The organism is Bacillus cereus group sp. BfR-BA-01408 (genome assembly GCF_022663305.1).
Classification (GTDB): Bacteria; Bacillota; Bacilli; order Bacillales; family Bacillaceae_G; genus Bacillus_A; species Bacillus_A pacificus.
This window is the reverse complement of sequence record NZ_JAKUFF010000026.1, coordinates 1-52,979: the sequence shown is the minus strand read 5'-3', so window position 1 is coordinate 52,979 and position 52,979 is coordinate 1. Positions and strand designations below refer to the sequence as shown.

The window sequence follows — 52,979 nt, the reverse complement described above, 5'->3', positions numbered from 1 at the left end:
TCTCCAGATTATATCGTATTAGTAGAAAGTGGGGCTACTGGACCCACTGGAAGCACTGGATCTACCGGGAATACTGGGCCTGCCGGGATTACTGGATCTACCGGGAACACTGGACCTACTGGGAGTACCGGACCCACTGGCATCACTGGACCCACCGGCAGCACCGGACCTACCGGCATCACTGGACCCACTGGAAGCACCGGAGCCACTGGCATCACTGGACCCACCGGAAGCACCGGACCTTCTGGCATCACTGGGTCCACTGGAAGCACCGGACCCACTGGCATCACCGGATCTACCGGCATCACTGGACCCACCGGGCATACTGGACCTACCGGAAACACCGGATCTACCGGAAACACCGGACCCACCGGCATCACTGGAAGTACTGGACCCACTGGCTCCGCTGGTAGTGCTTCAGCAAAAAGTATTGTGTTTCAAGGAACAAATGCTGGTTTTCAACGTATAGCGGGATCTCCTGGAATTGACTCCAATGTTATTCCGTATGTCACTGCTGGATCTGGTAGTATAGTTGGTTTTACGGCGTCTATAAATGTAAATAACTTACCTGCTGCTGTTTATACAATTGATATTTGCAGGAATGTCCCTACAAACCTCACCGCTCCTACTTCCAGTTACATTCTAACTACTATTACTTTAACTACCACAGACAAAATTACCGGAACTATAGTATTTTCCATTAAACCGACGGATACTGGTTCCGGACAAATTCAAGTATTTAATCCTACTCCCGCAGTAGGTCCCGCTACTGTAACTTGGACTAGTATTACAACTGGAAACCTTGTTTCGAGAGGAGATGCTATATCCCTTTATATTAACCCTGGAATTACTGCGAGTGCTGTATATTCTATTTTTCTAATCACTGACATATAACCCACACTTAAAACCATTTATTCCACAAAAAAGACCCAAGATTCGGGTCAACAAATAACAGACAAGTTCATTATATACTTTCACTGTAAAATAACCACATTTTGGATTTTTTCGCATACTGCACTAATAGTGTGAACAATTTTGAATTTTTATTCAAAAAAAAGGGAGTTCACTCTCAAATAAGTGATCTCCCTTTTTAAAATAACTTTTCATGATATCGGCAATACAACCTTCACCGTCGTTCCAACACCAACTTCACTTTCAAAACTTATTTTACCGTTGTGATCTTTAATAATTTTTTCTGTAACTACTAAGCCTAAACCTGTTCCCGTTTCTTTTGTTGTGTAAAAGGCTTCATTTAGCTTCGGGATTTTGTCTTTTGGAATGCCGCAACCTTCATCCTTAACTTGAACAATGATTGCATCTTCTACAGTCACTTTAATCGTAATCGTTCCGCCAACTGACATTGCTTCAATCGCATTTTTAATTAGATTAAAAAACACTTGTTTTAATCGTTTTTCATCGCATGTAATCGATGGTATGTCTTTACTATAAATACCTTGTATGTGCACACCTTGATTTAAAGCAGGCTTCCCCATAACTCGAATAACATAAGCGATAATTTCTTCTATATTATGAACTTCTGATTCTATTGATTTAGATTTCTCAAATCCACTAAGTTCTGTAGCGATTGTATGAATTCGTTCTACTTCTTGTTTCATAATATCACTATATATTTTATCCTCTGGATATTTAACCGCTTGCTTATTTACAAATTTATCTAAATTAGCTAAAGGTCTTTTAATTTTGGAACCAATAACTGTAGCCATTTTCCCAACAGTTGCTAATTTTTCTGTTTGTTGTATTTCTTTATTCATCATCTCAAACGTACGAACGTAAGATTGGAATCTTAAAAACATAATCCAACATATGATAGTAAATACGCTATATAATGCCATCGGGATTAAAACGAGTGATGAGTGAATCATGATTCCTATAAGAGCATATTTTCCAACAAGTATGCTCGGAACTAACCAAAAATATCTTTTATTCACAAAAAGTGGGGCAAATAAAATAAAAAATCCTTCTACTATATTCCCACCATCAAACTCAGCATCACTACCGTAGTAAATCATAATATTATGGATAAAATCTAATAGATTATACCCAATTAGAATAATATACTTTACTGCAAATGGATTTTTCCATTTCATAAAGTATATTCCAATGCAAAATAAAAACACCATCAGAAAATAAAGCCATAAACCTAAACCATCTTCAAATTGTCCTACTCCTTCTTGCTCTCCTCCTATTAAAGGTACAATAAATTCGTAGGCAAGATCGTATACAAAAAATATAATGAAAAATAAACTTAAATATATTTTCAGCGCCTTCATTTCTTCATTTTTAAATATACCGTCTTTATTCATATGGTAACTCCTAGCTTTTCTCCCACTTGTATTTCATTATTTCCACACTTTTTTGGAAGAATAATATCTATTCTCGTTCCCTTATCTCTTTCACTTGAAATATGTAACGTACCAAGGTGTTCGTTGACAATTCGATCTGCTACCGTAAGTCCCAAACCAATTTTATCTTGTTTTGTTGTATAAAAAGCTTCTGTAACACGAGCCACATTTTCTTTCTTAATACCGTAACCATTATCGATTACACTTAATATTACATAATCTTGTCCTTTATTTTCTAATCGTAACTCTAATGTGCCACCTTGCTCCATCGCCTCCAGAGCATTTTTTATGACATATAGAAAGACCCCTCTTATTTTTCGCTCATCACATTCAACTTCTATTATCTTTTCTTCGATATTAGACATAAGCTGGACAGTAGATTCATTCATTTTTTCTCGAAGAATTGCTACTGCTTGTAATGCAATTTCACCTATATTATGTTTTTTATAAATAGAGGGTTTACATGTAGCAACTTCCATCAATTCACTTATCATATTATTCATATTTTCTATTTCAAAAATCATCTGTTTATAAATAGGGTCCTCTTCATGCTTCTCTCGTTGTAATTGCGTAAACCCTTTTAATGAAGCAAGTGGATTTTTAATTTCATGTCCCACTGTCGCTGCCATCTTTCCGATTACTGCTAATTTTTGTGATTCACTAGCACTCTTAATACTTTCCTTTACCGCTGAAAGGTATTGTATAAATCGATTTAAAATGATATATGCCGCTATTAATATGAGTGTATACATAATGAGGTACATAAATCCTTTTACTTCCTTTAATACAAATAAGTAAATTACATATTTCCCTACAATAGTTGAAAGTACAAACACAAAATATTTTTTATTTAAAAATATAGGTACAAAGAAGATGAAAATAATTTCTATTATATTTACCCCATCAAATGCCGCCTTATTATAAAGCATATACGAAAATATGTTAGCAATTTCTATTCCTATGTATGCAAATACACATGCATATTTCACAAAATTCACTTTCTCTTTTTTTATTAAATATACATTTACACCGAGTATTGCAGTTCCGCAAATAACTTGCCATAGTATGCTATGTCCCTTATCCGTTAGTGATTTATTTTCTAATACGATTGCATAGAGAATTTGGTATGAAACAACAATGACGTATAGCACCCACAAAAAGATTTTGGCATTCCTTTCTTCTTCTTTATATGATAGAAAACTTTCTTTCACTTCAACACCCCTTCAACATAATATCTCGAAGAATACCATTTATTATAATAAATGATTTTCTTATACAAACAAAGATAAATCGAACATTTGAGGAAAATCATCCCAACGTTTTAATACTTTCAGACGATATGTAATCATAAAAATTATAAACAATAATACGTATATTATGTGGGAGAGATTTTATATAAATGGTAAAAAATGAAGGAAAGCTTGGTGTCTTAATAGAACGAAATCCTACGCTCCTGGCGTATGAATAGGAGGCTCATTCATGTTTGTTACCGTCGAGAAAGATGTGCATATTTTTGTGCAAGATGTTAATCCCGGTCCCAGTAGTAAAAACGTGTTCTTCGTTCACGGTTGGCCTTTAAATCATCAAATGTACCAATATCAGCTCAACGTATTACCACAGCACGGTTTCCGCTGCATCGCTATGGATATACGCGGAAATGGGCAATCCGATAAACCATGGACTGGTTACACATACGATCGTTTAGCAGACGATATCGCCATTGTCCTAGAAGCACTTCAAGTCGAAAATGCTACATTAGTCGGTTTCTCAGTAGGCGGTGCTCTTTCCATTCGGTACATGTCTCGCTATAATGGTCAACGTATTTCTAAACTTGTATTAATCGATGCCGTTTCCCCCTCTTTCGTTAAAAATCAAGAATCTCCCTATGGTGTCCCAAAAGAACAAGCAGATACTCTCATTAATCAAATGTATGCTAATCTACCTAAATTTTTAAATGATTTGTCTTTATCATTTTTTAATAGAAACTTAGGATCCGCTACGTTAGAATGGTTTTCTTATCTCGGTATGCAGTCTGCTTCCTATGCTCTCATCAAAATATTGCAAGCAGCAGCAAATGAAGATGTAACGAAAGATTTAAGTAAAATTAACGTGCCAACAAAAATATTCCACGGTATTCACGATCAACTTATCCCATACAAAAGCGCTGAACTTACGCAAAAGCGTATTAAAAATTCTCAGTTACATCCTCTCACCAATAGTGGTCACGGCTCCCCAATCGATCAAGCGGATGAATTAAACGAAGAACTTATAAAGTTTTTGCATTCATAAAAACCTATGCCAAATCGTATCGATAGGAACGTAGTTTTCAAAAACGTTAAAATTCACACATTTCTCACAAATCAATTGATAAAACGATTACATTTTCATTTATACTAAATGTACAAGTAATACTCCCTAAACCCAGCTTGTCTGGTTACCCCGTTAAATACTATAAAAAAGAACTTGTATCGTTATACAAGTTCTTTTTGTTTCTTTTATCCCGCTTTAACGGGCAGTAAGACCCCCACCTCAAAATTCAGTAAAGCAAAGAAGTTAGGTGGGGGTCGGGCTACCCATAAAAGTCCAATTGGTGAGGGCTGATAATCAGTGGGGGATGAAGACCCCCACCACTGATTAAAGTTTCACTTTATTTAAAGAGGATATCTTTACTATATTGATTTCCGACGAGTAAATCATATTGGAGCATTTTATATTGCTCTAACATTTCTTTTTGTTTCTTTGTTAAATCATTGATTACTTCTCCATTTTTATCAACTTTTAATTCATCTCTAAGCACCGGTATTTCCTTGTAAAATCCCGATAAAAATTGATAGAATAAAGATTTATTTAATCCTGCATAATCAAAAATAAGATTAGAAAAATAAATTGGACTTACTAAACCTAAATTATCATTTGGCATATCAAAGTTTGCGTACATTAATAGCGGCGTTTGGGCCATCGCTAAACGTTCGCTCGGTGTTTTTTCATTCGTTATATACCCATTCTCTTTATAAAAAGATTTATTTTTTCCTAATGATGGAAGATGATCCCCAAAAAATACTAATAATGTAGGTCTATCTAAATTATCTAGTTGCTCTATTAAATATTGAAGAGCCTCATCTGAACGTCTTAACCCTTCTGTATACGTTTCTAATTCTCCCTTTGATTCTTCATTATCTAGACCGCTAATTTCTATTAGGTTTTCACCAAATCGGCCTTCTGTAAATGGAAAATGATTTTGCATCGTAACTGCATGAATAAATGTAGGTTGTTTTTGTTTCTCTAACTCAGCAATTATCTCTTTACTCATCGCTAAATCACTAATATAATCTCCATCAATATCGACATTTTCCATCGTATCAGCTGCATTAAACTTATCAAACCCTAACACCCTGTATACGTCATCGCGTTTGAAAAATGAGCGACCAAATGAATGAATTGCACTTGTGTAATACCCTTCTTTTTTCAACGCCGTAGGGATTGATGGAATTTCTTTCTTATTTGTAATAACCTGCTGATATGGTATAGAACCTGGCTTTAACAAACTCATTGAATAACTCGTTAATGCCTCAAATTCAACGTTCGCCGTATTTCCCCCAAATGTAGGAGAAATAGTTTGTCCACCAGGAAAGTTTTCTATATAATGATGCAAATTTGGTACAGGATCTTCACTAAAAGAAAGGTTAGTTGCTTTCGTCGGATCCCAAAACGATTCACTCATTACAAAAATAATATTCGGTTTCTCTTTTTTCTTTTGGCTCCCTATATTTCCACTATATTGTTTTTTTATATCGTTTGCTATTTGAAGCATATTTTCTTTAGAATAATTTTTTGGTTTTTCCATAACTGTTGTATCTAAATTGCTAATAAACCCAAGTACAAAACCATTTGAAGCATAGTTCTCATTTTGGTCCCACAAAACAAAATCTACACCTGATTTTTGAAATACTTTATTCATAAATGTGTTCGCAAAATTACCGTACGCATATAGAACAAAAATAGATCCTACTACTAATAAGGCTCTTATTCCTAGATGAGTCTTTACATTTTGAATATACCTTCTCATATATATCCCTGCTACAATACAAGCCACGATACTTAAGATAATGACAAAAATATAACTCCAGCTAAAATAGTCCATCACCATCGGTATAACAGATTGCATATGCATAATTTGTGTGAAATCAGAAGGATACAGCGGATCGCCTCTAAAAATAAGCTTTAAATAATTTACAATACCTAAAATGACTAACGTACAGCTCGTTAAAATCATACTTAGAAAAACCTTGCCTATTACATTATAAACAAGAATGTATATTGCATAAATTGCTACAAAACTTAATATAAACTGCATGTTATAAAAGTAAATCCAATTCATTGCCCCTATAAAACTCATATTAACTTGCAGGACAATATAAAATAACGCTACTGTATGAGCTAGTAAAAATAATATAAAATGCACTCGTAGGGATGCCCTAAGTATAGACATCTCTTTTTTATTAAAATGTGAAATATAAAATGTTATGCCCCATATGAAAATCATCATAACAATTAAAACAAGATTTTGATTTAAATGAGCTTTCATTATGTCTAAATTAAAAACCTTTAAAATCATAAACAGCATAGTTATTACTAATAAAGTCACCATACTACTTATAATGCTAGAAATTAATATATTTCTTTTTGGAAGATCAAAAAGTGTAGAACCATACTTCAATTCATTCCCTCGTTTCTATGTCTTAATTTCCCCCGCATCGAAAGAACTACTTCTATAAAAATAACATATATGACATATTTCGTCTGCATACTTGCTTCTATTATAAATGTATTGTCTTAATATTCCCTTAATCACCAGTTAAATTATGGCATACAAATTACTCATTCTTGAAAAACTTAATTTCAGCATTCCACTTTATGATATAATAACTATGTTTTGGAAATCCTTAATACTATTAAAGATTTCACATGAAAATACGAAAGAATTAATAAAAAAGGAGTTGCTCATTTTTGCTTACTAAGTTTAAGAGTTTGCCTAAAGCGGTATATGCAATTTTGGCGCTTTCTTTCCTGTTGCACGTTTTTTGTTTAGTAAAACAGCCAGGATTAGATGGAGAGTTAGTCAAAGTAACATATGGTGCAAATGATGCTTTTAACTATTCGTTAACAGCTGAACAACTATTAAAACATGGTGTATTTGGTTATGTGTATTTAGAACCTAGTGAAGTTCCAGGGAAAAATGCATATATTACACCAGGTCAGCCATTACTATTAGCTGGCGCTATGATTATTTCTGATATTACATCAATTCCTTACTATTACGTAGCAACTGTTATTAACATGATTATGAACCTATGCACAGTGCTATTAGTATTCTTAATAGGAAAAGAATTGTTCGAAAAAAACATTTATGGAATTGTTGCAAGTATTTTATATGCTATTTATCCAAGTAACTATACATACTTCCGTACATTGCTAACAGAAGTTCCATCCATATTCTTATTAGCCTTATGTGTATATGTATTTGTTCTCGCATGGAAATACAATAAAGTGAAATTCCATATATGGTTTGGAATTGTCGTTTCAATTTTACTTATGTTCCGTCCAAATCCAGCTCCAATGATGCTCATTCCTGTTCTTGTTGTGTTATTTACATATGGATTTAAAGACTCCATTCGAATTGGATTGTTATGGTTTATCGGACCTTTCTTTATTATTGGTGCATGGGTTGTTCGTAACTATTTAGCACTCAACCAATTTATTTTATTCTCAACCCAAGGTGCTGACCCACTAATTGCGGGTGCTGATCCATTTAATAAAATTGGATATGAAAATATAGTAAATGAAATGAGAGCCAAAGGCTTAGATGACAAAGGGGCATACGCAAAAGAATTAATCAAGAACGGCTTTAAGACGGACTTCACTTATTGGTTCTCTTGGTTCACTGTCGGTAAAACAATTGAATTATTCAAAACAGCTCCTGCTGTAGACCAATACCGCATTCATAACTTTATGCAACTATGTCATAGAGTGTTTATTATCGGCACATTCTTGAGCAGCTTCTGCTTCATGCTAAATTCATTTAAACATAAACGCGTTATGATGCTAGTAGCAAGTTCTATTATTTACATTATCTTCTCAAACTTATTCTTAGCAATTAATCGCTATGGATTTTTCATTAATCCCCTTATGTGCTTAATTCTTGCATACGGATTAATTCACATTGTGCAGAAGCTTCCATTCTTCCGCACTAACCAAGCATAATAAGAAAGAGGTCGTCCAACGGTGGACGACCTCTTTCTTATTACCCCACACTTTGCACACAGCCAATTTGTCCATTCTGTAATCACACTTTAATTCCGTATGTATGTGTTTCTGTATTTGTCAAAATATCTTTCACAACACTACTCACTATTTTACTTATAACTTCAAGTTTTTTACAACTATTACTATAACAAAAGAACCCGCCCCCACCTAACTTCTTTGCTTTCGCTCAATTTTGAGGTGCGGGGCGGGCTGCCCGTTAATGCGGGATAAAGTATTATATAAAAGGAAACAGCCATATTTTCCATACGATACATACGAGTACAATAACTACAAAATCAAAAAAATCTAATCTCGGTCCTTTTTTCATATTCATCTCTAGCCATAAATGAAGCCATTTTATTTTTGTGTATTTTTGGATGTTTTTCTTTGCAAATCGGTAAATGAGCACTTGCATAATAAAAAACCCGACTACAAAAATAAACAAGAAAATAAGAAAATCGACCACAAAATTCCTCCTTATTTTTGCAGCGATTTTTCTACGATATGATTTTTCAAAACCCACTCTTCAAATTGAGCACTTCCAAATTCCCAACTAAGATCACGAGCATGTACAGAAAAAACGTAATAACCAGCATATTCGTCCATAAATTTCCCCGTCTCAATCCCATCTTTCTGAAGACCATATGCTCCAAAATTAAAATATACATCCCACACGTCTTCATTCTTCCGTTTATAAGCAATCGATTCCATATCGCATTCTGTTCCGAAATAATCAAGATGTAAATGTACGCTATCATCATATTCGTACTCCATTTTATCACCCCTTATATTTGTACTTCTTTATCCCCAAAAAAATTCCTGCTATCTACACTCACATATGGGCACTTACCTACATATCATGCTTGTAGAGTGACTTCTAGGAGGTGTTATATAGTGAAAAAATTAATAGCTGTTTTTTGTATCATGTTACTAGCTGTCTTCACATTTGCTGCTTGCAGTAGTAAAAAAGAAGATACGAAAGAACAAACTCAAAATGTTCGCGTCGGCGAAGTTACCCATTCTCTCTTCTATGCCCCGTTATATGTCGGGATTGAAAAAAGATTTTTTAAAGATGAAGGATTGCATGTTGACCTCCAAACAACAGCTGGTGGAGATAAAACGATGACCGCCCTATTATCTGGCGGGATTGATATTGCTCTCGTCGGTTCTGAAACATCTATTTACGTTCATCAACAAGGCGCAAAGGACCCAGTCATTAACTTCGCACAACTTACACAAACAGATGGAACATTTTTAGTTTCGCGTAAAAAATTAGACTCTTTTAATTGGAATGACGTAAAAGGTGTTACGTTTTTAGGACAGCGTAAAGGCGGCATGCCACAAATGGTTGGAGAATACGTTTTAAAGAAAAATGGCATTGATCCTCACAAAGATACAAATTTAATCCAAAACATCGAATTCGCTAACATTGCAAATGCCTTTGCATCTGGTACCGGAGAATTTGTACAGCTCTTTGAACCGACTGCAAGTATATTTGAAAAAGAAGGTAAAGGTTATATCGTCGCTTCGTTCGGAAATGAATCTGGTACTGTTCCGTATACAACGTTCATGGCAAAAGAAAGTTTCTTAAAGAAAGATAAAGCTGCTGCTGAAAAATTCACACGGGCGCTCTATAAAGCACAACAATGGGTTGATACTCATAGCCCAGAAGAAATTGCCGATGCCGTTTCTCCGTTATTTAAAGACACTTCAAAAGACATTACAGTAAAAGTAATTGAACGGTATAAAAAGCAACATTCTTATGCGACAAATCCACTATTAGATGCTGAAGAATGGAAACAGCTCCAAACGATTATGAAAGACGCTGGCGAATTACAAAAAGAAGTTCCACATGAAGCGCTCGTCAATACGAAAATTGCCGAAAGCGTTATTAAGAAATAGAGGCGAAGTGTATGAGTTTTTTACAAATACGTAACGTTTCTCACTGCTTTTTCGCAAAAGAGAATGCCAAATTGATTCTCGAAGATATGAGCTTACAAGTGGAAGAAGGCGAATTCATTTCGATACTCGGCCCAAGTGGTTGTGGCAAAACGACACTCCTCTCCATTATTGCCGGGCTTCTTGATCCAATTGAAGGTATCGTCTTTTTAGATGGTGAGCCCATTACAACGAAAACTTCATCTATGGGATATATGTTACAGCAAGACTACTTGTTTCCTTGGAAGACAATTGAAGAAAACATTATGCTTGGACTTCATATACGAAAAATTTACGATGAACAGACGAAAGAACATACTTTACAGCTTTTAAAGCAAGTCGGTCTACATGATGTAGAGCAGCAATATCCTCGTGAACTATCCGGTGGTATGCGTCAACGTGCCGCCCTCGTTCGAACGTTAGCGACCGACCCAAAAATTTTATTGCTAGATGAACCTTTTTCAGCGCTCGATTATCAAACGAAATTGAAACTAGAAGATCTCGTTTTCAGCTTACTACACAAATATAAGAAAACGTCACTACTCGTGACACATGATATTGAAGAAGCCATCGCGATGAGTGATCGTATTTATTTACTGCAAGCGAATCCTGGAAAAATTGCAAAAACATTTATCGTCCCAGAAAGCATCCGTTCCTTATCACCGTTAGAATCACGCCACCACCATGACTTCCCATCCCTCTTCCAAAATATATGGAAGGAGCTGGAGCGTCTTGGATAATATAAAACAACTACATGAACAGTTTCGGAAAAAAGAACGCAGGCGCGCATGGTTAGCACGCTCTTTGCAGCTTTTACTACTCATTCTTTTCTTTGCACTATGGGAGATAGCTAGCAAAAAAGAATGGATTGATCCTTTACTCTTTAGCTCTCCTTCAAGTATTTGGGAGCTCTTCCTTAGTAAATGGATGGACGGTTCGCTTTTGGTTCACATATGGACGACATTACTTGAAACGGGATTAGGCTTCATTCTTGGAACAGTGCTCGGAGCTATTATCGCTACTTTCCTTTGGTGGCTACCACTTCTCGCCCGCGTACTCGATCCATACCTCGTCGTCCTAAACGCCATGCCAAAAGTAGCACTTGGTCCGATTATCATTGTAATCTTCGGTCCAAATATTTCTTCGTCGATTGCAATGGGAGTAATCATTTCCATCATCATTACCATTCTCGTTATTTACAGCGCATTTCAAGAAGTCGATTCTAACTATATAAAAGTGATGGACACATTTGGCGCAAATAAATGGCAATGCTATAAACAAGTCATTCTCCCTGCATCTTTCCCAGCCATTATTTCAACGTTAAAAGTGAACGTTGGATTATCATGGGTCGGTGTTATATTCGGCGAACTTCTCGTCTCTAAACAAGGCCTTGGCTACTTAATTAGCTACGGATTCCAAGTATTTAATTTCACACTTGTTTTACTGAGCGTACTACTCACGTGCGTCCTCGCAACACTTATGTATGTGTTTGTTGAGGCATTTGAAAAACTTCTAATTGGGAAACGAAAAAGAAGCTGACTTAGAGCGATAGACTATAGTCAGCTTCTTTCTTTTACTTTTTATCACACATCTTTGTTTCATTTTTAACATTTCCATCCGCAACCGTAACTGTATGGAAACAATCTTTCACACGTACTGTAACGACATTATCTTTTCGATCTATCACATGATAATCATTAAACTTTTTATCCAATGCACTACGAATTTGCTCCCCTTCAAAAATCGGAAAACCGTGAGACATTACCCAAATGAGACCAGCGACAGCAAGAATCGTTTTCATACGTTTCATTACCTCCTCGAGAGTAAACTTATAGTCCCTATAACACGCGCATTATAATTGTGTCTAAATTGTGACATTTTTATACTAATTCTATTTTATAGTTATAGTTCCTTCTTCTTTTTGATAAAAATACAGAATTTTCAATTTTATCAACATAAAAAACGTAAAGAACTACAATTCTTTACGTTTTCTTAGCTAACATATATAACTCGCATTAGTTACCACTTTGTTGTTCTATCTTTAAACGTTTCCGTTCTATTTTTTCAAAATAAGGATCTACAATTTCATCACCATCAATATAATAAGAAGCTAAAAAGAAGTAATTTTCATCATCATCTTCTTTTTTCCGCTCTGCCTTTTTCATATCTGCACTTTCATGCTCTTCTATTTCATAATCTTCTACTGCTTCAAGCTCAGATAATCCATCTATTTTTTCATATACTTTTTGAAGTTTCTTATCTCCTATTTCCACGCATTCTTTTTCTGTTTTACACACTTCTTTTTCTTTCACACTCTTCATAGAACTCTCGCACCCTGCTAACGATAACCCCTACTAACTTGCCATACAGTCTCTTCATGCATTCCTCCATCAATACATTCTACAAAAATATCATAATCATTTTTTAACGAATATGCGATAATAAATTATAAAAATTGTAAGGAGGTTTCCTATGATTCGGGCAGTCCTATTCGACTTAGATGAAACACTATTAGATCGTCGTCAATCTTTAGAACAATTTATTCATGATCAATATAATCGTTTTACCTCTCATTTAATGAACATAGAAAAATCCGAGTATTGTTCTCGATTTCTCGAACTAGATAATAATGGATACACGTGGAAGGATAAAGTATATGCTACTCTCCTTTCCGAATACAACATTACTACTTTAACACCAGAGCAACTGCTGCACAACTACATTACTAACTTCCAACATCATTGTATCCCTTTCCAAAACATGCATGAATTACTTCAACGTTTAACACAACAAAATATTAAAATTGGGATTATCACAAATGGCTTTACTGACTTTCAAATGAACAATCTTCGCGCACTAAACATACATACGTATACAAATACAATTCTCGTTTCAGAAGCGGAAGGAATAAAAAAACCACATCCTGAAATTTTCGAACGAGCTTTAAAAAAGCTAGATGTGAAGGCAGAAGAATGTCTTTACGTTGGGGATCATCCTGAAAATGATATACTGGGTTCTGAACAAGTAGGGATTCTTGGTGTTTGGAAAAGAGATTCATTTTGGGGTGATTTTGAGCATTCGCGTGTGGTGGATGATTTGTTGGAGGTGCTTTCGTTTTTAGAGATAGAGGCAAAAACAAGACAATAGTAAAAGGAGGCTTCGTTTCCCGGACGCCTCCTCTTCCTTTATGACTCATATACTGTAAACTGCGGTTTACTTGGATGATCTATCACTAGCGCATCGTCTGGAAACTTTGAAACTTTTTGATATAAGGCAATGTCACCCATGCAACCTGCTGTTAGTAGAATTCCTAAAAATGAGAGTGGCTCCAGATTCATAGCTAATCCCAATACAATTGGCAAAATTCCAGTCGGTAGAAATGGTAACATTAACACTTTCTTCATTTGCTTTACTGTAATTTCTTTTTTAGAATGCGCATATGCAACACCTAATTTCCAATTGACGCCCCATTTTAGTTCACTCCACGGCACGCCTCCGATATAATGAAATCCTATTAGATGTATCGCTTCATGAATACAAACGAGAACAATCATTCCAATAATCAAAAGAAACATAGCGGGCAATGTAAAGTCAAATTGAACCTCGCCTGAAAGAAATATATGCAAATAACCAATTCCAAACGCCAAAGCGAATATTATAAGAAATGCATAGATATTTAATTTAACCATCGAAACAGTAACAGTCGTTTCTTTCCTTTTATCCATCTTCTCCCTCCTAAAATGTAAATGTATCTTTACAAAATTGTATAATATACCCAAAATAATGTAAGGATATATTTACATTTGATCTTATAAAAAAAGAAACCGGCCACTTTACTTCGTAAAACAGCCGATTTCTTCTATATGTTTCATCGTACGCGCCAATACATCGTCGCGCATTATAAAGCTAAATTTTCTATCTGTTTTAATGTTGTCAGGAATGTCTGTTAATAAAACAGATCCTTTCGTTTCTTCGTAATGCGTATGTTGTTCTACCGCACTAATTGTTGCAAAATAAATGTTTTTAATGATTATTTTGTCTTTTCCAGATACTTTATATTGTCCTAAGTAAGTTAAATCAGAAACTATGCCGCCGGTTTCTTCATGAACTTCTCGAACTGCCGCTTCTTCCGGTGTTTCCCCTAGTTCTACTTTTCCACCTGGAAATTCAAGACCGCGACGTAAATGATGCGTTAATAACCATTGATCCCCGTACCGGCATACAACCCAAACATGCCTTGGCTCAGGAGAAAATGGATAACGTTCAAACGATAATTGTACAGTGTTGTGGTAATAATCTTTAAATTTGTACATGCCATTACTCCCCTATTGATGGTTACAAGTTTTTCCTACCACAAATTGTAGCATATTCTCGCTTTTCTGCATAATATTATCCAATTATAATCCATTGATTATTCCCATTTGCGCGACTAATTCTTTCGTCTCATGATTTCCTAAATCGTAAATCATTTTATATGCTTTTTGTAGTTGTTCATCATATCGGTCATTATTTGAATCATGATGATACTCAACAAATGGAACGTGGGAGCGTACAAATGAACCTAAATCCTCTACATACGCTTGATCAAAGTACTCTCTTAACTCCGTAATTTCCTCATCATTCGCGGAAATCTCAAAATTATACGTATCCGCTGTCTTCACTTGTGAAATTTGACCGTTTGCTATTGATATATAATATGTTTTTTTCTGCTCCATGTAACACCCTTCTTTCATCCTTTTTATTTCTATTGTTTTCATCAATTACAAAATTATGTAAAATAAAGAAAAGGAGGGATTCCATGTTTAAAATATTAATTATCGGTATTATAATCGTCCTAGTCATATTAGTACTCTCCGTCATGACGATTAATAAAGGCTACGCTTATAAACATTCCGTCGATAAACTAGAAGATAATCCTTATACAAAAAATAATAAGGAGAATTCATAATATGTTTCGTATACTTCGCATTGGAATCGCGCTCACTGTAATTATTATGTCAGCAATCGGACTCTATACGGGGCAAAATACCTTTCTCCCCCTTTCACAATTTCTATTAGGAGCTTTAATGTTTCTCATTGCTATTGAACAAATAAAGAAAAAGGATTCCGGAACAGGATTTATTTGTATTGGTGCTGGAGTTTTCACCTGGATCGTTCTCATCATTAGCCATATAAAATAGTAGGGGGAATGTACATGTTAAAAGGATTACGGATTACTTTTGCACTCATTGCATTATGTATAGTAATTTATGGATATTTTACTGGTAATAGAGAAATAATGCCTTACATGTTCATTTTCTTAGGGTTAATGGCTTTCACTATAGGACTAGGGGAAATAAAACAAGACAGAAAATCTAGTGGTATATTTGCTTTTCTCGCTGGATCTGGTGCTTTATTTCTTAGCTTCTCAGAAATATTTCGGTAAATAATCTATTTAAGGGGACATTACATGCTAATTGGTTTACGGATTGTTTTAGGGCTTCTCACGCTTCTCATACTCTCTCTTTGCGCTTATATCCAGATTACCGATCATTTCTCACTTCTCCCATACGTACAATTTATTCTCAGTTGTTTCTTTATTCTTGTCGGAATTAACGAATTTATATCCGGACGAAAATCCATGAGCATTCCGTTTTTTTCGTGTCTATTCTTACGCTCTTCGTTCTCATATCAAACTACCTTCGCTACGTATAGAATGAAATCTTGAGCAATTTCGCATTTACAAGCAAGTAATAAAATAGGGATGATTTTTTTGTCAGTTTTTGTCGGTAAGTCGATATTCCATGTCGAAACGTCGATATATTAAAAAAATCGTCGATATAATTTTATTTATTATCATGACACAAAAAAACTGCCCTTTTACAGGCAGTTTTTCTTCTTATCCAAATACTTTCTCAAGTTCATCTTTATCTTGGCTTAACCAGAAGTTCATTAAGCGTTTTGCTCCTTCTAAATCGTGAAGCTTCGCTTGACCACATTGCGTTTCATTTGCAGCTGGAATTTCTGTAATTTGAACTGCATCTTTTAATGTTAGTTCTAATAAATCGATGATTTCTCGAACTGTCGGTGTTCCGCTTACTACAAGGTAGTATCCTGTTTGGCAGCCCATCGGTGAAATATCGATAATATCGAAATGCGGATAACGATCAATATATTTACGTAAATTAAATGCTAATAAATGTTCTAACGTATGAATAACATCTGGTTTCATCGCTTGTTTATTCGGTTGGCAAAAACGAATATCAAATTTATTTACAATACCGTCACTACCTACATTGTGAACTCCGCAATGTCTTACATAAGGTGCCTTTACAATCGTATGATCTAATTCAAAGCTTTCTACTGATGGCATACAACATCTCTCCCGCTTTTAATTTAATTCCGTTATATCCAATATGATATAACGGAAATGCACATTAGTAAAGTATTATGTACAGTCGTGCTATAATACTTTAAGAATATGCTGAAAAGGAGATCGTTATGAAACAGATTTTTATTGGGATTATACGCTTTTATCAAAAGTTCATTTCTCCGATGACACCACCAACTTGCCGTTTCTATCCAACTTGTTCTCATTACGGATTAGAGGCGTTTCAAAAGCATGGTGCACTCAAAGGCTTTTGGCTTACTTGTAAGCGTATATTAAAATGTCACCCTTTCCATCCAGGAGGATTTGATCCTGTCCCAGATAAAAAGGATGACAAAGTACATTCTTAATTTTCGTAACCATTCACAACTAAATCTAATTTTCCTGTATCAGGATCGATAACAAGACCGTGAACAGGTACTTCTTCCGGAAGTAATGGGTGGTTGCGAAGTACTGATACGCTATGTTCTACACTTTCTTCTACACTAGAGAAACCGCGCAAAAATTGTTCTAAATCGATTCCAGAATAACGAAGCATATCTAATTTCTCTTCTGTTATACCGCGTTCTTTCATTTTCTCAATCGTACTGCTTGCTTGAATTTTTGCCATACCACAATCATGGTGACCAACTACACATACTTCATCAGCACCAAGCTCATATACAGCGACTAAAATACTACGCATAATACTTCCAAATGGATGTGAAATAACAGCGCCTGCTACTTTAATAATTTTCACATCGCCGTTACGCATATTCATCGCTTTCGGCAATAGTTCAACAAGTCTTGTATCCATACAAGAAATAATTACCATCTTTTTATTTGGAAATTTCCCCGCCACAAACTCTTCATACTTTTTCTCTTCAACAAATTTCTCATTGTATTGCAAAATCTCTTCTAATGACTTCATAGTAAGGAACCCTCTTTTCTCTCGTTTACACTACATAAATAGTGTACCAAAATATGAAAAACACAAAAAGGATATCGCTTTATAGTAAAAATAAGATATTTTCAGATAATCGACATAATTCTTTCAAAATATACACACAGCTTTGTAACAAGTCCTCCCTATTTAAAACGCATTTTCACTATAAACTGATTGTAGATAATGTAAAAAAGGAGTGAATATTTATTATGTCCGACGTTCTGTTACTGAGTCGTTTTCAATTTGCAATTACTGTTTTTTATCATTTTTTATTTGTACCTTTGACAATCGGACTTGTTATTTTAGTAGCGTGTATGGAGACTCAATACGCCCGCACATTGAATCCAACATACCGCAAAATGGCAAATTTCTGGGGTAAATTATTTACAATTAACTTCGTAATGGGGATTATAACCGGGATTACGATGGAATTCCAATTTGGAACAAACTGGTCTGAGTACTCCAAATATATGGGAGATATTTTCGGATCACCTCTCGCAATCGAAGCACTCGTTGCCTTCTTCTTAGAATCTACTTTCATGGGAATATGGTTATTCGGTAAAGACAAAATTTCACCAAAGTTCCGTGCCTTCTGTATGTGGATGGTTGCACTTGGAACAAATATTTCGGCCCTTTGGATTATTACAGCAAACGGCTTTATGCAAAACCCTGTTGGCTACGTCGTACGTAACGGCCGCGCTGAATTAAATGATTTCTGGGCACTCGTTACGAATCCATACGCTTGGAATATGTTCTTCCATACTGTAGTTGGTTGTTATATTGTTGGTGCTTTCTTCGTCATGGCAATTAGTGCCTATCACTTATTACGTAAAAATGAAGTTGAATTCTTCAAAAAATCATTTAAGTTTGGCTTAATGTTAGGCTTATTCGCCGCAACAATTACACCGTTTATGGGACATCAATCTGGTGTATCAGCGGCTAAATATCAACCTGCTAAAGGTGCTGCAATGGAAGCTGTTTGGGAAACTGGAAAAGGACAAGGCTTCTCAATTGTGCAAATTCCTGATGTCAAAAACGAAAAGAACTTTGAATTCTTAACGATTCCAAAGTTAGGAAGCTTCTTCTATACAAATTCATTTGATGGGGAAATTGTTGGTTTAAAAGATATTCCAAAAGAAGATCGTCCAAATGTTAACCTCGTGTACTATAGCTTCCGCTTAATGGTTGCACTTGGTATGTTCTTTATGGCATTAACTTGGTACGGTTTCTACTTAAACCGAAAAGGAAAACTAGAAAACTCAAAACGTTACTTAAAAATTACAATATGGTCTGTTTTACTACCATATATCGCAATTAATGCTGGTTGGATTGTTGCCGAAGTAGGTCGTCAACCATGGACAGTATATAAACTAATGCGTACCGCAGAATCCGTATCACCTATATCTGTCCCGCAAATTTGGTTCTCATTAATTAGTTTAATCTTGTTCTACACTTTACTTTTAATCGCAGACGTATACTTAATGCTGAAGTTCGCCAAAAAAGGACCCGCAGCATTAGAGGAACCTGCTACTGAGGGAGGTGCAGCTCATGTCTCATGATATGCTTGCGATTATCTGGTTTGGTTTATGGGGCGTGATTTGGACAGTTTACTTTATTCTTGATGGATATGCACTTGGTAACGGAATGATTTTTCCTTTCGTTACGAAAGACCGACAAGAACGAAATCAATTACAAGAAGCAATTGGCCCGTTCTGGGGCGGTAATGAAGTGTGGTTAATTACAGCTGGTGGCGCAACATTTGCTGCCTTCCCAGTCACATATGCAAATATGTTTAGTTATTTATATACACCGTTATTCTTAGTATTACTTGCACTATTTGCTCGTGCTGCTGGACTTGAGTTCATGCATAAAGATGATTCACCAATTTGGCAAAAAACTTGTAAATGGGCATTTGCAATTGGTAGTTTCTTAATTGCTTTCCTATTCGGTGTTACATTTGCTAATCTTTATTACGGGCTACAAATCGGAAAAAATGGCTATGAAGGAAATTTACTTAGCTTACTAAATCATTACGGTATTTTAGGAGGTCTGTTCTTCACTGCTATATTCGTCGTATCTGGTGCACTTTGGGTTATGATTAAAACGACTGGTGAAGTATCTGACCGTGCTTATAAAATCGCTAGACCATTTTCAATGGCAGCTGCTATCATTTTAGCTATTTTCTATGTAGCAACTGCAAATCGTACAAATTTATTCCAAAACTTCACAGAATATCCAGTACTATTCATTCTTCCAGTACTTGCAATGTTAATGAGTGTACTCGCACTAATTATGGTGTACAAACATAAAATTGGTCTTGCATTCACATTCGTTTGCTTAACAATCGCAATGTTTATGACAACTGGCTTTGCAGGTATGTTCCCAAGAATGTTACCATCTCGTATTAATGATGCTTATAGTACAACGTTATACAACGCAGCTGGTAGTCAATTAAACTTAAAAATTATGTTCTTCGTTGCAATGGTTATGGTACCAATTGTTATTGGCTATCAACTTTGGAGCTACAGTATCTTTAAAAATAAAATTCATAAAGACTCTGCTAAAGGGTATCACTAAAATGAAAAAAGACACTTCGTTTGAAGTGTCTTTTTTATACGTATGATTTTCGATAAGATGTTATATTTCTAATCTAACAACTATAATACAGAAGAATCATTAACAGCTCACAGCTAGATTGTAGCACAGGACAAGTTCATCATTTTATACAATTTTACATATTTCTCTATAAAGTAAACTGTATTCCTTGATCATTCACGTCGCTATCCCCTACATCTGCTGTACTAATACCACTAAATGTTTGTACTTTCATTCCTGTATTCGATGATCCTGATCCATTATACGCTTTCGTTTTTTCAATCGGCTGCACGTTATATTTATCTCCTAAATTAATCGTTCCATTGCAGTTTTCAATAATAACGCCTTCCACAACTGACGGCATTTTGTCACCTACTTTCATTTCCTTACTTTCATTTTATGAAAAGTGCCTAAAAAAATAGCATGTTTCCATAAGAAAAAGCACTCAATTTGAGTGCTTTTTCTTATTTACCTTTTTTCTTTTTCTCACAAGCAATTCCATCGCCATCACGGTCTAAATGCTTACCGTAATATGGACTATCTCTTGTAATGTCATAATATCCCGCATCGTTTGCTTCTTTGCAATTAGCAAAACGTTTCGGATCTGGTTTTACTTCTGGTTTTACTTCCGGTTTCGGTTGTGGTTGCGGTTGTTTTGCTCCTGGTCTTTCTTCAAATGGTAACGTTGCATTATATAAGAACTGAACGTATTGCTCACGACTTACATGCATTTTAGGTGCGAATGTACCATCACCAGTGCCAGCCGTAATATAATTTGATTTAATTGCAGTAATCGCAGGATTCGCCCATCCATTTCTATCTACATCCGGGAAATTATGATCCCCTCTAATTTGCAATTGGAATCCTCTTGTCAAAATTTGTGCCATTTCTTCACGAGTTAACGAATCTTTCGGTCTGAATCTCCCTGTGTTATCTCCAACGAATACGCCCATCTCTGTTAAAGCAAGAATCTCTTTTTTAAACATAGTTGAACGATCCGTAATATCTTTATATGGATTGTTATACTGCTCTTTTACTGTCGGTTTTAAGTGACGGAACATAAGAGCTGCAACTTGCTCACGCGTTACATCATCACCAAATCCAAAAAGTCCATTTCCGTATCCAGCAACAACGTTTTTATTTGCTAAATCCATAATTGCTTTATAAGACCAATGATTGTTTGGAACATCTTTAAAACCTGCGCTTGCCTGCGCTGTTCCAATTGAAGTAAATGCTGTAGTTGCAACAAGTGCACCTGTTAAAATTAATTTCTTAAATCTCATACTTAAGTCTCCTTCTCTTTCCATAATAACCATTTAACAATATAACAAATTATTCAAATGTATTTTGTCATATTCTGTCGAACACAAAAAAGAATCCTGCAGGATTCTTTTTTGCTAAGCATGAATGGCAATTTTGGAGACAGTTGACTTCTTCAAAAATTTATTAGGGGTAATATTTTGAAAAAGAAAGCCTTTCATATGTAGGTTAACACCACTGAAATATATAGTAAATTGATAATGTTTATACGGAAGATTGCTAATGTTTAGTATAGATAGTTTCCACTATGCAAACAGTAAAAACATTCTATACTAAATAAAAAAAGGGCCTTCAAAGAAGACACCTTCCATAAACAGACACTATAAAACAGAATTTTTTATTGTTATACGATTGTTAGATACAAAAAGTAGAGGGAAATGTTTGTATTAAATTCTGCTTTATAAAGTATGTCTACCACTTATATTTTAATCCTCTTCACTTGAAAATAAATATAATATGCATAATTACATACCAAAAAGAAAAGACACTCCATAGAGTGCCTCTTCAACCATTTTACTTTTAATATATCGCTTTACATACATTGTAACATATGTATCCATATATTTTATTGAGAAAATTCAAAATCCTTTTTCTTTCATTTCCAATTATAAAATCATGTAATATAAAAGGTATGTCAAATTCTTATACAAGTCGAGGTGTACTATATTTATGCTGTATTTCGGAATTATCCCTCTTATACTGTTTATTATTTTTCTTATCTCCTATTTAAGAGATCCACGAAAAATAATAAATGGGTTTTTATTTAATACCTTTATCTGTTTTTTCCTTCTTTTTTGTGTGATTATATCTGTGAATTCAAGTAGTGATGTCTTACGCTATATTATAATTTTACCTATTTTAGCACTTCTCATTATGCTACCTTTCGGTATTATTGCCTTAATGTTTGGGCTGTTTCTGAATGCTAGAATTTTAATGAAGCGAGAAGGACGACGTTTCACTAACTGTTTAACACTCCTTGCTGCTTTTGGGATATTATTCTTTATGCTATTGCCTATTATAAGTCCAGCAAGTTTGTTCTCATCACATTTCCAGCCTATTTTCGCTGGTATTTCTCTTATAACAGTATATTTCTTTATACACTTATCTAACTTCTTAAGCGCGTATTTTTTATACCAATTCAACAGACCAAGACGTAATCAAGATTTCATTATCGTTCTTGGTAGCGGCTTAATTAATGATAAAGTACCGCCTTTACTTGCAAGTCGTATTCATAAAGCAATCGACTTTTACTGGAAACAAGCCGCTGTAAATACGCCACCAACAATTATTTTCTCTGGTGGACAAGGTCCAGATGAAGGTCTTCCTGAAGCAGAAGCGATGCAAAAGTACGCTGTTGAAAAAGGAATTCCGCTTGAACATACAGTGCAAGAAAATCGCTCTGTAAACACATATCAAAATATGTTGTTCTCTAAAGAAATTATGGATTCTTTAAAGCCTGAAGGTAAGTATAATAGTATCTTTACAACGAACAACTTCCACCTATTCCGCGCTGGTATATATGCAAGACAAGCAGGTCTTAATAGCCAAGGAATCGGATCAAAAACTGCATTTTATTACTGGCCTAATGCAATGATTCGTGAGTATGTTGCGATTGTCGTGATGGGACGTAAACGCCATATGAAAATATGTGGAACTATTTTAGGCTTCGCTTTATTCCTAACCGTGCTTAGTTTTATCATTTCTTAATAGCATCCCATCCTTTGAAAGGATGGGATTTCTTATACTCATTTCAAAAATATTTTAAAGTTAATATGGTCATAATATTCCCTGCATACATCCATTAAAGGAGAATTTTTTCAAATTAAATGTTAAAATAAAATTTAGGTGTGAATGATGTAACAAACAAGAAACTAGTTTGAAACGAGGAAATTACATGGAGAAAATTATCAAAAACAAGCCCAATAAGCTAAGAATTGCTTCTAAAGCTTTGATGATTATTATTGGGGCATTTATCACAGCGTACGGATTAGAAGCAGTATTAATTCCAAATAACGTATCAGACGGTGGTGTAACTGGTTTAAGTATCGTTAGTTCAACATTATTTGGATTGCCATTAGGAGCTCTAATCGCAATTATTAACATTCCTTTCGTTTGGTTAGGATATAAGCAAATCGGTAAAAGCTTTGCGATTTATTCCATTATCGGGATTGCTTCATTAGCAATAGGTACCGTTGTCATGCATGATATACCAGCTATTATTGAAGGCGATACATTATTAGTTACAGTTGTTGGTGGTATTATCATCGGTTTCGGTATGGGACTAGCATTGCGTAATGGCGGGGCATTAGATGGAATCGATATGCTAGCTGTATTGCTTTCTCGTAAGTTACCATTTGGAACGAGTGACCTTATTTTATTCTTAAACATGTTCGTATTTATTTTCGTATCAACAGTATTCGGTCTTCAAGGAGCTATCCTTTCAGCAATTGCTTACTTTATTGCTTCGAAAGTGATTCATATCGTTGAAGTTGGTTTAAGTGGTTCGAAAGCATTTAAAATCATTACGAAAGAGCCTGAATTGATGGTAGAAACCATTCGCGATCGTTTAGGCCGAAGTGCAACATATAACGAAGTATACGGTGGTTATTCTAGAGAGAAATTCAAAGAAATTTCTTGTGTAATTAACCGTTTAGAAGAAAGTAAAATGAAAGAGCTTATTAATGAAATCGATCCACACGCCTTTATTACAGTTTATGACGTAGCAGAAGTAAAAGGCGGTAACTTTAAGAAACGTGATATTCATTAATCATTATGAATAAAGAGGGTGTGCCAATATGCTGGCCCACCCTCTTCTGTTATTGTTGTCAGTTTTTTTCGGTAAGTCGATATATTCCAATAATCGCTAATATATTTGGAGTTGTAGTCTATATATTTCGATAATCACTGATATATTTTTACTCCCCCCATCTTCCCCCGCTCTTAATCCATGCCACGTATTTTTGAAAGGCTGGCACTTCTTGTTGGAAACGAAGCGGAACATACAGAAAAAGAGTACATGTACATAGTATCCATAGAATACCTACTACAAAGTGAAATTTCATCGTTGTGCTAATGAATAAACTTAAGAATAAGACGAGGAACATAATTACACTAAATCTTTTATACATAGTCATAATAATCTCCTCCTTATAACTTCATTGTACCAGCTATAAGGAATTAATTCCCATAAAAAAAGACCGAAAAGCAAATTTCACTTTTCGGTCTCTACACTATCTTCTCTTCGTAATCTTTCCTGAACCACCGACCCTCGTTTTCGGAGGAGATGTATTCCTTGGCGGCGTTTTAATAGATGATTTCGGCTTCACATCTGATCCGCTCGAACCACCTGGTGTTTTCGTTATTTTCCCTTTGCTTCCAGTAGAAGGCGGAGGCGTGCTACTTCCTTTTTTCGTAATACTTCCTGTATCTCCTACAGAAGATTTCGAATCTACATTATCGCCACGCTTAATGATAGACCCTTTCCCTTCCTTCGTAATTGGAGGCGGGGTTTTCTTTTCTTCTTTCGTAGGCGGTCTCTCTGGAATAACTGGTTTATGATTTTGTCTGTCATTATATCCGCGATAATCACCGTACGATGATTTTCGTGAACCGAATATATCATTTAATATACTACCCATAATATATCCTTGCAGGAAGGACGGTTGGTAATTTTGACGAACAAACTCTTTATTACTTATTTCAATTAACGTATCAGATGGCTTCTCTTTATCCTTTTGCAGATTATAAATCTTATCAGAATAAACGAGGAACATTTGATTTTCGTCTTCTTTAGATGCTTGCTTCGGTTCTCTTTCATTCATGAGTTCCTTCGCGACTTCAGGAACTGACCGATTGGCGGCCCTATACACGTAAGATTCTTGTTTACCTTCTTTTGCGACAGATTCTAGCGGATAACGGTCTTGAATCGACTTTGTCTGCCCGCCCTGACAACCTGATAAGGCATATCCAGCAACAACAAGTAATGTAACGATAGCAAGTATAGGGATCACGAACGATTTAATCATGGTAAACAATCGGTTTGACATGATTACGCCCCCTTACGTTGCTCTTATAATTTGTACATCAGCAGGAATAATTGCTTCTCCCTCATACATCATTGTGCGACCATTTTGCCATTCAATACGTAATAATTTTCGATTATCCGATTGGAATTCCCATACATACTGTTCTTCTGAAGCTGAGAATGGTGTTTTCCCCATCACAACAACACGTCCGTTATATTGCTCTTCCATATGGTACTCTGTATCATCCATTTCAATTGTCGTCGGAATTTCATCAATCGAATCTAAACGACCATCAATTGGTGTATATAATTTGTAATACGTATTTTCACGCTCTTCAATTTTTAAATAACGAATATCTTTCCCGTCTTGCAGCGTTAAAACAATTTCTTTACGAGAATGCATACTCGTTTTCCCAATTAATTCATACATGACTAATGAAACTTCAACCATATCGCCAGGAGCTAACGTTAACAAACTTTTCTCTGGTTTCGGCGGTTCTGGGCTTTTCATTATATTTTTAATTCGTTTAAATAAACTCATGAGCTATCCCTCCTTCTCTCTTTATAAACAAGCACCTAAAATAAGTGCACCAACAATATGTAATGATCCGGCCAACATCGCGTGCGCAACACTGCCTTCTTTCGTACCTTCTTCTAAATCTAAACCAGCCATTTTCTTTAACACAAATTCGATAAACATTTCTACCACTAATAAAATAACGAAAGAAACTGCTGATGCAAGTAGCGCTTGCCATAAGTCATTTGCTTTCGTTATCGATTGAGATAAAATGTACCCTTGTGCGAATAATTTCATAACGAAACGAGTTGTTACAGCTGTATTCCCATTTTTTATTTCTTTTAAATCATTGTATTTTGTAAAAATCGAATCAACCCACATAATTGCAAATAAAAGTACTGCACTCGCTCCAGTCCATACAAGCATGGCTAATACATTTGTCCATGTCATTGCAAAACCTCCTCTAAAAAGTAATAGAAAACCGACATGAATTTATTTAGACATGTCGGTTCATTTGTCTCTATTCTATATTATTTCTCATACTGCTTCATAATACGAGCTAATTCATCGTCAACAGCAGAATTTTTGTTTAAGCTTGCGAATTCATCATCTAATGATTTTTCTTTTTTGTACACTTCACCGCTTGCTTCTGCTTCAGCCTCTAATTGAAGAGCTTTCTCTTCCATACGGCTTAAACCAGCTTTCGCTGAGTTTGAATCAAATCCAGACATCGCCTGATTAATATTCTTTTGTGCTTTCGCCGCATTTACACGTGCTACAAGTGTCTCACGTTTATTTTTCAGCTCAGTTAATTGCTTACGCATCTCTTCTAGCTTCAGGCGAAGATTATCAGCAGCAACTTTATTTTGCTCATAGCTTGCTTTATACTCATTCATCTTTTGCTCTGCATTTTGTTTTTCTTCTAATGCACGGCGCGCAAGATCTAAGTTGTTAGCTTGAACAGCCATATGAGCTTGCTCTTCACGTTTTTTCACAAGTGCTTCTTGCTCTTCAAATAATATTTTGAATTTCTTCTCAAGCGCAATTTGAGCTGCTACACTTTTCTCAGCTTCTTGTACATCCGCTTGCATATCGCGTAAATATTGATCCGTCATCTTAACTGGATCTTCCGCTTTTTCAATTAATGAATATACATTCGACATTGTTAAATCTCTTAATCGTTTAAATACAGACATCTAAATTCCTCCTATGATATACCTCATATTTCAAATTCACTACTTGGAAAACTTAAGAATCTCCCTTTACAGTAAAGAATATTCATTTTTACAGCCTATGTGTTTATTATAACAAAACTAATATGTCCTTACATGTTATTTCCAAAATACAGCCAATATAATATGACATTACCTACAAAACATTGTATTCCTAATATATTCTCATTAATTCTCTTCAAAATTGACTCATTTTTATGTACTTTCACTAAATTACATTATTGTAATGTTACTGTAAGCTAACTCGATAGTTACGTCTCCCTATTTCTTATACACTAATACCAGAAGCGACAAACAAGCTTCTCATCATTTCAAGACTAATACAAAAATTGTATTGACTATAAAACATATAAAAGGAGAAATCATCATGAAAAAATTAGTAGGAATCGGATTAGCAGCAGCAATTTCATTCGGAGCATTATCAGGTTGTTCTTTATTAGGAGAGAAAGCAAACGGCTTTGTACTATACGGATCAGAAGAACAAGTTCAGCAAATTACGGATAAAAATAAAAAAGAAGTGAAAGAAAAAGACTTCTATAAAATGAAAATGACAACATTAGATGGCAAAAAAGTTCTTGTCATGGATAAGAAAACTGGTGAAGAACTAGTGAAAAAAGAGTTACTTAGCAAAGTTGATGAAAAAGACGACACGAAACCACTTGATAAATTACCAGCTGTAACAGCAGAGCAAGGTGTATTATTTGCTAAAGAAAAAGTAGAAAATGCTACACTTGATGGGGCAAAATTAAAATATGAAGGCAACACAATTATCGGAAGTGGCCGTGCATACACAGATATGTATGCAATTGTTGATGACGCAACTTACAGTAATGTAAAAGGTGATGAAAAATCTGTTGGGGTATTAAAATTCGATAAAGATCCAAGTAAAGAATTCCCTGGAAAAAATGGTGTAGAAGCTTCTCAACTTGTAAAAATTAAAAAGTAATAAAAAAAGCTTTGCGACATTCGCAAAGCTTTCTTCTATTTATGAGCAATTTGCTCCATATCCGGACTACAAGTATTCGACTGACATGACTTATTTAAAGAACATGCCGCGCATTTTCCTTTTTTACTTCTCTTTACAAAATGAACTAACGTGTATGCTGCATAACCAAAAATGATAGCTCCAATTATAATATTGACCATCATCACAATACATCTCCTTCTAGAATCCGAGTAAGGATCCAACTTGGTATATAATGAACGTTAATACATAAGCAACAACGAGTGGATACACGACAGAGAAAATCGTCCACTTCGCTGATCCTGTTTCACGTTTAATAACGGCTACTGTCGCTAAACACGGAACATATAATAAAATAAAGAACATAAATGCATAAGCTGATAATGCTGTATAATGTGCTCCCATTACATTTCCAAGCACATCTTCTTTCACCGCATAAATAATGGCCATTGTAGAAACGACCACTTCCTTCGCTAAAAATCCTGTTAAAAGGGATGCTGCAGCTTGCCACGTTCCAAAGCCCAGTGGTGCAAATAGTGGTGCGATAAATCCACCAATCATTGCTAAGAAACTGTCTCCCATATCAACACCAAATCCTGATGGACCTGCATAATTTAATAGCCAAATGACAACAGAACCACCAAAGATAAATGTACCTGCTTTACGAACAAATCCCTTCCCTTTCTCCCACGTACTTAGCCATAACGTTTTCACTTGTGGCACGCGGTAAGGAGGTAGTTCAATAACGAAAATAGATTTTTCCGCTTTTAAAATGGTAAGAGACATAATTTTTGTAACTAATAACGCAAGGACAATACCTGCAACATATAAGGAGAACACAACAGTTGCCTGACTATGAGGGAAGAATACTCCCGCAAATAATGCATATACAGGTAAACGTGCCGAACAAGACATAAACGGTGTTACAAGAACTGTAAGTAAACGTTCTTTTTCTTGTTCAATCGTTCTCGCTGCCATAATACCTGGAACATTACATCCAAAACCGATAATCATCGGAATGAACGCTTTTCCGTTTAAACCGAAGAACTCCATAATTCGATCCATAACAACTGCAATTCGCGCCATATATCCTGAGTCTTCTAATAATGAAATGAAAAAGAATAGTGCAAAGATTTGTGGAACGAATACTAATACGGCACCAACACCGGCAATAATACCTTCTGTAACGAGTGCTTGAATAAAATCAGAAGCTCCAACACTTGTAAGCCCAGCTGTCACCCAATCCGTAAGCTGTCCACCAAAAAACTCATCTAACATATCCGATAAAGGTGTCCCAATCCACGTAAACGTAACCTGAAAAATAAAAAACATAACTGCTAAAAAGATTGGAAGTCCTAAAATTTTATGTGTAATTAATCTATCAATTTTTTCTGAAAAAGGAATTTTTCCTTCTTTCTCATGCTTCATAACATTTGTTTTTAACTTTTCAATATACGCTTCACGAGTTTTGTAAATATGCTCTTCCAACGTACAATCAAGTTTTTCTTCTAAGCGAGATCGAATGGCTATGAGTTCCTTATAGATTGGTAATGCTTTCATTTCTTTTTCTACTACTTCGTTATTACTTAGAAATTGAAGGGCTAACCATCTTGGATGCTCATAATTCGCTTTCTCTAAAAGAGAAATTACTTCTCCAATTCCTTCATCCATTCGTACACCATATGAAATAATGAATGGCTTTTTCTCGTTTTTGTCATTTTCTTTAAGAGTCGCAAGTAATTCTTCACAGCCTTTTCCACTTCTTGCAACGACAGGAACGACTGTTACACCTAATAGTTCTGATAATCGTTTTACATCAATGACAATTCCTCTTTGCTTCGCCACATCAATCATATTTAAACCAATTGAAACGGGCTTACCAAATTCAAGTAATTGCAATGTTAAATGCATATTTCGTTCAAACTGCGAAGAATCCACAATATTTAACATATGATGAAATTCTTCTGTTAATAGAAATTTGGTTACAACACCTTCATCACGTGAAACTGGATTTAAATCATACACACCTGGTAAATCAATTAATGTTCCTTGCTTATCTTTTAATTTACCAACCTTCTTTTCTACTGTTACACCGCTCCAGTTTCCTACATATTCATAAGAACCAGTAAGTGCATTAAATAATGATGTTTTCCCTGTATTCGGATTCCCTAGCAAAGCTACCTTATTCACGCTAATTCCACCTTTATCATTTTCGCGTCACAATGACGAATACTAATTAACTGTCCACGACACTCCAATGTACAAGGACCTTTGAACATCGCTTTCTGCTTCATACGAAGTTCGCTTCCTTCAGAAAGACCAAAAGCAGCCAGTCTTCTCTTTAATAATTGATCTAACGACTGAACGCTTTTTACTAACACTTTCTCGCCAATTTTAATATCTACTAAGCTCATAACCTTCCCCCTCAGAAGAGAATGATAATTATTTTCAAAAAAATTATACCACACCCAATTTCTCTTGTACTATACCCTTTTGCTTCATATTTATTAACATTTCACTACAATTCTATTTCAATCATTGTCATAACAGATTCATTTGCCATTCCCATCCATTTCACTTACAATAAACAGTAGCAAATAAAGAATCTCGTTATCACAGGGGGAGCCATGCCGCTGAGAGGGAACACTTCGTTCCGACCCTTCGAACCTGTTAGTTAATGCTAACGCAGGGATTGTGCAAACGTCCGAAATACATACCTCTTTTTATTTACGTATTTCGTATCCTCCTATGATATCTATTCTTTTTTGTACAACTTGGATTTAGGGGGAGACAACATGCGTAACACCAATTTACAAGCGATGATCGAATCTGCTATTCTTGCAGCCTTCGCCTTGGTCATCGACATTTTACCATTATCAATCAAACTTCCAACAGGCGGTTCTATTTCATTTGCTATGATTCCTATTTTTATTATTGCATACCGCTGGGGCTTTAAATCGGCTTTCTTAGGTGGTTTAGTTTGGGGACTATTACAAATTGTCGTGGGAGATGCTTACATTTTAACACCTGTTCAAGCATTCATTGAGTACTTCATTGCCTTTGCTTTTATCGGATTTGCTGGCTTATTCTATCGTCCAATTCAAAAAGCACTTTTAACGTCTAATGAAAATAACTTAGAACAATCCAGTTTAGGTAGCCGTAAAGACAAACCTTCATCAAAACAAAACGAAGGTAAGAAAGTCCTTGCTTATATTATCCTTGCTACATTTATCGGTAGCTTTGCTCGCTATTTCTGCCACTTTATTGCTGGTATTATTTTCTGGGGACAATATGCACCGAAAGGTCAATCAGCTGTGCTATATTCATTAATCGTAAATGGTAGTACAATGATTGGTTCCTATATTCTATGTACCGTTTTACTTATTTTTTTATTCCTTACTTCACCACGCTTATTTAAGAGCATCAGTGCTTATCAACTAAATGCAAACAAAAAGGGCGCTTAATGAGCGCTCTTTTTTCATATCGTAATATCAATTAAAAATACAATAAATGCACAAAAGAAAATAAATACCATTATACTTAGCCAATTGCTATGCACGGTTCATCGACTCCTTACATAACCTCATTTTCTAACCAGATTATATCGTTTAAAAATAAAGATTAGGTAAAGATTATATGAAAATAATTAAAAAAAGCGTAGATCATATTGTCTACACCTTTTTCGGTAAATAAAAGTAAAATAACACACCATCTTCTGTATTTTCTGCCCCATATTCAGCATCATGTAGTTCTAAAATATTCTTTGAAATGGCAAGTCCAAGCCCCGTCCCACCTTGTGAACGCTGACGAGCTGCATCCACGCGATAAAAACGATCCCAAATTTTATCTAATTGCTCTTCTTCAATGTGAGTACCTTTATTTTCAATGCATACTTTTATACGATCTTTTTCATCTATTGTAGAAATAATAATATCTTCTTTATTTGGTGTATAACGTATTGCATTCGTAATGAAGTTCACGATGACTTGTTCAATGCGGCCTTGATTTGCGACTACTTCAAATGGACCTATATTTTTATGAACATGAAGTTCTTTTTTCTCTATTTCTACAGACAGGTGTTCACATATATCATCCATTACTGTATCAATATAAAATGGATCCTTTTTCATTTTATATGTGCCTGACTCAAATTTAGCTAACTCCAGCATATCCAAAATTAACGTATCCATTTTATCTACTTCTCGTTCCATCGCCCCAAAATAGTACTCTTTTTTATGCTCAGCTACTCCATCTTTTAAAATAGAAATACAGCTTTTCATAATACTGAGCGGTGTTTTTAGTTCATGCGAAACACCAGAAATGAATTCTTTCCGCGTATTTTCTAACTTTCTTTCCTTTTCAATATCTTGTTCTAGCTGTCCAATATGGGAATGGAGTTTATTTGATAATACATTAATATTTTTCGATAAATCACCAATTTCATCTTTTGAAGTAATCGGTATTTGTTCTGTGAAATCTAAATGTGCTATTTTCTTCGTTGTATCATTTATTTTTAATAGCGGCTTTGCAATTTGTTTTGAATAATAGAATGACGCTAGAAAAATAAGAACAACTACAAATGCAATGATGTAAATGTAGTAATCTTGCACCATTTGTACAGCTTCATCTACAGGCTGTAAAGAAGCCATCGCATATATATAAGTTACCGATCCATCTTTTTCTTTTATTGGTTTCATTAATAATTTATATTTTATATCATTTTTTTCATAGTCCATTGTCTTTGTTGAATATTCGATTTGATTACTCTCTTTTAATACTACATCTGTTTGAAATTCTTTTATACTATCCAAAAATAAAGTGTTTTTATAAATTGGATTTATGGGTCCTTTTACATCAGGGAATTGTACTTTCGTAATACGTCCGCCTATGATAGCATCTAGTTCTTGAGCAGCTGGTTCCTGAACGGCCGCCCTCTTTTCTTTACCAACTTGTTCCCCAACTGCTTTCATCTTCTCCTTAAATGCTTTTTCTAACGGTTTATTCAATCCATTTAAATTCTCCTTAGATAGAGAGAAAGAAAATGGAATAAAACGATCTTCTTTTTTCACTCCAGAAAAATAAATTTCTTGGCCTAAAAACTGATTTGATGGTTTATTATCAATCTCCTCTATATTGACGAGATTGTATAGGGGAATTTTGAATATTTGTTGTCCAAATCTCTTTTGTTGCCAACGATTTATCGTTACCTCAAAATAAAAATCATCTGCATGTTTTAAATTCCCGTTCTGATCTAATGTCGTAATCCACGTATTATTTTCTCTTAAAAAGTCTTGCTCCAGCTTCTGCATTCCTTCTACACTTCCTGCATAGTTCAAATAATTTTTTTCGAAGGAATTTAAATTCAATTTAATATCTTCCACTTTTCTATTCGCATAATATTGTTTAAAAAATATCGTTTGTCCAATAAATATCGTCGCTAAAATTAACATACATAATGCTGTTGTGAGGATAAATAATTTTAGTACAATCCCTTTTCTCATACATTCCCCTCAAATTTATAACCTGTTCGTACTACAGTTGTAATGTACTTTGCTTTCTCTCCTAATTTATTTCTTAAATTACGAATATGGCTATTAACGGTTCGGTCATCACCAGCAAATTCATATCCCCAAATTCTTGAAATGAGTTGCTCTCTTGTTAAAACGATTCCTTGGTTTTTCATAAAGTACGCTAATATTTCAAATTCTGTATGTGTTAAATTAATATCTGTTTTATCTACCATAACAGTACGCGACGGAAAATGGACATGGATACCATGAATCGATAATGTATCATCTTCATTCTCTAAAAGTTGCTTTGTCACTTTTCTACTCTCTAACAACCTTTTTGCTCTTGCTAATAAAATTGGTGGGCTATATGGCTTCGTTACATAGTCGTCCGCCCCAAGTTCAAATCCAAGTAACGTATCATCTTCATCTACACGTGCCGTCAACATAATGATAGGAACCTCGGATGTTTTACGGATTCTTCGGCAAACGGACCACCCATCGAGTTCCGGCAACATAATATCTAAAATAACTAAATCAACCTCTTCTTCCTCAAATACAACTAAAGCTTCTTTCCCGTCTCTTGCTTCAAACACTATATACTGCTCACTTAAAAAATAATCTTTTAATATTTCACGTAATATATCTTCATCTTCCACAATTAAAATATTTTTTGACATAACTTATATATCTCCCTCCCGCCTTCAGAAACTATAACTTCACTTTGAATAACTAGCAGTTAACTTCGCCTCGATAATATATCTATCTGGCGCATCCCCTATATAATTAAATGGGTAACAAGTTGTCAGTGTTAGTATCGGTTCTTCTTTTTTTATAATAACAGTACGATCATCTGCATCGGTAATCCATATCTTTTGAATTTCATATGTGTACGTTTTATTATCATACTCTAAAACAAGGGTGTCTTTTTCTTTTAACTCTCCTAAATCTGTAAATACAGTATCCCGGTGCCCACTTAGTACCGTATGGCCCCCTCCAGATGGCGTTGTCGTTACATCACTAACAAACATTCCTACTCCTTTTTTCAACGTTGCCTCACTTGCTCCCCAATATATAGAAAACTTCTTCTTTATTTTCGGTATATTTAATAGTGCGACCTTTTCCCCTTCTTTATGTTCTGTTTGAGAAGAAGGCACTTGAGAAGTTACGGGAGTTTCATGTGAAATTTGATTACGTTGTATGTTGTTAAGGCTCTTTATTTCTTCTTTCGTTAGTTGCCCGGCAGAGCTTTTTCCTCTATACCATTCCATAGCATAATATGATCCCATACATAGTCCTATAGCCATCAATATGATACCGATATAATTGAGTAACTTCATGTTTTATCCCTCCATGCCAAAAATGGTAGGAATAACCTACCATTTTTAATATATGAAATTATCCCATTCTTTATAGGACAATATTTTATTTACGCCTTAACTTTATTACGACGATTCAAACCAAATAATGTCCCTATCCCTACAAGACATGCGCTTAGTGCCATCATTGCTACATGATTAGATGCTGTATTTGGTAATTTTTCACCTTGTACAGCTGGCTTTGCTACTTCTTTTTTCGTTGCAGCATTTGTTTGTTGTACTTGCGCTGCTTCTTTTTTGGCTATATCATTTTTTAACTGTTCTTGTGCGATTCTCTTTTTCTCTTCCTCACTCTTTGGTGCAGCCTTTATCGCTTCCTCTTTTTTAGCCATGTCACTTTTTTCTTGTGCTTGTGCTGCTTGTTTTTTCTCTTCTTCCTTTTTAGCCTTATCTTGCTGCTGTTGCACCACTTCTTCCTTCGTTACTGTTCCAGTATCCGCGCTTGCTACTGAAGAATATCCTACTGTTAAAAGTGCCATTGCACAGATTGGTAATAGTTTCTTTTTCATTTCATTTCTCTCCTTCTATACGTTTTACATCACTTCGCATCGGATGTATCACTAGAATAAACAAGAGATATAAATATAAGATGCAGATGAAATATATTTCATTTAAAGATTTCATTGTAGAAAAATAAAAAAACATCGCAATATATACGATGTTTTTTCGGGTGTGTGTCTCAATTATTTACATGTTACTTTCGCGTGATTTAGAAGTAGAACGGGCCGGAGCGATAACTAATTGTCTCGGCTCAGTTTTCTTTAAGTGATTTTTGACGTTACACTTACGACGTTGAACAACCCACGCTTTAATAGGGTTTGTCAAAATAATTTTTTGCTCTTCGTTAGGGGCCTCTTCTTCCAACCTACAACTTTCGCTCCATTTATTCCATTTCATTGTAAATTTAGAAGAAGAATGATCGTCTTCTCGATCAAACAAGTGCAAAAAATCCATTTCGCCAGCTAGCATTACGGTGTTGCTAGTTGCTAAAAAAGAAAAGGTCGTCCAACGTTTCTCCATGCCCTCCTACTCCTTTTTCACATATAGAGTGCCTAAAACTGAATTTACCTAAAATATGCTTGCCTTTTACCTTACACCCATAGTTTATCCAAAACACTACTATGCAACTATCGATTTCCCTTACAACTACCTTACATTTTTGTAAGAAACAAAAAAACCTTCACTATGCATATGTGAAGGTCTCTTATTTCTTATCTATATGATCTTTCATATCATCAAGTCCAGCTTTTTGTAGCTGCGACATCATACCATGAGAAATTGCGCCTAATACTAAAGTCATTCCAATTAGTGAAATCCGAATCGCTGGTACATCAATTATGTAAGCTAACAAGCCAAGAACAATTGTTAAAAGTAATGCTTTTATAAATGTTGCACTTGTATAATCTTTCTTTTTCATCATAATCACCCTTTATGGAAGCGTTTTCTTTATTATAATCAGTATATCATATCATCTGACTATTTTGTGGGTATTTTTGTAAAAAACTTATATCTTCTTTGACTTTTTCCTTTCTATCCTTTACAGTCGAAATGTTCGCAAGTTTTACACTGTAGGAGGACTCCAATGAATATTGAAATAAAAGACACTTTAATTTCTGAAGAACAATTACAAGAAAAAGTAAAAGAACTAGCACTTCAAATCGAACGTGATTTTGAAGGAGAAGAAATCGTAGTCATCGCTGTATTAAAAGGATCTTTCGTATTCGCTGCTGATTTAATTCGTCACATTAAAAACGATGTAACAATCGACTTTATTTCTGCATCTAGCTACGGAAATCAAACAGAAACAACTGGCAAAGTAAAACTATTAAAAGATATCGATGTAAACATTACTGGAAAAAATGTAATTGTTGTAGAAGACATTATCGATTCTGGTTTAACACTTCACTTCTTAAAAGATCACTTCTTTATGCATAAGCCGAAGGCACTCAAATTCTGTACATTACTCGATAAACCTGAGCGTCGTAAAGTAGACTTAAAAGCTGAATATGTTGGCTTCCAAATTCCAGACGAATTTATCGTTGGCTACGGTATCGACTGTGCAGAAAAATATCGTAACTTACCATTTATCGCTTCAGTTGTAACGGAATAATCGTATAACTTAAAAAATCGATAGTACATGAAATTTATATCGGCGATTTTTCAAATATATCGACCGTAACTCAAATTATATCAGCGATTTTTTAAATATATCGACTTACCGACAATAACTGACAATCTTAGTACCCTATTAAATAGGAAGAAGCTGTTCTGAAATACATGAGAACAGCTCCTTTCTTTCCATTACAAAAAACAGGGAGAGATGAAATATGACAAAGACAAAATTTGAAAAAGTACTCCTCATCGTAAATCCAAAAGCTGGACAAGGCGACTTACATACAAATTTGGCGAAAATCGTACCACCTCTTGCGGCTACTTTTCCTGACTTACATATCCTTCATACGAAAAAGCAAGGTGATGCAACGAAATATTGCCAAGAGTTTGCTAATAAAGTAGATTTAATTATCGTCTTTGGTGGTGACGGCACTGTATTTGAATGCACAAATGGCTTAGCGCCTCTTGAAACGAGACCTACACTTGCAATCATTCCAGGGGGAACTTGCAATGACTTCTCTCGCACACTCGGCGTTCCGCAAAACATTGCAGAAGCAGCAAAACTTATCACACAGGAACATGTAAAACCAATTGATGTTGCAAAAGCAAACGGACAACATTTCTTAAACTTCTGGGGCATTGGACTCGTATCTGAAGTATCAAACAATATCGATGCAGAAGAGAAAGCAAAGCTTGGTAAAATTGGTTACTACTTAAGCACTATTCGAACTGTTAAAAATGCTGAAACATTCCCAGTTAAAATCACGTACGACGGACAAGTATATGAAGACGAAGCTGTCCTTGTTATGGTTGGAAACGGTGAATATCTTGGCGGTATCCCGTCCTTTATCCCAAACGTAAAGTGCGATGACGGCACACTTGATATTTTCGTCGTCAAATCAACAGGCATTCAAGCGTTTAAAGATTATATCGGAAAGAAACTATTTGAAGACTCAAATGAAAATGACATCTTCCACGTAAAAGCGAAATCCATTCATATTGAAACAGAAGAAGAAAAAGAAGTAGATACAGATGGAGAAAGCTCACTGCATACACCTTGTCATATTGAAGTATTACAAGGGCACTTTACGATGATTTATAATCCTGCGGTTGTGTAATACAAAAAGACGAGCTAAAGTTTTAACATTTTAGCTCGTCTTTTTTATTAGAAAGATATTTTAATATGAGTTTTCGTAATCAAACTCCACCCAATTTTTCCAATGTGTATTAGCGTTCTTATTCACAATAACACTTGGATCTTTCTTCTCTATTGCAGCGGATACTGATTGGAAGAATTCATTTTCACTTACTTTTTCGTCTTCAACATGTTTCCATTCTTCCGTTTCATACGCTACTTCCCAATCACCTTCTAAACCGCACTCTTCTAAAATTTCTTCTTTATCCCACCATACTAATTTTCGAGCTTCATCATTAGTAGCAAGCATACGCATGAAATATGTTGGATAAGACTCTATCGTTTGTACTTCTATTCCATGATTCACATAATCTTCTTCTGTAAATTGATATTCAAAATGATGCTCGCGAATTTTGAAACTGCCGTTATAAATATCCGGTATAAAATTACCTTCATCATCAAATAATTCATAATCTCCATCATTTAATTGCAAAATTCCATCATCACCAATTGAATGGTTTATTCTATCTCCATATACTTGAATATCATTACATACACCTAATGAACCTACACCGACAACCTGAAATACCATTAACCAATCTTTATTATCTTTAAAGAAAAGAGAGAATTTCACTTGTGAAATATCCATATATTCATTATCAAAGGCAGGAAATTCATAGTTACTTTGTTTTTTATCTAATAACCTTAAAATCTCTTTTTGCACATGTATCACCTTTTCATTAATATTATCTAACGTTTACCGTGTTCTCATGTAGCTAGAAAAATTCCTCTTTCATCACTATTCGTATACTCAATCTACCTTAACAAAACTGCTTTTCCTACTTCCATCATATATAGGCCGCACACCGCTTCCATTCCTCTTACTTACGCATATATTGGAATGTTGTTTCTAATGCAGTGTATTTTATTTTTGCTGGGAGGTGTTATAAATCATGTTCGAATGTAAGAACGAACTAAGTCTTTCTAATATAGAAAACTTAAAATATAATTCCAACATTCCTATAATAGTGATAGCCTTCAATAATGTCACTTATGTAAAAAATATGTTAAAACAATTAGAAAACAAAAAGATAAAAAATGAAGATATATGGATTTGGGATAATAATTCAACCGCTCCTGCTTTGCTTGCTTTTTATGAGCAAATATCAACTAAATATAATTTAGTAAAGAATGCAGAGAACTATGGGCCACGTTTTTTTGTAATTCCCTATTTTTTCGATTTACTTCCAGATTTCTTTGCTGTAACTGATCCTGATTTATCTTTTAATGAAAAAATGCCAGATAACTTTTTAGAGTATTTAAAGCAATTAACAATTGAGCTTTCACTCTTTAAAGCCGGACTTGCTTTAGACATTATACCTACGCCTAATTTCAACTGGGACCTCATGTCAAACGAGGAATGTACAGTAACAGAATGGGAAATGCAGTATTGGCTTTTTCCTATAACTAAATACAATAACCCTAAAGTTTTCAACGCTGGGATTGATACGACTTTTGCTGTTTACAATAAAAAATTTATTAGTAACGGTTTTTATAATGCCGTAAGGGTAGCTGATAATTTTACATGTAAACATCTGCCTTGGTATAAAGACAATATAATTTCAGAAGAAGAAAAAAATATGTTAAATACTAAATGGGCTAACTGGCATGAATAAAGTGAAACTTTATTCAGTGGTTTTTCTCTTCATCCCCCACCTAACTTCTTTGCTTCCGCTGCATTTTGAGGTGGGGGTCTTACTGTCCGTTAATGCGAGATAAATAATACAGAGCTTAAATGGTGAATTGCGCTCAAATGTTCCAGTGCGTATTACAATCCTTATTCACGATAATGGTTGGATCTTTTTTCTTTATTGCAGCGGCTACTGATTGGAAGAATTCATAGTTACTTTGTTTTCTATCTAATAGTTTCAAAATATCTGTTTGCATATGTATCATCTTCATCCCAATATAAAGTGAAACTTTAATCGGTGGGGGTCTTACTGCCCATTAAAGTCGGATAAACTTTTCAATTTCACTAGAGTATAACATAGATATGCTTGCCTGTGACATTCTAACAATACTACTCAAAAATAGAAGAATGGCTTGTTTGCATACTCTAGTTATTATTAGATACAATGAAGAAAAAGTAAATCCGTGGAAAGATCCATTTGTTCGTTGGCTTTTATTGCTTTCAGCAAATGAGGATGAACACTTAACTAAAACATTGGAGGATATTGCTATGAACCGAGATCCTATTTTACAAAAAGCAATAAACAAGTGGGAACGTATGAGTCAAGATTCCTCTTTCCGACAAGCCTATGACGCAAGGGAGAAAGTTTTAATGGATGAGGCCGCAAAATTCGCCCATGCAGAGACAGAAGGTATGAAAAGGGGCATGGAAAAAGGCATGGAAAAAGGCTTAGCAAAGGGCTTAGAACAAGGTATAGAAAAAGGGCGAAAAGAAGGGGTTCAACAAGGAAAAATTCAAATGATTAAAAGTATGTATGATCTTGGTATACCACTTGAAACGATTGCTAAGGCAAGTAAATTAAGTTTGCATGAGATTGAGCATATTTTAGGATATAAATAATGATAAAAAAGCGTAAAAGAGCATAATTTACACTATGTTCTCTTACGCTTTTTTTAGTTTGAATCCATTTTTTATTTACTAACAATCCTAAAATAAGAACAAATCGTTACGTAATAATAACCAATGTAAATAACACTATACACACCGATGCTAATTAATAACGGAACTGCAATTTCATATGGAATAACTGTCGCTAATCCTTTCAGCGCAAATAAAGTGTGTAATATACCAACTACTAAAGGAATGAAGAAGTTAAATCTCATTTGTTTTGCAATTGCCTTTTTCATTTCTTTTCTCGTGACACCGAGTTTTCGAAGAACGATGTAACGCTCACGATCTGCATGTGCTTCTGTTAATTGTTTGAAGTAAATGATAGATCCTGTTGCAAGTAAAAATACAAGTCCTAAGAACATACCACTAAACATCATTAAACCTGATATTTCAATGCCTTCACGGAAAATAGTGTAGAAATCACTAAATTGTTCTTTACCTTCTGCATCTTCTTCCGGTATTACTTTCTTTAATTTCTCTGTTAATACTTTACTATTTCTTTCGTCCTTCACATCAATATTTTTCACGGTATGAGAGCCAATTGTCTTCTTTGCTAGCTCATATACTTCGTCTGGAACAACAACTAGAAGTTCATATAAGTTTGTAATGTTTTGTGCTTGTACATCTTTCACTTGTACTGGTGCTACTTCTCCAATTGGGAATGTAGCTTTTCGATTTTTATATACGCCACTATCTCTCTTACCTTCACTGTACATGCCATCAAATGCATACAACTCGTTCTTCTTTAAATCTACAGTTTCTTCATTTAAATATTTTGCGATTGTATTAAATGATGATTGTGCGATAATTTCTGTTGTTCTTGATTGTAATGAAGTTCCATCACCATATTCTCCTATTACTTTTACCGTCTCTAACTCATATTGATGAATGACTTCAGTCTTTTCTTCTTTTAAAATCTTATTTACTTTACGATCCACATGAGTATCTTTCAGTTCATATGAATAACTAACTGGTTTATATTTCTTTGCCTGTATATACGTGTTGTAATACATTGTTACAGAAGTTCCAACCGCTGTTAACGTTACTGCACTTAATACTGCAATTGTCGCTAACGATTTTGCATTTCCTTTAATGCGGTATAGTAATTGAGATGTTGTCACCATTTTCATTCCGTTATAGAATGAAGATTTTTTGTTTCGCCCTCTTTTTAATACAAAGACTGTAAAGAACATAAATAATAAATACGTTCCAAGTACTGTTGCTAATAAAATGTAAAGTGCAAGTGGCATAAAGTTATCATTGTTCGAATTTTTAATAGCCGTTACTGACAAGAAATAACCTGATCCAATTAATAATAAAGAAATGATAGCCATTATTTTAGAACCTTTCGGCATGACTTCGCCTTCGTTATCTGCACGGAATAGCTCGATTAACTTAAATTGATAAATAACGCGGTATCCTTTAAACGACGTGTATAAAATAATAAAACAAAAAATAGCTGCTGTATCTATAACCGCTCCAATTGGCACTTCAAAATGAACATTTACATGTAGCTCTAACATATTTAAAAATAACTCTAGGAACCCTTTTGAAAGTAAACTACCAATTACAATTCCGATTACTAATGATAATAAACCCATTAACATATTTTCATAAAAAAGCATTTTACCTATTTCTTTCTTTCGAATACCGAGTAAAGAATAAAGACCTATCTCTTTCTTTCGCTTTCGTGTAAAGAAACCATTGGAATATATAATAAATATCGCAGCGAAAATAATAAGCATGACACTCGCAAGTTGGAATCCTCGTCCGATGTTATCTCCGGCTTTACTTATTTGTGAATTGTATTGCAACGCCTTAAACGTAAAATAAATGACAATACTAAAAATCATAGAGGCAAAGTATATAAAATAATCCTTAAAATTTCGTTTTATATTACGAAGTGCAATGCTAGATAAGCTCATTTGTCGCACCTCCAGATATGGAAGACATCATATCCATAATTTGCTGGAAGAACTGTTTTCGTGTCATCCCTTTACGATGTAATTCTTTATATAACTTTCCATCTTTAATAAATACAACTCGTTTACAATAACTTGCCGCAAACGCATCGTGCGTTACCATTAAAATCGTCACAAAATCTTTTTCATTCAATGTCTTCATACTTTCTAATAAATCTGTCGCTGACTTTGAATCAAGCGCACCGGTTGGCTCATCTCCAAAAATCATACTTGGATTTGTTACAAGCGCTCTTGATGCTGCGCAGCGTTGTTTTTGTCCACCTGACGCTTCATACGGATACTGATTTAAAATATGATCTATTCTAAAATTTTTCGCAATCGTCTCAACGCGAGATTCTACTTCTTTCGCCTTCACCTTTGATAAAGCGAGCGGCAGAGCAATATTTTCTCGCACTGTTAACGTATCTAATAAGTTATAATCTTGAAAAATGAATCCTAAATGATTACGGCGAAATAGTGCCAATTCATCATCATTCATCTTCACAATATCTTTTCCGTCAATTAAAATCTCACCCTTTGAAGCCGTATCAATAGTAGAAAGGACATTCAAAAGCGTCGTCTTACCAGAACCAGACGGTCCCATAATCCCGACAAACTCTCCTTCTTTCACCTGCAGATGAATATCTTTCAACGCTTCAAACGTATTTCCGCCTGTATCATATATTTTCGAAATCCCTTTCGCTTCTAACATTATTTTCATCTATCTGTACCTCCTGTTATAATTCGTGATGTTCTCTTTAAGCAACAGAATTCAGTATAAATACATTTTCTTAACAAATAGTAATGGGGTTTCTTAATATTTTCTTAAAAAGAAAAATCCAAAATCAATTCTTATGATTTTGGATTTAATATAGTTAAAATATTAAATTACATTTCGAACAAAAAGGAGCAGAATTCCCTTTTCTAATTTTCGTATCACATTTTGGACAATATACATATCGTTCTTCTATTTTTTGGCGTTCTATCATATGTAAAGATACTATCCTCATACTACACATAATCCCAATTAATATAAGACTAACAATGAGTAGCATCACTCTCACTCCTCCCCTCTCTATTTTACTATAAAATAACAAACCCGATTCTCTCATCAAGAATCGGGTTTATACTTACAATCCTAACTTTACCTTCGCACCATCAGGAATTTTATCTATCGTTACTTGCACTTTATCATGTAAAAACTTCCCTCTTGTAATTACGTGCCAATACGAACCTTTCGGTAACTCATCAACCTCACTAATCGTAACTTCTTTTGACTCGCCTTTCTCATCATAGGCTTTCACTGTATACTCACGGCCTTTATTTCCGCCTAATTCTTTTCCATCATTATCAATAATTGCGTAATGATTCTCTAAATCAATAAACGGATTCATTCGATCAATTGCAGCACTCCCATTTAATAAATATGCCGCTCCTGCTACAATAACAATCATTGCTCCAAAAATAAATCTTTTCATCTATATTCCGCCTTTCATTATGTTTTTATTTATGACATTTCTAAGTATAGAGCGCATTTCTTAATAAAAACTCGTACAGTTTCTTAACTTTTTCTTAATGCAGAAGAAATTTGGCATCACATCTAGGTACATGAAATTATATCGACGATTTTTCAAATATATCGAACACAACTCAAAATATATCAACGATTTTTTCAATATATCGACTTACCGACAAAAACTGACAGTAGAGACAACAAAAGAGGCTGTCCAAAAATGTATTTTGGAACAGCCTCCTCTATTTACTAACTACTGCACTTCTTTTTACATAAAACAAACTGCCAATCAAAACGACAATTACGCCAAAATACACACCATACTCTATCGCAACTGCGACAATACTTTCAATATGTTTCCCAAATAAAGAACCTAGCATAAAGTAAACGAGTGTCCAAACAAATCCTGTCGTATAAGAATACAAAGCATACATCTTAAATGACATATTATTCATCCCAACTACATACGGTACGATATGTCTTACAACCGGTATGAAGTAACTTGTAACTAACGCATAATGACCATATTTCTCTACCATTTGTTGAGATTTCAAAAGATATTTCGCCTTTTTCTTTTTCATTAGCTTATGAAGTACTTTTGTACCAAATATTTTCCCCAATATATAACCTAAAGAAAGCCCAGATACAACACCTAAATATGTTAATAAAAACGCAGGAATGACACTTAATATCCCTAGTGATGATACAAAACCACCGCTCATTACAATCATTTCGTCTGGAATTGGCATACCGATAATACCTAACCATAAACAGAAAAATAAAGCCCAATAACCGTATTGTTCAATATAAGATAATAATTCATGTAATTCCATTATGCATATGCTCTCCTTAGCTCTTTTTTACAGCTAAAGACGTACGCTGGTGGGAAATTGAGCCACACCTTTTCTAGTGTAATTTCAGGGAAGAAATGCTGTATAAATCCTTTTTTCACAAGTGAATATTGAAAGGTAATAAATTTACCATTCTCATGTATCGATTCCATTACATTGTTTAAAATACGTTTTGAAACTTCTTCTGGTAAAGAGGTAAAAGGTAATCCCGATAAGACATAATCCACGCATTCTATATGGAACTCTTCCATATACTTCTTTATATTTTCAGCTGAACCGTGTACAACAATGACGTTCTGCTCATCTTTAAACTTTCTCTTTAACTCTTTGCAAAACACTTCATTAATTTCAATAAGAAGAAATATTGTTTCCTTCTTTTTTCTCTTCATAATCTCCTTCGTAAAAACCCCTGTACCAGGCCCTAACTCTACGATGCATTTCGCTCTATGAAAATCAATTACATCTACCATTTTTCTTGCTAATATTTTTGAACTTGGCGCAATTGCACCAGTATGTTTCGGATGTTTAATAAATTCGTGTAAGAATGTTATGAGTTGCATGTAACCATCTCCCCATTCGTTCAATAGTTTTTAACTTGTTTCTAAGTATAACTATCGTTTCTTAACAAAAATTGAGGAGATTTCTTAAGATTTTATGAAGAATAAAAAACAGCTATCGCCTATAGCGATAGCTGCTCCTTTATTACTTCGCACTCACAATCTTATAATAAGAACGAACCGTTAAGAAGTAATATCCAATATAAATAACACCGTATACTCCGATACTAATTAGAAGCGGAATCATAATTTCAAATTGTATTAGTGTTGCTAAACCTTTTAGTGCAAATAAGCTGTGCAAAATTCCAATCACTAACGGAATTGCAAAGATAAAGCTTACTTGTTTGGCGATAGCTTTTTTCATTTCTTGTTTTGTGACCCCTATTTTGTGAAGTACAACATAACGCTCACGATCAGCATTTGCTTCTGTTAATTGTTTAAAGTAAATGATAGAACCTGTTGCTAGTAAGAATACAAGACCTAAGAACATTCCAATAAACATCATTAGTCCTGTTCCTTCAAGCCCCATATGGAAACCAGTGTAGAAATCTCTAAATGATAGTACCATTTCTGATTCACCAGCTGGCATCACTTTTGTTAATTTTTCTGTTAACACTTTACTATCTTTTTCATCTTTTACATCAATATTTTTTACAACGCGTGTTCCAAATGCTTGCTTCGCTTGTTCATACATTTCATCTGAAACGACAACAACTAGTTCACCTAAGTTTGTAATTGCAGTATTATTTGCATCCTTGATTGTTAATGTCTTCGTTTCATTTCCAATTTGGAATACCGTTTTATTTCCTTTATATGTTGGACTAAACTCATGCCCTTCCATATACGAACTATCATATATAAATGCTTCACCAGCAGCTACATTCACTGTTTCTGCGTCGATTTTTTTAGCAAATTTATTAAATTCTGACTGAGACATAAACTGATATTTCTCTGAAATCCTATAGTTCATGTTAAGAATGAAATCAACTTTGTCTCCTTCAAACTTCCCTTTTACAGGAACTGTCTCAATTTCAAATTGATCTTTGATCGGGTGATTTTTCTTCTCTTCTGCAAAAATCGCATTTACTTTCTTATCAAGCTCTGCATCTTTTTTCTCATAAGAGTAACTGTAAGGTGCAACTGCTTTTGACTGTGTAAATGTGTTGTAATACATCGTAACTGATGTACCAACTGCCGTTAATGTTACCGCGCTTAAAATAGAAATTGTCGCAAGTGACTTTGCATTTCCTTTAATACGATATAGTAGCTGTGACGTCGTTACCATATTCATACCGTTATAAAACGATGATTTATTCGTTCTTGCACGTTTCAATACGAATACTGTAAAGAACATAAATAGTAAGTACGTACCTAATACTGTTGCTAGTAAAATATAAAGTGCAACTGCCATAAAGTCTGCATATTTAACTGCCTTCATGAACATTAATGCTAAGAAATAACCTGAACCGATTAAGACAACTGAAATGAATGCCATAATGACAGATCCTTTTGGCATTGCTTCTCCTTCACGTTCTGCACGGAAAAGTTCAATTAACTTAAAGCGATAAATTAAACGATATCCTTGAAGTGATGTATACAAAATAATCACAAAGAAAATAAGTGCTGTATCAATAATGGCAGCTATCGGTACTTCAAAATGAACGTTTAAGTTTAATCCCATCATACTTACTAGCAGTTCAAGGAATAATTTCGAAAGGACGCTACCAATCGCAATTCCGATAATTAAAGACATTAATCCCATTAACATATTTTCATAAAAGAGCATTTTACCGATCTGTCTTTTACGAATACCTAATAAGGAATATAATCCAACTTCTTTTTTACGTTTCCTTGTAAAGAAACCGTTTGAATATATAATGAACACCGCTACGAATATAATTAGCATGACACTGGAAACTTGGAAAGCTCCACTAATTTTTTTAGAAGCTTCCGCAGCTTTTTCCATTTGTGAATTATATTGCAGTGCTTTAAATGTAAAGTAAATAACGATACTAAAAATCATAGATGCAAAATATACAAAGTAGTCTTTAAAGTTCCGCTGTATGTTGCGGAGGGCAATGCTAGATAAGGTCATCAGCCATACCTCCGGAAATAGAAGACATTACGTCAACGACTTGTTGGAAGAACTGTTTACGCGTTAATTCACCGCGGTGCAATTCTTTATATAACTCACCATCTTTAATGAAAATAACTCGTTTACAGTAACTTGCCGCAAACGCATCGTGCGTTACCATTAAAATTGTAGAGTTGTCATATTCATTTAGCGACTTCATACTTTCAAGTAAATCTGTTGCTGATTTAGAATCAAGCGCTCCAGTCGGCTCGTCCCCGAAAATCATACTTGGATTTGTAACGATTGCACGTGATGCCGCACATCTTTGCTTCTGTCCACCAGATACTTGATATGGGAACTGACTTAAAATATGATCAATACCGAATTTCTTTGAGATTTCAAGAACGCGGCGATCAATCTCACTCGCTTTCACTTTTGATAACGCAAGAGGTAACGCAATGTTCTCTTTTACAGTTAACGTATCTAATAAGTTATAATCTTGGAAAATGAAACCTAAATGATCGCGGCGGAATAACGCTAACTTATCATCATTCATTTTCACGATATCTTTTCCATCAATTAAAATTTCACCGTTCGTCGCATTATCAATTGTAGAAAGAACGTTTAGTAAAGTTGTCTTACCAGAACCAGAAGGTCCCATAATTCCAACGAACTCACCTTCTTTTACTTGTAAGTTAATACCTTTTAACGCTGCAAATTTATTACCACCCGTGTCATACACTTTTTCAATATTTTTTGCTTCTAACACTGTTTTCATCTCGACATCCCTCATTTCATCTATTCTCTATTTTCACTATATACATTCTCTACTTTTTCCACTATCGATGTTTCTTACACAAACATGACAGTTATGTAAGACCGGTAAGCAAAGAAATCAAAATTTAACCTAATGAATCAAAGTACTTTGTTACTATAACATTGGGATATCATGCCATCCATTCATTCTCCTTACAGGAACATTACAATTTTGTAAGGTACAAAATGTACCCTACAAAGTTGTGCACGAAATGTCGGGTGGAGCTATTTCGTTCCTGCTATTCTATGTACAGAGGAGGTCATAATATGGATTCACTTAAAAATATGAATGCTGCAATGCGCTATATCGAAAACAACTTAACAAATGAAATTAATTTTAAAAAAGTTGCGAAGCTAGCTTACTGCTCGGAATATCATTTCAAAAGAATGTTTTCTTTCCTAGCTGGCATATCACTATCAGAATACATTCGTTGTAGACGTCTTACTCTCGCTGCTTTTGAACTAAAAAATAGCGATGCAAAAGTCATTGATGTCGCTATCAAATATGGATACAACTCACCAGATTCATTCTCTCGCGCCTTTCAAAACTTACACGGCATAACACCTTCAGAGGCCCGAAATAGTAGTCATTCCTTAAAAGCCTATTCACCAATGACCTTCCAATTATCCATCCAAGGAGGAAACGAAATGAACTATCGAATTGAAGAAAAAGAACCATTTCGAATTATAGGTATTACAAAACGAGTACCGATTGTATTTAACGGTGTAAATGAAGAAATTGCTTCTATGTGGAAAAGTTTAAATCCAAAGTCCATTCAAACGTTAAAGTCACTTTCAAACATGGCACCGAATGGAATCATTAGTGCTTCTACTAACTTTTCTGAAGGCAGAATGGAGGAAAAAGGCGAACTCGATCACTACATTGGAGTAGCCACAACTAAAGATTGTCCAGAGCAATTCGCGCAACTTGAAGTCGCAGCTTCAACGTGGGCTATATTTGAAGCTGTCGGCCCATTTCCTGAAACATTACAAAACGTATGGGGCCGTATTTATTCCGAATGGTTTCCTTCCTCAAACTATGAACTAGCGGAAGGACCGGAAATATTGTGGAATGAACAGAAAGATACATCCTCTCCAAACTTTAAAAGTGAAATTTGGATACCGGTTTTGAAGAAGTGATAAAAAAACAAAGCAGCTTTTCCTTGAAAGGAAAAGCTGCTTTGTTTACATTTTTAGTTCTTTTTTATAAGCAACATAAGAATATCCCATCGTTAATCCTACTGCCCCGACAATAATTCCAATGATTAGGAAACCTTTCCACGCTACGGGGGCAAAAATACTTAAAATCATAATAACCCCTAATACAACAAACACTTTTCCGCTAAAACGGTGTGTCTTTCTCCATACTTCCTCGTTACTTAATGTCCACGGTGTTTTTATACCTACAAAGTAATTTGGTTTACATTGTGGTAAATAGTTACCTATAACTATAAATAAAAGACCAACAAGAATATGCGGTGTACTATTCATTGGAATGTCATAACCTAATCCAGCTCCAATTCCAATGATATTTACTAAAAATAATAAGATCAATACACTATAATTTATTACATTATACCCCTTAGAAAACTTATCATAATTCTTATACTTCGGATCTATCTTAGGCAATACAGTCAATAAAGCATATATAAAAACCATAATTGCCACATCAAAAATCATACCTCCCATTTTAGACATATGTCCATCTACTTCACCCGAAACATTCCAGTGACTCGGAACTTCTTCTGGTAAATTCGGCCAAGCAACGCACCATGCAATAATCGTTAAAGCAATTAATAATAACGGAAATACATGTTTTCTCATTTCCCCTCTTCCCCCTTATTCGTAAACGTAAACACCCAAGTTAATAAATCTTGAAATACAGTTGTGTTTAGAGAGTACATAACGAACTGACCTTTTTTTTCATCTTGAATAAGTTCAGCATTTTTAAGTGCGTTTAAGTGGTGTGAAATACTTGGCTTTGTCATATTGAAATGTTCAGCAATCTCACCAGCGGTTAAATCACCTTCTTTTAATAAATCTAAAATTTTTCGCCTTGTTGGATCTGCTAATGCTTTAAATGCTTGATTCAATGTCTTTCTTCCCTTCACTAATTAGACATTTAGATATTTATCTAAATGTTAAAATGATTTCGGTTAATTGTCAATTATATAAGAAGCCCTTTTTACTTTCTACGCTTTTGACATATACTGTTTACTAGCTTATCTTTCAACTTAATGAAAAGACTTGAAACACATGATACACTATAGCTACAATTGTTTTTTTAGGAGGAATATACATATGTATAAAATTTTAATCGTTGAAGACGATCCAAATATTTCATCATTACTGCAATCTCATATTCAAAAGTACGGTTACGACGCTGTTGTTACTGAAAACTTTGATGATATTATGGAATCGTTTAACACAGTGAAACCACATCTTGTTTTACTTGATGTAAACTTACCGAAATTCGATGGATTCTACTGGTGCCGTCAAATACGTCATGAATCTACTTGTCCAATTATTTTCATTTCAGCACGTGCTGGTGAGATGGAACAAATTATGGCGATTGAAAGCGGTGCGGATGATTATATTACGAAACCGTTCCACTACGACGTTGTAATGGCGAAAATTAAAGGTCAATTACGCCGCATTTACGGTGATTATGCACCAAACATTTCTGAACGTATCGTTGAAGTAGAAGGATTAAAATTATTCCCTGAACGTCCAGAAATTCATTTTGGATCTGAGCAAGTTCTTTTAACGAAGAAAGAAGCTATTTTAGCAGAAATGTTATTATCTAAATTCCCTCGTACAGCGAGCCGTGAAGATTTGTTAGCTGCGCTTTGGGATGACGAGAGCTTTGTTGAAGAAAACACATTAAACGTAAACATTACGCGTCTTCGTAAAAAGTTCAATGAGCTTGGTATTGAAAATGCTATTGAAACAGTGCGCGGACTTGGGTATCGTTTTAACGCAACTTGGAGTGAATAAGCATGAAGCTATTTCTACGTGATCATTTTGCATTTTTTCTACTGTACGTATTAAACTTCGGTATCATTTTCGTTCTTTATGATGCAGTAGATGGATTTCAAAATAATAAATTTTACTTCGTCGTTTTAAGCTTATACTTATTTATTTGTTTCCTCGCTTACCGTTACGTTCGCAATCGTAGAATGTACCATAGATTAAGTGAACAACCAGAAAAAATGGAAGATGCATTTATTGAAAGAGCAACTGCTCCGATGCCTCACGGTGTAAATGAACTCGTGCGCACGCAGTATCGTCTATTCCAAAAAGAACTACAATCGTACGAAGTAAAACAGCAAGAACATCAATTATTTATTAACCACTGGGTGCATCAAATGAAGACACCCGTTTCTGTTATGCAGCTTATGGTGCTCGAAATGGAAGATGAACATTTAATTCCGAAATTCAAAAAAGAATTAGAACGATTAAATCAAGGACTCGATATGGCTTTATACATGGCAAGGTTAAATAACTTCCATGAAGACTTCCATGTTGAGACGATTTCATTAAAAGACACGGTAACAAAAAATATTAATGGATTAAAAGAACTATTCATTCGAAACGGGGTCTTCCCTGTTTTAGAAGTTCATTCTGATTTAAAGGTTGCCTCTGATGCGAAATGGCTAAAATTTATCATCTATCAGTTAATGACAAATGCTGTTCGTTACTCTGGTGAGCGCGGAAAGAAAGTATTCTTATCCGCTTACCGAAACGGAAAAGATATTATTTTAGAAGTTCGTGATGAAGGTGTTGGTATTCCGCAAGAAGATATTCGAAGAGTATTCGAACCGTTTTACACTGGGAAAAACGGTCGTACATTCGGAGAATCTACTGGTATGGGACTTTATATTG

The 52,979-nt window shown here is 34.8% G+C and carries 60 protein-coding genes, 5 pseudogenes and 1 riboswitch; of the genes and pseudogenes, 24 read left to right on the top strand and 41 right to left on the bottom strand.

The window, feature by feature from the left end; translation table 11 throughout:
* Window positions 1-894, top strand: a pseudogene (locus MR083_RS13400) (collagen-like protein); the annotation flags it as partial.
* 209 nt (window positions 895-1,103) lie between these two features.
* On the opposite strand, the gene MR083_RS13395 reads toward MR083_RS13400, so the two are convergent.
* A complete protein-coding gene (locus tag MR083_RS13395; RefSeq protein WP_016718735.1) occupies window positions 1,104-2,324 on the bottom strand; it encodes an ATP-binding protein in 1,221 nt (406 codons plus the stop codon).
* Window positions 2,321-3,574, bottom strand: coding sequence for an ATP-binding protein (locus MR083_RS13390; protein ID WP_000664876.1), 1,254 nt, complete (start codon window positions 3,572-3,574; stop codon window positions 2,321-2,323). Before MR083_RS13390 ends, MR083_RS13395 begins: the two co-directional genes overlap by 4 nt.
* A gap of 268 nt (window positions 3,575-3,842) precedes the next feature.
* Here MR083_RS13390 and MR083_RS13385 point away from each other — a divergent pair, with 268 nt between their 5' ends.
* Window positions 3,843-4,652: an alpha/beta fold hydrolase gene (locus MR083_RS13385; RefSeq protein WP_242269464.1), complete on the top strand. Its 810-nt coding sequence runs from the start codon at window positions 3,843-3,845 to the stop codon at window positions 4,650-4,652.
* A 358-nt stretch (window positions 4,653-5,010) separates the two neighbouring features.
* On the opposite strand, the gene MR083_RS13380 is transcribed toward MR083_RS13385, so the two are convergent.
* Window positions 5,011-7,080: an LTA synthase family protein gene (locus tag MR083_RS13380; protein ID WP_000873607.1), complete on the bottom strand. Its 2,070-nt coding sequence runs from the start codon at window positions 7,078-7,080 to the stop codon at window positions 5,011-5,013.
* A gap of 290 nt (window positions 7,081-7,370) precedes the next feature.
* Between MR083_RS13380 and MR083_RS13375 the strand changes: the two genes are divergently transcribed.
* Window positions 7,371-8,624 carry a glycosyltransferase family 39 protein gene (locus MR083_RS13375; protein ID WP_000956217.1) on the top strand — a complete coding sequence of 418 codons (1,254 nt, stop codon included), beginning with the start codon at window positions 7,371-7,373 and terminating at the stop codon, window positions 8,622-8,624.
* Between the two features lie 82 nt (window positions 8,625-8,706).
* On the opposite strand, the pseudogene MR083_RS13370 reads toward MR083_RS13375, so the two are convergent.
* From MR083_RS13370 to MR083_RS13360, 3 genes and pseudogenes are all read right to left on the bottom strand, one after another.
* Window positions 8,707-8,781 (bottom strand): annotated as a pseudogene (locus tag MR083_RS13370) (DUF2196 domain-containing protein); the annotation flags it as partial.
* 120 nt (window positions 8,782-8,901) lie between these two features.
* Window positions 8,902-9,132, bottom strand: coding sequence for a hypothetical protein (locus MR083_RS13365; protein WP_000227423.1), 231 nt, complete (start codon window positions 9,130-9,132; stop codon window positions 8,902-8,904).
* An 11-nt stretch (window positions 9,133-9,143) separates the two neighbouring features.
* Window positions 9,144-9,440, bottom strand: coding sequence for a DUF3986 family protein (locus MR083_RS13360; RefSeq protein ID WP_000455572.1), 297 nt, complete (start codon window positions 9,438-9,440; stop codon window positions 9,144-9,146).
* Window positions 9,441-9,560: 120 nt separating this feature from the next.
* On the opposite strand from MR083_RS13360, the gene MR083_RS13355 reads away from it, so the two are divergent.
* From MR083_RS13355 to MR083_RS13345, 3 genes are read left to right on the top strand one after another with little or no spacing between them, the layout of a single operon-like run.
* Complete coding sequence (locus MR083_RS13355; protein WP_000733207.1) at window positions 9,561-10,568, top strand: ABC transporter substrate-binding protein; 1,008 nt, start codon at window positions 9,561-9,563, stop codon at window positions 10,566-10,568.
* 11 nt (window positions 10,569-10,579) lie between these two features.
* Window positions 10,580-11,344 (top strand): ABC transporter ATP-binding protein, encoded by a 765-nt coding sequence (locus MR083_RS13350; protein ID WP_000009044.1) that lies wholly within the window; start codon window positions 10,580-10,582, stop codon window positions 11,342-11,344.
* Window positions 11,337-12,143: an ABC transporter permease gene (locus MR083_RS13345; RefSeq protein ID WP_000368792.1), complete on the top strand. Its 807-nt coding sequence runs from the start codon at window positions 11,337-11,339 to the stop codon at window positions 12,141-12,143. The genes MR083_RS13350 and MR083_RS13345 overlap by 8 nt, the downstream gene beginning before the upstream one ends.
* A gap of 34 nt (window positions 12,144-12,177) precedes the next feature.
* On the opposite strand, the gene MR083_RS13340 is transcribed toward MR083_RS13345, so the two are convergent.
* On the bottom strand, window positions 12,178-12,405 hold the full coding sequence (locus tag MR083_RS13340) for a hypothetical protein (protein WP_000849109.1): 228 nt from the start codon (window positions 12,403-12,405) through the stop codon (window positions 12,178-12,180).
* Window positions 12,406-12,646: 241 nt separating this feature from the next.
* Window positions 12,647-12,983, bottom strand: a pseudogene (locus MR083_RS13335) (recombinase family protein); the annotation flags it as partial.
* A 93-nt stretch (window positions 12,984-13,076) separates the two neighbouring features.
* Here MR083_RS13335 and MR083_RS13330 point away from each other — a divergent pair.
* Window positions 13,077-13,751, top strand: a complete 675-nt coding sequence (locus MR083_RS13330) for an HAD family hydrolase (RefSeq protein ID WP_242269463.1) — start codon at window positions 13,077-13,079, stop codon at window positions 13,749-13,751.
* 38 nt (window positions 13,752-13,789) lie between these two features.
* On the opposite strand, the gene MR083_RS13325 is transcribed toward MR083_RS13330, so the two are convergent.
* The 3 genes from MR083_RS13325 to MR083_RS13315 all read right to left on the bottom strand — a co-directional run bounded on the left by MR083_RS13325 (window position 13,790) and on the right by MR083_RS13315 (window position 15,319).
* Complete coding sequence (locus tag MR083_RS13325) at window positions 13,790-14,329, bottom strand: DUF3267 domain-containing protein (RefSeq protein ID WP_000361295.1); 540 nt, start codon at window positions 14,327-14,329, stop codon at window positions 13,790-13,792.
* Between the two features lie 108 nt (window positions 14,330-14,437).
* The gene (mutTA, locus tag MR083_RS13320; RefSeq protein ID WP_000276391.1) at window positions 14,438-14,917 is read right to left on the bottom strand and encodes an antimutator 8-oxo-(dGTP/GTP)ase; all 480 of its coding nucleotides are present in this window, start codon (window positions 14,915-14,917) and stop codon (window positions 14,438-14,440) included.
* Window positions 14,918-15,001: 84 nt separating this feature from the next.
* Entirely contained in the window at window positions 15,002-15,319 is a 318-nt protein-coding gene (locus MR083_RS13315; RefSeq protein ID WP_000435818.1) for a hypothetical protein, read from the bottom strand.
* 83 nt (window positions 15,320-15,402) lie between these two features.
* Between MR083_RS13315 and ytzI the strand changes: the two genes are divergently transcribed.
* The 3 genes from ytzI to MR083_RS13300 are packed head-to-tail and all read left to right on the top strand — an operon-like array spanning window position 15,403 to window position 16,029.
* Complete coding sequence (ytzI, locus tag MR083_RS13310; protein WP_000472798.1) at window positions 15,403-15,552, top strand: YtzI protein; 150 nt, start codon at window positions 15,403-15,405, stop codon at window positions 15,550-15,552.
* Window position 15,553: 1 nt separating this feature from the next.
* Window positions 15,554-15,784: a DUF3953 domain-containing protein gene (locus tag MR083_RS13305; RefSeq protein ID WP_000488456.1), complete on the top strand. Its 231-nt coding sequence runs from the start codon at window positions 15,554-15,556 to the stop codon at window positions 15,782-15,784.
* Window positions 15,785-15,798: 14 nt separating this feature from the next.
* Window positions 15,799-16,029, top strand: coding sequence for a YczI family protein (locus MR083_RS13300; RefSeq protein WP_000911972.1), 231 nt, complete (start codon window positions 15,799-15,801; stop codon window positions 16,027-16,029).
* A gap of 453 nt (window positions 16,030-16,482) precedes the next feature.
* Here MR083_RS13300 and luxS read toward each other — a convergent pair whose 3' ends face one another.
* The gene (gene luxS, locus MR083_RS13295) at window positions 16,483-16,956 is read right to left on the bottom strand and encodes an S-ribosylhomocysteine lyase LuxS (RefSeq protein ID WP_001141369.1); all 474 of its coding nucleotides are present in this window, start codon (window positions 16,954-16,956) and stop codon (window positions 16,483-16,485) included.
* A gap of 128 nt (window positions 16,957-17,084) precedes the next feature.
* Here luxS and yidD point away from each other — a divergent pair, with 128 nt between their 5' ends.
* The gene (gene yidD, locus MR083_RS13290) at window positions 17,085-17,321 is read left to right on the top strand and encodes a membrane protein insertion efficiency factor YidD (RefSeq protein WP_000809333.1); all 237 of its coding nucleotides are present in this window, start codon (window positions 17,085-17,087) and stop codon (window positions 17,319-17,321) included.
* Here yidD and MR083_RS13285 read toward each other — a convergent pair.
* The gene (locus MR083_RS13285) at window positions 17,318-17,881 is read right to left on the bottom strand and encodes a beta-class carbonic anhydrase (protein ID WP_000838160.1); all 564 of its coding nucleotides are present in this window, start codon (window positions 17,879-17,881) and stop codon (window positions 17,318-17,320) included. The genes yidD and MR083_RS13285 overlap by 4 nt on opposite strands.
* Window positions 17,882-18,105: 224 nt before the next feature.
* Between MR083_RS13285 and cydA the strand changes: the two genes are divergently transcribed.
* Complete coding sequence (gene cydA / locus MR083_RS13280; RefSeq protein ID WP_001286198.1) at window positions 18,106-19,455, top strand: cytochrome ubiquinol oxidase subunit I; 1,350 nt, start codon at window positions 18,106-18,108, stop codon at window positions 19,453-19,455.
* A complete protein-coding gene (cydB, locus tag MR083_RS13275) occupies window positions 19,445-20,473 on the top strand; it encodes a cytochrome d ubiquinol oxidase subunit II (protein WP_000017662.1) in 1,029 nt (342 codons plus the stop codon). The genes cydA and cydB overlap by 11 nt, the downstream gene beginning before the upstream one ends.
* Window positions 20,474-20,639: 166 nt before the next feature.
* Here cydB and MR083_RS13270 read toward each other — a convergent pair whose 3' ends face one another.
* Together MR083_RS13270 and MR083_RS13265 are read right to left on the bottom strand one after the other, a co-directional pair.
* Window positions 20,640-20,873, bottom strand: a complete 234-nt coding sequence (locus tag MR083_RS13270; RefSeq protein WP_011040784.1) for a spore germination protein — start codon at window positions 20,871-20,873, stop codon at window positions 20,640-20,642.
* Window positions 20,874-20,955: 82 nt separating this feature from the next.
* A complete protein-coding gene (locus MR083_RS13265) occupies window positions 20,956-21,774 on the bottom strand; it encodes an S-layer homology domain-containing protein (protein ID WP_001211246.1) in 819 nt (272 codons plus the stop codon).
* Between the two features lie 706 nt (window positions 21,775-22,480).
* Here MR083_RS13265 and MR083_RS13260 point away from each other — a divergent pair.
* Together MR083_RS13260 and MR083_RS13255 are read left to right on the top strand one after the other, a co-directional pair.
* Window positions 22,481-23,518, top strand: a complete 1,038-nt coding sequence (locus MR083_RS13260) for a YdcF family protein (RefSeq protein WP_000965225.1) — start codon at window positions 22,481-22,483, stop codon at window positions 23,516-23,518.
* 187 nt (window positions 23,519-23,705) lie between these two features.
* Window positions 23,706-24,578, top strand: coding sequence for a YitT family protein (locus MR083_RS13255; RefSeq protein ID WP_000411247.1), 873 nt, complete (start codon window positions 23,706-23,708; stop codon window positions 24,576-24,578).
* A gap of 148 nt (window positions 24,579-24,726) precedes the next feature.
* On the opposite strand, the gene MR083_RS13250 is transcribed toward MR083_RS13255, so the two are convergent.
* The 5 genes from MR083_RS13250 to MR083_RS13230 all read right to left on the bottom strand — a co-directional run bounded on the left by MR083_RS13250 (window position 24,727) and on the right by MR083_RS13230 (window position 27,548).
* The gene (locus tag MR083_RS13250) at window positions 24,727-24,945 is read right to left on the bottom strand and encodes a hypothetical protein (RefSeq protein ID WP_000180098.1); all 219 of its coding nucleotides are present in this window, start codon (window positions 24,943-24,945) and stop codon (window positions 24,727-24,729) included.
* A gap of 96 nt (window positions 24,946-25,041) precedes the next feature.
* Complete coding sequence (locus MR083_RS13245) at window positions 25,042-25,857, bottom strand: DUF4247 domain-containing protein (RefSeq protein ID WP_000071211.1); 816 nt, start codon at window positions 25,855-25,857, stop codon at window positions 25,042-25,044.
* Between the two features lie 12 nt (window positions 25,858-25,869).
* On the bottom strand, window positions 25,870-26,376 hold the full coding sequence (locus tag MR083_RS13240) for a DUF4178 domain-containing protein (RefSeq protein WP_242269462.1): 507 nt from the start codon (window positions 26,374-26,376) through the stop codon (window positions 25,870-25,872).
* A 21-nt stretch (window positions 26,377-26,397) separates the two neighbouring features.
* Window positions 26,398-26,802, bottom strand: coding sequence for a DUF350 domain-containing protein (locus MR083_RS13235; protein WP_000220322.1), 405 nt, complete (start codon window positions 26,800-26,802; stop codon window positions 26,398-26,400).
* Between the two features lie 80 nt (window positions 26,803-26,882).
* A complete protein-coding gene (locus MR083_RS13230; protein ID WP_000110282.1) occupies window positions 26,883-27,548 on the bottom strand; it encodes a PspA/IM30 family protein in 666 nt (221 codons plus the stop codon).
* 403 nt (window positions 27,549-27,951) lie between these two features.
* Here MR083_RS13230 and MR083_RS13225 point away from each other — a divergent pair, with 403 nt between their 5' ends.
* Window positions 27,952-28,530, top strand: a complete 579-nt coding sequence (locus tag MR083_RS13225) for a lipoprotein BA_5634 family protein (protein ID WP_000737465.1) — start codon at window positions 27,952-27,954, stop codon at window positions 28,528-28,530.
* Window positions 28,531-28,565: 35 nt separating this feature from the next.
* Here the strand turns inward: MR083_RS13225 and MR083_RS13220 are convergent, their stop codons facing one another.
* From MR083_RS13220 to MR083_RS13210, 3 genes are read right to left on the bottom strand one after another with little or no spacing between them, the layout of a single operon-like run.
* Complete coding sequence (locus MR083_RS13220) at window positions 28,566-28,733, bottom strand: FeoB-associated Cys-rich membrane protein (RefSeq protein ID WP_000989581.1); 168 nt, start codon at window positions 28,731-28,733, stop codon at window positions 28,566-28,568.
* A 16-nt stretch (window positions 28,734-28,749) separates the two neighbouring features.
* On the bottom strand, window positions 28,750-30,738 hold the full coding sequence (gene feoB, locus MR083_RS13215) for a ferrous iron transport protein B (protein ID WP_001044802.1): 1,989 nt from the start codon (window positions 30,736-30,738) through the stop codon (window positions 28,750-28,752).
* The gene (locus MR083_RS13210) at window positions 30,735-30,962 is read right to left on the bottom strand and encodes a FeoA family protein (protein WP_000060519.1); all 228 of its coding nucleotides are present in this window, start codon (window positions 30,960-30,962) and stop codon (window positions 30,735-30,737) included. The genes feoB and MR083_RS13210 overlap by 4 nt, the downstream gene beginning before the upstream one ends.
* Window positions 30,963-31,156: 194 nt before the next feature.
* Window positions 31,157-31,258: riboswitch (TPP riboswitch) on the top strand.
* A gap of 85 nt (window positions 31,259-31,343) precedes the next feature.
* On the opposite strand from MR083_RS13210, the gene thiT reads away from it, so the two are divergent.
* The gene (gene thiT / locus MR083_RS13205; protein ID WP_001246574.1) at window positions 31,344-32,012 is read left to right on the top strand and encodes an energy-coupled thiamine transporter ThiT; all 669 of its coding nucleotides are present in this window, start codon (window positions 31,344-31,346) and stop codon (window positions 32,010-32,012) included.
* A 207-nt stretch (window positions 32,013-32,219) separates the two neighbouring features.
* On the opposite strand, the gene MR083_RS13200 is transcribed toward thiT, so the two are convergent.
* The 6 genes from MR083_RS13200 to MR083_RS13175 all read right to left on the bottom strand — a co-directional run bounded on the left by MR083_RS13200 (window position 32,220) and on the right by MR083_RS13175 (window position 36,854).
* Window positions 32,220-34,049 (bottom strand): sensor histidine kinase, encoded by a 1,830-nt coding sequence (locus MR083_RS13200; protein ID WP_242269461.1) that lies wholly within the window; start codon window positions 34,047-34,049, stop codon window positions 32,220-32,222.
* Window positions 34,046-34,735, bottom strand: coding sequence for a response regulator transcription factor (locus tag MR083_RS13195; RefSeq protein WP_000041839.1), 690 nt, complete (start codon window positions 34,733-34,735; stop codon window positions 34,046-34,048). The genes MR083_RS13200 and MR083_RS13195 overlap by 4 nt, the downstream gene beginning before the upstream one ends.
* 39 nt (window positions 34,736-34,774) lie before the next feature.
* Complete coding sequence (locus tag MR083_RS13190) at window positions 34,775-35,395, bottom strand: class D sortase (protein WP_242269460.1); 621 nt, start codon at window positions 35,393-35,395, stop codon at window positions 34,775-34,777.
* Window positions 35,396-35,484: 89 nt separating this feature from the next.
* A complete protein-coding gene (locus MR083_RS13185; protein WP_000728027.1) occupies window positions 35,485-35,943 on the bottom strand; it encodes an LPXTG cell wall anchor domain-containing protein in 459 nt (152 codons plus the stop codon).
* A 178-nt stretch (window positions 35,944-36,121) separates the two neighbouring features.
* A complete protein-coding gene (locus tag MR083_RS13180) occupies window positions 36,122-36,454 on the bottom strand; it encodes a hypothetical protein (RefSeq protein ID WP_000415599.1) in 333 nt (110 codons plus the stop codon).
* Window positions 36,455-36,638: 184 nt separating this feature from the next.
* Window positions 36,639-36,854, bottom strand: a complete 216-nt coding sequence (locus MR083_RS13175; protein WP_242269459.1) for a hypothetical protein — start codon at window positions 36,852-36,854, stop codon at window positions 36,639-36,641.
* A 162-nt stretch (window positions 36,855-37,016) separates the two neighbouring features.
* On the opposite strand from MR083_RS13175, the gene hpt reads away from it, so the two are divergent.
* A complete protein-coding gene (gene hpt / locus MR083_RS13170) occupies window positions 37,017-37,544 on the top strand; it encodes a hypoxanthine phosphoribosyltransferase (RefSeq protein WP_001019304.1) in 528 nt (175 codons plus the stop codon).
* Between the two features lie 217 nt (window positions 37,545-37,761).
* On the top strand, window positions 37,762-38,664 hold the full coding sequence (locus MR083_RS13165; protein ID WP_000167885.1) for a diacylglycerol/lipid kinase family protein: 903 nt from the start codon (window positions 37,762-37,764) through the stop codon (window positions 38,662-38,664).
* 60 nt (window positions 38,665-38,724) lie between these two features.
* Here the strand turns inward: MR083_RS13165 and MR083_RS13160 are convergent, their stop codons facing one another.
* Window positions 38,725-39,405: a DUF7003 family protein gene (locus MR083_RS13160; protein WP_001168353.1), complete on the bottom strand. Its 681-nt coding sequence runs from the start codon at window positions 39,403-39,405 to the stop codon at window positions 38,725-38,727.
* Window positions 39,406-39,634: 229 nt separating this feature from the next.
* Here MR083_RS13160 and MR083_RS13155 point away from each other — a divergent pair, with 229 nt between their 5' ends.
* The gene (locus MR083_RS13155; protein WP_000461062.1) at window positions 39,635-40,357 is read left to right on the top strand and encodes a glycosyltransferase family protein; all 723 of its coding nucleotides are present in this window, start codon (window positions 39,635-39,637) and stop codon (window positions 40,355-40,357) included.
* Window positions 40,358-40,490: 133 nt separating this feature from the next.
* Here the strand turns inward: MR083_RS13155 and MR083_RS13150 are convergent.
* Window positions 40,491-40,601 (bottom strand): annotated as a pseudogene (locus MR083_RS13150) (DUF7003 family protein); the annotation flags it as partial.
* Between the two features lie 208 nt (window positions 40,602-40,809).
* On the opposite strand from MR083_RS13150, the pseudogene MR083_RS13145 reads away from it, so the two are divergent.
* Window positions 40,810-41,271: pseudogene (locus MR083_RS13145) on the top strand (Rpn family recombination-promoting nuclease/putative transposase); the annotation flags it as partial.
* A gap of 71 nt (window positions 41,272-41,342) precedes the next feature.
* On the opposite strand, the gene MR083_RS13140 reads toward MR083_RS13145, so the two are convergent.
* From MR083_RS13140 to MR083_RS13105, 8 genes are all read right to left on the bottom strand, one after another.
* Window positions 41,343-43,247 (bottom strand): ABC transporter permease, encoded by a 1,905-nt coding sequence (locus MR083_RS13140; RefSeq protein WP_242269458.1) that lies wholly within the window; start codon window positions 43,245-43,247, stop codon window positions 41,343-41,345.
* A complete protein-coding gene (locus tag MR083_RS13135; RefSeq protein WP_242269457.1) occupies window positions 43,234-44,004 on the bottom strand; it encodes an ABC transporter ATP-binding protein in 771 nt (256 codons plus the stop codon). The genes MR083_RS13140 and MR083_RS13135 overlap by 14 nt, the downstream gene beginning before the upstream one ends.
* A gap of 154 nt (window positions 44,005-44,158) precedes the next feature.
* Window positions 44,159-44,338: a hypothetical protein gene (locus MR083_RS13130; protein ID WP_000924675.1), complete on the bottom strand. Its 180-nt coding sequence runs from the start codon at window positions 44,336-44,338 to the stop codon at window positions 44,159-44,161.
* Between the two features lie 75 nt (window positions 44,339-44,413).
* The gene (locus tag MR083_RS13125; RefSeq protein WP_016718761.1) at window positions 44,414-44,761 is read right to left on the bottom strand and encodes a YxeA family protein; all 348 of its coding nucleotides are present in this window, start codon (window positions 44,759-44,761) and stop codon (window positions 44,414-44,416) included.
* 277 nt (window positions 44,762-45,038) lie between these two features.
* Complete coding sequence (locus MR083_RS13120; protein ID WP_073530082.1) at window positions 45,039-45,629, bottom strand: DedA family protein; 591 nt, start codon at window positions 45,627-45,629, stop codon at window positions 45,039-45,041.
* On the bottom strand, window positions 45,629-46,207 hold the full coding sequence (locus MR083_RS13115; RefSeq protein WP_001176075.1) for a class I SAM-dependent methyltransferase: 579 nt from the start codon (window positions 46,205-46,207) through the stop codon (window positions 45,629-45,631). The genes MR083_RS13120 and MR083_RS13115 overlap by 1 nt, the downstream gene beginning before the upstream one ends.
* Window positions 46,208-46,349: 142 nt before the next feature.
* Window positions 46,350-48,299, bottom strand: a complete 1,950-nt coding sequence (locus MR083_RS13110; RefSeq protein ID WP_000176128.1) for an ABC transporter permease — start codon at window positions 48,297-48,299, stop codon at window positions 46,350-46,352.
* On the bottom strand, window positions 48,286-49,056 hold the full coding sequence (locus tag MR083_RS13105) for an ABC transporter ATP-binding protein (RefSeq protein ID WP_000859654.1): 771 nt from the start codon (window positions 49,054-49,056) through the stop codon (window positions 48,286-48,288). Before MR083_RS13105 ends, MR083_RS13110 begins: the two co-directional genes overlap by 14 nt.
* Window positions 49,057-49,361: 305 nt before the next feature.
* Here MR083_RS13105 and MR083_RS13100 point away from each other — a divergent pair, with 305 nt between their 5' ends.
* Entirely contained in the window at window positions 49,362-50,234 is an 873-nt protein-coding gene (locus MR083_RS13100) for an AraC family transcriptional regulator (RefSeq protein ID WP_000377724.1), read from the top strand.
* A 45-nt stretch (window positions 50,235-50,279) separates the two neighbouring features.
* Here the strand turns inward: MR083_RS13100 and MR083_RS13095 are convergent, their stop codons facing one another.
* Window positions 50,280-50,918 (bottom strand): SdpI family protein, encoded by a 639-nt coding sequence (locus MR083_RS13095; protein ID WP_001225597.1) that lies wholly within the window; start codon window positions 50,916-50,918, stop codon window positions 50,280-50,282.
* Complete coding sequence (locus MR083_RS13090) at window positions 50,915-51,187, bottom strand: autorepressor SdpR family transcription factor (protein ID WP_001070523.1); 273 nt, start codon at window positions 51,185-51,187, stop codon at window positions 50,915-50,917. The genes MR083_RS13095 and MR083_RS13090 overlap by 4 nt, the downstream gene beginning before the upstream one ends.
* 208 nt (window positions 51,188-51,395) lie before the next feature.
* On the opposite strand from MR083_RS13090, the gene MR083_RS13085 reads away from it, so the two are divergent.
* Window positions 51,396-52,091, top strand: a complete 696-nt coding sequence (locus MR083_RS13085) for a response regulator transcription factor (protein WP_000276733.1) — start codon at window positions 51,396-51,398, stop codon at window positions 52,089-52,091.
* A gap of 2 nt (window positions 52,092-52,093) precedes the next feature.
* Window positions 52,094-52,979 (top strand): sensor histidine kinase (locus MR083_RS13080; RefSeq protein ID WP_242269456.1); only part of this gene is annotated, 886 nt, incomplete at its 3' end.

Excerpts from the sequence above, each read along its gene's own strand:
- MR083_RS13245 (WP_000071211.1), bottom strand. The coding sequence starts at position 25,857 with ATGTCAAACCGATTGTTTACCATGATTAAATCGTTCGTGATCCCTATA.
- MR083_RS13395 (WP_016718735.1), bottom strand. The coding sequence starts at position 2,324 with ATGAATAAAGACGGTATATTTAAAAATGAAGAAATGAAGGCGCTGAAA.
- MR083_RS13110 (WP_000176128.1), bottom strand. The coding sequence starts at position 48,299 with ATGACCTTATCTAGCATTGCCCTCCGCAACATACAGCGGAACTTTAAA.
- MR083_RS13210 (WP_000060519.1), bottom strand. The coding sequence starts at position 30,962 with ATGAGCTTAGTAGATATTAAAATTGGCGAGAAAGTGTTAGTAAAAAGC.
- MR083_RS13180 (WP_000415599.1), bottom strand. The coding sequence starts at position 36,454 with ATGGAGAAACGTTGGACGACCTTTTCTTTTTTAGCAACTAGCAACACC.
- MR083_RS13120 (WP_073530082.1), bottom strand. The coding sequence starts at position 45,629 with ATGGAATTACATGAATTATTATCTTATATTGAACAATACGGTTATTGG.
- MR083_RS13340 (WP_000849109.1), bottom strand. The coding sequence starts at position 12,405 with ATGAAAACGATTCTTGCTGTCGCTGGTCTCATTTGGGTAATGTCTCAC.
- MR083_RS13265 (WP_001211246.1), bottom strand. The coding sequence starts at position 21,774 with ATGAGATTTAAGAAATTAATTTTAACAGGTGCACTTGTTGCAACTACA.
- MR083_RS13255 (WP_000411247.1), top strand. The coding sequence starts at position 23,706 with ATGGAGAAAATTATCAAAAACAAGCCCAATAAGCTAAGAATTGCTTCT.
- mutTA (WP_000276391.1), bottom strand. The coding sequence starts at position 14,917 with ATGTACAAATTTAAAGATTATTACCACAACACTGTACAATTATCGTTT.
- MR083_RS13165 (WP_000167885.1), top strand. The coding sequence starts at position 37,762 with ATGACAAAGACAAAATTTGAAAAAGTACTCCTCATCGTAAATCCAAAA.
- MR083_RS13195 (WP_000041839.1), bottom strand. The coding sequence starts at position 34,735 with ATGTCAAAAAATATTTTAATTGTGGAAGATGAAGATATATTACGTGAA.
- MR083_RS13330 (WP_242269463.1), top strand. The coding sequence starts at position 13,077 with ATGATTCGGGCAGTCCTATTCGACTTAGATGAAACACTATTAGATCGT.
- cydB (WP_000017662.1), top strand. The coding sequence starts at position 19,445 with ATGTCTCATGATATGCTTGCGATTATCTGGTTTGGTTTATGGGGCGTG.
- MR083_RS13300 (WP_000911972.1), top strand. The coding sequence starts at position 15,799 with ATGTTAAAAGGATTACGGATTACTTTTGCACTCATTGCATTATGTATA.
- MR083_RS13250 (WP_000180098.1), bottom strand. The coding sequence starts at position 24,945 with ATGACTATGTATAAAAGATTTAGTGTAATTATGTTCCTCGTCTTATTC.
- MR083_RS13140 (WP_242269458.1), bottom strand. The coding sequence starts at position 43,247 with ATGAGCTTATCTAGCATTGCACTTCGTAATATAAAACGAAATTTTAAG.
- MR083_RS13385 (WP_242269464.1), top strand. The coding sequence starts at position 3,843 with ATGTTTGTTACCGTCGAGAAAGATGTGCATATTTTTGTGCAAGATGTT.
- hpt (WP_001019304.1), top strand. The coding sequence starts at position 37,017 with ATGAATATTGAAATAAAAGACACTTTAATTTCTGAAGAACAATTACAA.
- MR083_RS13135 (WP_242269457.1), bottom strand. The coding sequence starts at position 44,004 with ATGAAAATAATGTTAGAAGCGAAAGGGATTTCGAAAATATATGATACA.
- MR083_RS13185 (WP_000728027.1), bottom strand. The coding sequence starts at position 35,943 with ATGAAAAAGAAACTATTACCAATCTGTGCAATGGCACTTTTAACAGTA.
- MR083_RS13105 (WP_000859654.1), bottom strand. The coding sequence starts at position 49,056 with ATGAAAACAGTGTTAGAAGCAAAAAATATTGAAAAAGTGTATGACACG.
- MR083_RS13155 (WP_000461062.1), top strand. The coding sequence starts at position 39,635 with ATGTTCGAATGTAAGAACGAACTAAGTCTTTCTAATATAGAAAACTTA.
- MR083_RS13190 (WP_242269460.1), bottom strand. The coding sequence starts at position 35,395 with ATGAAGTTACTCAATTATATCGGTATCATATTGATGGCTATAGGACTA.
- MR083_RS13130 (WP_000924675.1), bottom strand. The coding sequence starts at position 44,338 with ATGCTACTCATTGTTAGTCTTATATTAATTGGGATTATGTGTAGTATG.
- MR083_RS13230 (WP_000110282.1), bottom strand. The coding sequence starts at position 27,548 with ATGTCTGTATTTAAACGATTAAGAGATTTAACAATGTCGAATGTATAT.
- MR083_RS13235 (WP_000220322.1), bottom strand. The coding sequence starts at position 26,802 with ATGACATGGACAAATGTATTAGCCATGCTTGTATGGACTGGAGCGAGT.
- MR083_RS13350 (WP_000009044.1), top strand. The coding sequence starts at position 10,580 with ATGAGTTTTTTACAAATACGTAACGTTTCTCACTGCTTTTTCGCAAAA.
- MR083_RS13095 (WP_001225597.1), bottom strand. The coding sequence starts at position 50,918 with ATGAGAAAACATGTATTTCCGTTATTATTAATTGCTTTAACGATTATT.
- MR083_RS13325 (WP_000361295.1), bottom strand. The coding sequence starts at position 14,329 with ATGGATAAAAGGAAAGAAACGACTGTTACTGTTTCGATGGTTAAATTA.
- MR083_RS13175 (WP_242269459.1), bottom strand. The coding sequence starts at position 36,854 with ATGATGAAAAAGAAAGATTATACAAGTGCAACATTTATAAAAGCATTA.
- MR083_RS13125 (WP_016718761.1), bottom strand. The coding sequence starts at position 44,761 with ATGAAAAGATTTATTTTTGGAGCAATGATTGTTATTGTAGCAGGAGCG.
- MR083_RS13220 (WP_000989581.1), bottom strand. The coding sequence starts at position 28,733 with ATGATGGTCAATATTATAATTGGAGCTATCATTTTTGGTTATGCAGCA.
- MR083_RS13260 (WP_000965225.1), top strand. The coding sequence starts at position 22,481 with ATGCTGTATTTCGGAATTATCCCTCTTATACTGTTTATTATTTTTCTT.
- cydA (WP_001286198.1), top strand. The coding sequence starts at position 18,106 with ATGTCCGACGTTCTGTTACTGAGTCGTTTTCAATTTGCAATTACTGTT.
- MR083_RS13115 (WP_001176075.1), bottom strand. The coding sequence starts at position 46,207 with ATGCAACTCATAACATTCTTACACGAATTTATTAAACATCCGAAACAT.
- yidD (WP_000809333.1), top strand. The coding sequence starts at position 17,085 with ATGAAACAGATTTTTATTGGGATTATACGCTTTTATCAAAAGTTCATT.
- MR083_RS13200 (WP_242269461.1), bottom strand. The coding sequence starts at position 34,049 with ATGAGAAAAGGGATTGTACTAAAATTATTTATCCTCACAACAGCATTA.
- MR083_RS13100 (WP_000377724.1), top strand. The coding sequence starts at position 49,362 with ATGGATTCACTTAAAAATATGAATGCTGCAATGCGCTATATCGAAAAC.
- luxS (WP_001141369.1), bottom strand. The coding sequence starts at position 16,956 with ATGCCATCAGTAGAAAGCTTTGAATTAGATCATACGATTGTAAAGGCA.
- MR083_RS13315 (WP_000435818.1), bottom strand. The coding sequence starts at position 15,319 with ATGGAGCAGAAAAAAACATATTATATATCAATAGCAAACGGTCAAATT.
- thiT (WP_001246574.1), top strand. The coding sequence starts at position 31,344 with ATGCGTAACACCAATTTACAAGCGATGATCGAATCTGCTATTCTTGCA.
- MR083_RS13085 (WP_000276733.1), top strand. The coding sequence starts at position 51,396 with ATGTATAAAATTTTAATCGTTGAAGACGATCCAAATATTTCATCATTA.
- MR083_RS13270 (WP_011040784.1), bottom strand. The coding sequence starts at position 20,873 with ATGAAAGTAGGTGACAAAATGCCGTCAGTTGTGGAAGGCGTTATTATT.
- MR083_RS13240 (WP_242269462.1), bottom strand. The coding sequence starts at position 26,376 with ATGAGTTTATTTAAACGAATTAAAAATATAATGAAAAGCCCAGAACCG.
- MR083_RS13305 (WP_000488456.1), top strand. The coding sequence starts at position 15,554 with ATGTTTCGTATACTTCGCATTGGAATCGCGCTCACTGTAATTATTATG.
- MR083_RS13285 (WP_000838160.1), bottom strand. The coding sequence starts at position 17,881 with ATGAAGTCATTAGAAGAGATTTTGCAATACAATGAGAAATTTGTTGAA.
- MR083_RS13225 (WP_000737465.1), top strand. The coding sequence starts at position 27,952 with ATGAAAAAATTAGTAGGAATCGGATTAGCAGCAGCAATTTCATTCGGA.
- ytzI (WP_000472798.1), top strand. The coding sequence starts at position 15,403 with ATGTTTAAAATATTAATTATCGGTATTATAATCGTCCTAGTCATATTA.
- MR083_RS13360 (WP_000455572.1), bottom strand. The coding sequence starts at position 9,440 with ATGGAGTACGAATATGATGATAGCGTACATTTACATCTTGATTATTTC.